The sequence below is a fragment of the Microcoleus sp. CAWBG58 genome (assembly GCF_020883045.1).
Classification (GTDB): domain Bacteria; phylum Cyanobacteriota; class Cyanobacteriia; order Cyanobacteriales; family Microcoleaceae; genus Microcoleus.
The window spans coordinates 1-43,934 of record NZ_JAHRFA010000062.1 but is presented as its reverse complement, the minus strand read 5'-3'; the positions used below and the strand labels follow the sequence as shown (position 1 = coordinate 43,934).

Annotated in this window: 29 protein-coding genes, 1 tRNA gene and 1 pseudogene; 15 read left to right on the top strand and 16 right to left on the bottom strand. The window is 44.8% G+C overall.

The features are described from left to right. Positions 1-67: 67 nt before the first annotated feature. The 5 genes from QZ918_RS23690 to QZ918_RS23670 all read right to left on the bottom strand — a co-directional run bounded on the left by QZ918_RS23690 (position 68) and on the right by QZ918_RS23670 (position 4,741). On the bottom strand, positions 68-733 hold the full coding sequence (locus QZ918_RS23690) for an RNA-guided endonuclease InsQ/TnpB family protein (RefSeq protein ID WP_293338946.1): 666 nt from the start codon (positions 731-733) through the stop codon (positions 68-70). A 446-nt stretch (positions 734-1,179) separates the two neighbouring features. Continuing rightward, a complete protein-coding gene (gene tnpA / locus QZ918_RS23685; protein ID WP_293155967.1) occupies positions 1,180-1,578 on the bottom strand; it encodes an IS200/IS605 family transposase in 399 nt (132 codons plus the stop codon). 186 nt (positions 1,579-1,764) lie between these two features. After that, positions 1,765-2,979, bottom strand: a complete 1,215-nt coding sequence (locus QZ918_RS23680; RefSeq protein ID WP_293338943.1) for a glutathione S-transferase family protein — start codon at positions 2,977-2,979, stop codon at positions 1,765-1,767. 260 nt (positions 2,980-3,239) lie between these two features. Next, positions 3,240-4,256 carry a DUF4257 domain-containing protein gene (locus QZ918_RS23675; protein WP_293338940.1) on the bottom strand — a complete coding sequence of 339 codons (1,017 nt, stop codon included), beginning with the start codon at positions 4,254-4,256 and terminating at the stop codon, positions 3,240-3,242. Between the two features lie 137 nt (positions 4,257-4,393). After that, on the bottom strand, positions 4,394-4,741 hold the full coding sequence (locus QZ918_RS23670; RefSeq protein WP_293338938.1) for a hypothetical protein: 348 nt from the start codon (positions 4,739-4,741) through the stop codon (positions 4,394-4,396). A 211-nt stretch (positions 4,742-4,952) separates the two neighbouring features. On the opposite strand from QZ918_RS23670, the gene QZ918_RS23665 reads away from it, so the two are divergent. Next, on the top strand, positions 4,953-8,573 hold the full coding sequence (locus tag QZ918_RS23665; protein ID WP_293338935.1) for a WD40 domain-containing protein: 3,621 nt from the start codon (positions 4,953-4,955) through the stop codon (positions 8,571-8,573). Positions 8,574-8,895: 322 nt separating this feature from the next. On the opposite strand, the gene QZ918_RS23660 is transcribed toward QZ918_RS23665, so the two are convergent. Next, the gene (locus QZ918_RS23660; protein ID WP_524538472.1) at positions 8,896-9,771 is read right to left on the bottom strand and encodes a tetratricopeptide repeat protein; all 876 of its coding nucleotides are present in this window, start codon (positions 9,769-9,771) and stop codon (positions 8,896-8,898) included. 543 nt (positions 9,772-10,314) lie between these two features. Further along, on the bottom strand, positions 10,315-13,560 hold the full coding sequence (locus QZ918_RS23655) for an ATP-binding response regulator (protein ID WP_293338932.1): 3,246 nt from the start codon (positions 13,558-13,560) through the stop codon (positions 10,315-10,317). A 403-nt stretch (positions 13,561-13,963) separates the two neighbouring features. Between QZ918_RS23655 and QZ918_RS23650 the strand changes: the two genes are divergently transcribed. The 4 genes from QZ918_RS23650 (at position 13,964) to QZ918_RS23635 (ending at position 17,509) form a co-directional block, all read left to right on the top strand. Then, positions 13,964-14,902 carry a circadian clock protein KaiA gene (locus tag QZ918_RS23650; RefSeq protein ID WP_293338955.1) on the top strand — a complete coding sequence of 313 codons (939 nt, stop codon included), beginning with the start codon at positions 13,964-13,966 and terminating at the stop codon, positions 14,900-14,902. Between the two features lie 343 nt (positions 14,903-15,245). Next, a complete protein-coding gene (gene kaiB / locus QZ918_RS23645; RefSeq protein WP_265233654.1) occupies positions 15,246-15,560 on the top strand; it encodes a circadian clock protein KaiB in 315 nt (104 codons plus the stop codon). A gap of 144 nt (positions 15,561-15,704) precedes the next feature. Next, positions 15,705-17,267: a circadian clock protein KaiC gene (gene kaiC, locus QZ918_RS23640; RefSeq protein ID WP_293338929.1), complete on the top strand. Its 1,563-nt coding sequence runs from the start codon at positions 15,705-15,707 to the stop codon at positions 17,265-17,267. A 110-nt stretch (positions 17,268-17,377) separates the two neighbouring features. Beyond that, positions 17,378-17,509: a hypothetical protein gene (locus QZ918_RS23635; protein ID WP_293338926.1), complete on the top strand. Its 132-nt coding sequence runs from the start codon at positions 17,378-17,380 to the stop codon at positions 17,507-17,509. 42 nt (positions 17,510-17,551) lie between these two features. Here the strand turns inward: QZ918_RS23635 and QZ918_RS23630 are convergent. Continuing rightward, a tRNA-Arg gene (locus tag QZ918_RS23630) sits at positions 17,552-17,624 on the bottom strand. A 368-nt stretch (positions 17,625-17,992) separates the two neighbouring features. Between QZ918_RS23630 and QZ918_RS23625 the strand changes: the two genes are divergently transcribed. The 4 genes from QZ918_RS23625 (at position 17,993) to QZ918_RS23610 (ending at position 25,412) form a co-directional block, all read left to right on the top strand. Beyond that, on the top strand, positions 17,993-20,860 hold the full coding sequence (locus QZ918_RS23625) for a hybrid sensor histidine kinase/response regulator (protein WP_293338923.1): 2,868 nt from the start codon (positions 17,993-17,995) through the stop codon (positions 20,858-20,860). Further along, positions 20,853-22,289 (top strand): response regulator, encoded by a 1,437-nt coding sequence (locus tag QZ918_RS23620; protein WP_293338920.1) that lies wholly within the window; start codon positions 20,853-20,855, stop codon positions 22,287-22,289. Before QZ918_RS23625 ends, QZ918_RS23620 begins: the two co-directional genes overlap by 8 nt. A 124-nt stretch (positions 22,290-22,413) precedes the next feature. Next, the gene (locus QZ918_RS23615) at positions 22,414-22,809 is read left to right on the top strand and encodes a response regulator (protein WP_293155925.1); all 396 of its coding nucleotides are present in this window, start codon (positions 22,414-22,416) and stop codon (positions 22,807-22,809) included. After that, positions 22,806-25,412, top strand: coding sequence for a PAS domain S-box protein (locus QZ918_RS23610; RefSeq protein ID WP_293338917.1), 2,607 nt, complete (start codon positions 22,806-22,808; stop codon positions 25,410-25,412). Before QZ918_RS23615 ends, QZ918_RS23610 begins: the two co-directional genes overlap by 4 nt. Before the next feature lie 107 nt (positions 25,413-25,519). Here the strand turns inward: QZ918_RS23610 and QZ918_RS23605 are convergent, their stop codons facing one another. From QZ918_RS23605 to QZ918_RS23585, 5 genes are all read right to left on the bottom strand, one after another. Continuing rightward, entirely contained in the window at positions 25,520-26,608 is a 1,089-nt protein-coding gene (locus QZ918_RS23605; protein WP_293155919.1) for a hybrid sensor histidine kinase/response regulator, read from the bottom strand. 443 nt (positions 26,609-27,051) lie between these two features. Further along, entirely contained in the window at positions 27,052-28,551 is a 1,500-nt protein-coding gene (locus QZ918_RS23600; protein ID WP_293338914.1) for a sensor histidine kinase, read from the bottom strand. Positions 28,552-28,779: 228 nt separating this feature from the next. Beyond that, positions 28,780-28,950: a hypothetical protein gene (locus QZ918_RS23595; protein WP_293338911.1), complete on the bottom strand. Its 171-nt coding sequence runs from the start codon at positions 28,948-28,950 to the stop codon at positions 28,780-28,782. 186 nt (positions 28,951-29,136) lie between these two features. Next, on the bottom strand, positions 29,137-29,583 hold the full coding sequence (locus tag QZ918_RS23590) for a response regulator (RefSeq protein ID WP_293175665.1): 447 nt from the start codon (positions 29,581-29,583) through the stop codon (positions 29,137-29,139). 49 nt (positions 29,584-29,632) lie between these two features. Further along, on the bottom strand, positions 29,633-32,425 hold the full coding sequence (locus tag QZ918_RS23585) for a PAS domain-containing sensor histidine kinase (RefSeq protein ID WP_293338908.1): 2,793 nt from the start codon (positions 32,423-32,425) through the stop codon (positions 29,633-29,635). 250 nt (positions 32,426-32,675) lie between these two features. Between QZ918_RS23585 and QZ918_RS23580 the strand changes: the two genes are divergently transcribed. Further along, a complete protein-coding gene (locus tag QZ918_RS23580) occupies positions 32,676-32,840 on the top strand; it encodes a hypothetical protein (RefSeq protein ID WP_293338905.1) in 165 nt (54 codons plus the stop codon). Here QZ918_RS23580 and QZ918_RS23575 read toward each other — a convergent pair. Next, complete coding sequence (locus tag QZ918_RS23575) at positions 32,804-34,723, bottom strand: response regulator (RefSeq protein WP_293338903.1); 1,920 nt, start codon at positions 34,721-34,723, stop codon at positions 32,804-32,806. The two genes, QZ918_RS23580 and QZ918_RS23575, sit on opposite strands and share 37 nt — an antisense overlap. A gap of 456 nt (positions 34,724-35,179) precedes the next feature. Continuing rightward, positions 35,180-36,466, bottom strand: a complete 1,287-nt coding sequence (locus QZ918_RS23570) for a CBS domain-containing protein (protein WP_293338900.1) — start codon at positions 36,464-36,466, stop codon at positions 35,180-35,182. A gap of 426 nt (positions 36,467-36,892) precedes the next feature. Here QZ918_RS23570 and QZ918_RS23565 point away from each other — a divergent pair, with 426 nt between their 5' ends. The 5 genes from QZ918_RS23565 to mrdA all read left to right on the top strand — a co-directional run bounded on the left by QZ918_RS23565 (position 36,893) and on the right by mrdA (position 43,295). Continuing rightward, complete coding sequence (locus tag QZ918_RS23565) at positions 36,893-39,436, top strand: ATP-binding protein (RefSeq protein ID WP_293338898.1); 2,544 nt, start codon at positions 36,893-36,895, stop codon at positions 39,434-39,436. 260 nt (positions 39,437-39,696) lie between these two features. Further along, positions 39,697-39,993 carry a four helix bundle protein gene (locus tag QZ918_RS23560; RefSeq protein ID WP_293338952.1) on the top strand — a complete coding sequence of 99 codons (297 nt, stop codon included), beginning with the start codon at positions 39,697-39,699 and terminating at the stop codon, positions 39,991-39,993. Between the two features lie 56 nt (positions 39,994-40,049). Next, positions 40,050-40,241, top strand: coding sequence for a four helix bundle protein (locus tag QZ918_RS23555; protein ID WP_367275427.1), 192 nt, complete (start codon positions 40,050-40,052; stop codon positions 40,239-40,241). Positions 40,242-40,359: 118 nt separating this feature from the next. Further along, entirely contained in the window at positions 40,360-41,046 is a 687-nt protein-coding gene (locus QZ918_RS23550; protein WP_293338949.1) for an N-acetylmannosamine-6-phosphate 2-epimerase, read from the top strand. Positions 41,047-41,477: 431 nt separating this feature from the next. Continuing rightward, positions 41,478-43,295, top strand: a complete 1,818-nt coding sequence (gene mrdA, locus QZ918_RS23545) for a penicillin-binding protein 2 (protein ID WP_293338896.1) — start codon at positions 41,478-41,480, stop codon at positions 43,293-43,295. Between the two features lie 308 nt (positions 43,296-43,603). Here the strand turns inward: mrdA and QZ918_RS23540 are convergent. Continuing rightward, positions 43,604-43,813 (bottom strand): annotated as a pseudogene (locus QZ918_RS23540) (transposase); the annotation flags it as partial. Between the last annotated feature and the right edge of the window lie 121 nt (positions 43,814-43,934).

Sequence of the window (43,934 nt, the reverse complement as noted above, 5' to 3'; positions counted from 1 at the left end):
TAGACTCACCTACAAGGTAATTCAGTTGTCATCAGTAGAGGATTTAAGTGCGGAATCCACCTTGCGGTTACTCTACTGTTGCCAGCCATCCCCCTGTTGCCAGGTTTCGGCTGAACGAATCGCACTCAGGTTTTTCACCGAACATAGGTAGTTCATCCTCATCTAAAAAACTCGCCTTACTTGTGTAGCTTTCTTCGGTTTCAACAAACCGAATGCCATACTGTTCACAAAGTTGAGAAATCCTATCTTTCAATCGAGCGGTAGGAATTTGCACAAAGTTTTGATTCGTTTTGCTGCCAAGATTGATTTCTTGACGCATTTTTTTGTTCCAGCCGAAAACAACTGTACCTATTTGGTTTTCCCGGCAGTGATTCAATACTAATCTAGCTGCTTTATTGACGGCATCCCTAACTTGTCTATTTCGTTTTTCCGTAATCCTCCCTAATTGTTTAGACCAAAAACCTTGAGGCTTGCCCTCTTTGATTGTTGCAACTCGTTTGTTGTACCACTGATTTAAGGATTTGATGTGCAGTCCATCTACAATCAAACTTGTACCCACATTGGAAACACAGGTCAACCAATTATTTAATCCTGGGTCAATACCTAGAACTTTACTGGCATCTAATTCAACTGTTATTGGCTGAATCTTGTAGACAAATTCAGCATAAAATTGCCCATTCTTTGGTAAGATGCGAATTTCTCGGATTTGGTCGTAATCCAAGTTTGACGGCATTGGTAGATAGAATTCACTAACTCCAAACCATAGTTTAACTTTACCTCCTAGTGGAAACCTTAATTAATTGCCCATTTTTTAACTTTACGTCCGCCTTGGGAAATGTCGCCAGCTTGAGGCTATTTTTGCGGTATCCCGGTAGTTTGGGATGTTGCGTTACTGTACCATTTTTGATCCCCTTAAGTAGTCCAATATACGACTGAAATGACTCTGCAACAGTTGTTAAAGTCTGTTGAGCTACGTGAGAATACAAGGCCTTGAAGTGGAGATTACTTTTTAATAGCCTGTGCAAAGTGGCTTTACTTGGGAATTTCCCAGTTTTGAAATACAATTGCCGAGAGTAGTAAAGTCCACAATTAGCTAATTTGTTTGATTCTTCACAAACAAACTCCAGGATACTTTTTAAAGCTCGATCTGGGCTAATTAAATTTTGTTGACAACCATAACTAGACATTTTTTTGATTTTCAATATACTGCTTGACTACTGAGATAGGCGCACCACCGACAGTTGAAATAAAGTAGCTGTTAGTCCACAGCGTTGGTAATCGACTTTTTAGCCAAGGAAATTCTTGACGAAGATATCGAGATGAGCGCCCTTTCATGTAACGAATTAGTTTGGCAATCCCAAATTGAGGATCGCATTCAACTAAAAGGTGGACGTGATCTGGCATTACTTCCATTTCAATTAATTCGCTCTTAAACTCAGTTACCACCTCTAGCAATATCTCCTTCAGCCGGGTATCAACGCCTTCAACTAGAACCTTGCGACGATACTTGGGACACCACACGATGTGGTATTTACAAGAGTAGACAACATTTTTGTTTGATTTGTATTTAACGCTCATACTATAGTTATACAACATAAAGCTGTATATGGTGCTGATTCTGTTTTAAGCTTTGTTAAATACTGAAGGCGGTTGAAACCGCTACCGACTTATCCCCATGTCTAAAACCCGGGGCCCGGCGGGCTCGTTCTTCGGTCATTGCGCCAGCAGCAGCAACGATCGTTTCGCCTGATTCCGATCGCCCCCCTATACAAAATTAGCCGGATCTTGATCTCGCCGGTGCTTCACAGGAATAGGCTCACCTTGGGCGTCACCCACGAGGGCGGCGGTTTCCTCTAAGCTTTCCCTCAGCCGTTTGGCCGCGTAAATGGACATATCGCGGGGCACATTTACCCGATCGCGCAAATACCGCAAAGCCCCATCAGATCCAACCGGTGGTTTACAAACTTCCCCAGTCACCATCAAAGTTAAAGCACAGCGCAAAGCCTCATCGAATAAGTTGTCATCAGCAGGGTTGACTTTAATAATGTTGCTGCGATGCTTAATGACGCGGTGGAGTGCTTCAGCGCGGGAGGTTTCCGGTTCTGGATACATCACATCCGGGAGTCCGGCCCAAGGGCCGTTATCTACCCGGGCTTTGTTGAGTAGCATCTGCGGTTCGCCGTTTTCATAACAGCCGCCCATTTGAGGTGGTAAATCATGGACATGAGTGTGAAAATCGCTTTGAGTACCGCGATAAGTCGATCGGCTTTCCATCCCGGCAAACCAGTCAGCAAAACGCGGGTTTTCTTCCCGCATCGAGTAGCCTTTGTAGTAGTAAAGACTGGCATTCATCCGTTCGACATAGGGCGTAAAGATGACATCCGCAGTGCCGAATTCAGCGAGGAAATAAGGCCCGGGAGTGCTGGCCAAAGCTGCTTCAACTTGGGCGACGACGCTGATAAATTGGTTGCGATTGTGTTGTTCTACTTTTGCCGAACTTGCTGGGTAACACAACCAAGAGCACCAAGCCCTAAATAACAGCCGTTCTAAACGCCGCATGGGAAGGACTTTCGGGTTTTCCATTCCTAAACTCAATGGCCCGTAAACTCGTTCGAGGGCGATTAAAATGTCGTCGCTTTCGGTGATGATGCGGCCGTCTAGCTCGATCGCGGGTAACATTCCCGACGGCACTTTTCGCTTGTACCAAAGTTCTTTTGCCCCATAGCAGAACATGGTAACTTTTTCAATGCGGTAGGGGATTTGTTTTTCTTCCAACCACAGCCAGATTTTTTGGCAGTAGGGACACCAGGCGTGGTTGTCGCGGTAGAGGGTGACTCGCACATCGGATTCGGTTTTACCGAAGAGGCGCAAGCGGGCTTGGGCGTTGGTTGGGCCGTTGGTGCGATCGATTTCAAAGTCTGTGAGGGCTTCTAATTCTGTCCAGGTTAGGGGAGTGGCGATCGTAGGGGTGGATGTCATGGGTGAATTAGTGCTGATGATACTTCCCCAAAATATAGACTAAATGTATAGCCTCAGTCGCGATCGTCCAAAAGCCAATGGCTAATTTGCCATTGGCTGATGTTTGTTGCTGGCTACACCATCCCTACTGGCGATCGAGTTGCGATCGAGACTTACACACAAGTAACTTATTTCTGTCATTGCGAGGCACGTTAGCGAAGCGATCCGAAGGAAAGCAATCTCAAAACCCTTGTTGGCACACCGTAGAACCTGCGTAAGTCCTAGGGACTCTCCACTGTTGCCCGATCGGGTTTGCGATCGGGCAACAGGTGGTTTTGGATCGGGGTTGCTGGTTGAGATGACTTGTTATTATCGGCGATCGCAGTTAGCTCATTTGCTGCTTTAGCCTGACTCAAGCAATCCTTGACATTCCCAAACAAATTGCACTCTATAGCAGTGTCTTTGGTGAATTTCAGATCGAGCATTCCTTGGGGGCTAACTGAATTCTTTATGAATTCCTCCTCTAATTTGTTAAAAGCCGCGATCGCATTGTTTGCTTCAGCATTTACTCCTGTAACCTGCAATAGGATTTTTCTGACTTCCTCGAAATGACTGCGGTTTAAAACAGTGCCTTCTGGAATTATTAGATTGGTTGTTCCTTCCGGGCTGTCGGATTTTTTTTCGACTTCCTTTTCTAGGGTTTCAACAGCCGCGATCGCCTTCTCCATCTTAGCATTATTACTTTTCTGCTTGATTTTTCTTTTTTGTTCACTTGCCTCTTGCTGAGTGATAGCTATTAAGAGTCGATCTTGCAAGGAACGAAAGACAGCAGTCCCTGTCGAACCAGCGACTAAGGACATTGCTAATAACAGCAATACGCTGTCTGGTTTGATAAACACCATAGCAGGAACAGCAGCAGATGCACCAATAATAATTCTGGCAAAAATGCCCAAATCAATTACATTTTCTACAGTAGCGTAAGCAAGTTTTGCCGCCAATTCATCTTCGCTGGGTGCGTGGGGCCGCTCAATATTGCCTTGCAGGTTCAGCAACTCAAAAACAATCCCGCCAACCCCTCCAGCAATTAGCGTCACTAAAAGCACTACGTAAAGTTTGGGATTGTCTAGAGACTTGCTTTTTAAAATTACTTCGACATCCCAATCTGTTTGGACAGCCTGACTAGAACGTGCTGGTACCGATGCCGGCGGACTTGGTTTATTGCTCTGGGCGCAGGCATCTGTGACACCTATGCTACTGACTAGGAATAACCCAATCAGAATAGATTTTATGCGTTTCATATTTAAGTTTCTCACTTTGTGTAAAATCGTGGCTTGAGCGCTCGCTCTTTACTATTTCAGATAGCTAGGATGCGATCGCACCAAGCATCCCAAATGACACAAGGGCGATCGCTTCTTTTCACTACTTTTAACCGATGTTAAACAACTAACCCAGATGCAAGTATTGCTTGAGCAAGTTCTTGCAAACTAACGCAAACTCGCCCAATACCCAAACCAACATCCACACAGGCTTGTTGATCTACAAAACTAGCCGGATTCTTCAGATCGAACTCGCCTTGTACTGGCGTCGTTATGTCATACATTGTTACCCGTCCCGCAAAGCTATCCCAAACGTGATGATGGCGAATCTGAACTCGGTAACGGATAATAAAGCCATCTTGTTCTAGCATTTCTATTGTTGCATCGCCTTTATTACCTTGGGCTATTGCATCGAAATATGATTCAATTTTTTGAGCCACTTCTGTGTTTCGCAAATCTTGAGCCATTTGACCCTCCTTAAAACATTACATTTCAATAATTTTGAGCTTTGATTCAGTAATAACCCGGATGCGCCGATCGCGTCAGTGAGAAATAGTTATAAATAGTTATAACTTGAGTGAAAAATATGCTACTATTTTGAGCATAATTGCTTAATTTTCTGTATCGTCCAGCAGGAACCACCACTTTTTAGCTAACACACCCGATAATTTTAAATAAATGACGATCGACGAAGCACTGCTTTTCCTCGACTCGGTTCTCAAACAACAGCATCTCAACGATATTCAGATATTGGTATTGCGGCAGACTTGGGAAGGACACTCTTATCCAGAGATTGCCAAAAGCGCGGGTTATGATGCAGAATATATTAAGTTTGTTGGCTTTCACTTATGGCAAGTTCTCAGTCGGGTATTTGGAGAAAAAGTCACTAAGAGTAACTTTCAGTCAGTTTTGCGACGGCAAGCACAACAGGCACAAGTCAATGCCACACTAGCAAATAGCCAAATTAGTCACAATATCGACGCACAAGTCGATCGCACTGGTACGATCGCCGATCGAACTTTAACTGACTTAACAAAACTCAACAAATCGATTAATTGGGGAGAGGCAATTGATGTTTCTATTTTCTACGGACGTGCAGAGGAAATAGCCTTATTAGAAAAGTGGCTGATCGTCGATCGCTGCCGCGTAGTGACGCTGTTGGGGATGGGTGGAATTGGCAAAACTTCTCTCTCTATTAAAATAGCAGAACGCATCCAAGAACAATTTGATTATATTATTTGGCACAGTCTCTGCAATGCTCCCTCTATCCTCGATTTGTTACTAGAATTGATTCAATTTCTGTCCCACCAACAGGAAACGAATTTACCAGATACCGTAGATGGTAGAATCTCGCGACTGCTGCACTATCTGCGACAGCATCGGTGTCTGTTAATATTGGATAATATGGAGTCAATTCTCCAGGAAGAAGAACGCACGGGTTGTTATCGAGAGGGGTATGAAGGATACGGTCAACTTCTGCGCTGCGTAGCCGAAATAAATCATAAAAGTACCCTGCTGTTAACCAGTCGAGAAAAGCCGATCGGTTTAGCCGCCCGAGAAGGCGAAACTTTGCCCGTTCGTTCATTACAACTGAAAGGTTTAAGCACTCCTAAAGCACGGATTTTTTTTCAACGCATCGGTTCTTTTCAAGGGTCGGACTCCGAATGGGATATTTTGATATCTCACTATGGGGGAAATCCCCTAGCCTTAAAAATGGTTGCTCCCGCTATTCGCGATTTTTTTGATAGTAGCCTCCCCAAATTTTTAGAACTTTTAAATCAAGGAAGTTTAGTATTTGATGATATTCGCAACCTATTAGACAGGCAGTTCAATCGTTTATTAGATTTAGAAAAAAAGGTGATGTACTGGCTGGCGATCGAGCGAGAACCAGTCTCGGTGGCAGAATTACAACAAGATTTAGTTGCCAAATTAACTATCAAAGAATTACTAGAAGTTTTAGGTTCTCTCCTGAGACATTCTCTGATTGAAAAAACCTCAGACGGCTATACTCAACAACCTGTCGTCATGGAATACATGACGCAACGATTAATCGAACAAGTCTGCACTGAAATCGCAACCAGTAAAATCGATCTTCTCAGAAGCCACGCTCTGCTCAAAGCTACAGCTAAAGAATACCTTAGAGATACGCAAGCTTGTCTGATACTAAAACCTATTGCCGAGATCCTTTTTTTTACTTTTGAACGCCAGCAAATCATCGAAAACCAACTCAAACCTATTCTGACATCCCTGCGCGGTAAACCCACACTAGACACTGGCTATGTTGCGGGTAATATTATAAATCTCTTGTGTCAAATGCAGATAGATTTAAGCGGTTGGGATTTTTCTCATTTGACTGTTTGGCAAGCTTATTTACCCGATACAAATTTGCATTTTGTCAACTTTGCTGGGGCCGATTTAACTAATTCGGTTTTCGCTGAAGTTCTGGGAAGCGGTTTGTGCATCGCTTTTAGCCCGGATGGAAAACTTTTAGCAATGGGCGATACTAATAGTGAGGTTCATTTGTGGCAAATGCCAGAAGTTAGGCTGCTGAGAACTGGCAAAGAATACGGCAGCATCGTGTTATCTGCTGCTTTTAGTCCAGATGGAAAAACCTTTGCTACTGGCGGTAGTAACGGTACGATTAATTGCTGGGATGTTAGCAGTTGGTCGATCCGCCAAATATTGCAGGGAAATCATAGCAGCGTGCTGGGAGTTGCTTTCAGTCCAGATGGCAAGATGCTTGCTAGTGGCATCGGTGATGGAACTGTGCGTTTTTGGGATTGGAGTCACGGACGGTGTTTGCTAACTTTACCGGCACACAAAAGTCAGGTTTGGTCGATCGCATTTAGTCCTCAAGGTAATATTTTAGCTAGCGGCGGTGATGACGGAATACTTAAACTTTGGGATGTTGCTACCGGACAATGCCTGAAAATGTTTGAGAGTGACTGTCGTCAAATTCGATCGGTGGCTTTCAGTTTAGATGGTAAAATGGTAGCCCGGGGCGGTCATGATGCTTTGATTCGCATCTGGGATATTAACACGGGTGAACTCGTTAGAATTTGCTCTGGACACTCACAAATAGTAATGTCTGTTGCCTTTAGTCCTGACGGTCAGATTTTAGCAAGTTGCAGCGAAGACAGTACCGTGAGATTGTGGGAAGTGGCATCGGGTGAGTGTCTAAAAACACTACTAGGACACACCAGTCGAGTTTCAGCCGTCGCGTTTCGTCCAGATGGCAAAATTTTAGCTAGCACTGGTGAAGACTGTACGGTGAGACTGTGGGATGTTAAAACAGGTCGTTGTCTGAAAACAGTATTGGGGCAAAGCAATCCAGTAAATTCGGTAGTTTTCTCGCCCGATGGCCAAACTTTAGCTAGTAGCGATCGCGCCGTGAGATTATGGAATATCAAAACCGGGAAGTGTTTTAAAAGCATACAGGATCGACATACTAATCGATTGAAATCCATTGCCTTCAGTCCGAATGGGGACTTGTTGGCGAGTGGATTCTCTGACACTCGTGTCAGGTTATGGGATGCTATGACTGGAGAATGCTTAAAAAGTTTAGAGGGTCATTCTGCTTGGGTTTGGGGAGTCGCCATCAGTCCCGACGGCAAGAAATTGGCAAGTTTTAGTGAAGACCAGACTATTAAACTATGGGATATTAGCACGGGGCAATGTCTTTATACTTGTACCGAGCATGAAAGTTGGGTGATGGGAATTGCTTTTAGTCCTTCAGGTGATATCCTGGCTTCTGCGAGTGCCGATAATACGGTGAAGTTATGGGATGTCAGTACAGGGAAAGTCTTAAGAACTTTGATGGGAAATAGCGGTTGGGTTTGGTGTGTTGCCTTTAGCCCTGACGGTAATATTTTGGCAAGCAGCAACGGTGACGGTAGCATCAAGTTTTGGGAGATCGATATCGGAGAATGTTTGACCGCCCTGGAGGGACATGACGGTATTGTGTCATCGGTAATCTTCAGTCCTGATGGTACACTGTTGGCGAGTGGCGGTCACGATCGAACTGTACGAGTTTGGGATGCGAGCACGAAGAACTGCTTGCAAGTTCTGCGGGGACACGAAAATTGGGTGTGGTGTGTTGCTTTTAGTTTAGATGGTCAAATGCTGGCTAGTAGCAGTCAAGATGAGACGATTAAGTTTTGGGATGTCGTAACTGGCGATCGTATCAAAACTTTGCCTGTTCCGAAACCTTATGAAGGCTTAAATATTGCAGGTGTTAAAGGTGTAACTGAGGCGACTGCGGCGATGCTCAAAACACTGGGAGCAGTTGATAGTTGGTAGGGGCGGTGCCCCCGTGCCCGCCCTTACAGTTGACAGTTATGGTACCCGAATCAAACCGTTTATGAAATGCTCCTTTGAGACTCTATTCATGATAGTTATTTATGTACTAACCGATGTGGCGGTTGCTTTACCAAAAACCCAAGAAAGCTAATCATTCCGACGCAACTGGATTTGATATTATACCAAATCCGTGTTTACTACCCTTTTTTTTGTATTATTTGTCATTGCGAGGAACGAAGCAATCGCTTAGTCTCTGCGATTGCTTCGTTCCTCCCAATGACGGAGGGTTAGCCATGATATTAAACCCGGATTTGGGATCTGGCTACAATTCGGGAGATGGTGGGGCATCTTGAATTTTGGCGAGTGCTGCTTTAATTTGGGGAGTTGCCAGGAAGTTTTGGGTGGCTGCAATCAAGCGATCGCCCCAGAGGTTGTCTTTGAGAAAAGTTACTGTGGCATAGCGCTTGTCCAATTTCAGGGCGGCTTCTCCCAGCGCTAAACCTTTTTCTTTGTCGCCTTTGGTGTAAAGTGCTACTGCTAGGGCTAGCATTGGTTCTGCTGCTTTGTCGTCGATCGCGATCGCTTCTTGCCAGCGTTTGATGGCACTATCGACATCTCCTGTTTCGTATTTGACTAATCCGATATTGTTGATAGCGGGCCAGAGTTTTTTTTCTAAAGCAAAGGCTTTTTCATATTGGGCGATCGCGCGATCGAACTGCTTTAGCTTGTAAAAAGCGTTACCTAAATCAAATAATGCGCCCGGAGTGTCGGGCTTTATTTTTAACCCTGCTTGCAAATATTCGACTGCTTTCTCGTAGTTCGCTTTCCGAAAGTGAGCTTCTCCCAAGACAAATTTAATTGAGGCATTTTCTGGCGCCAGAGATTGAGCTTGCCCCAAAGCTTCAATGCCTTTGTCAAACTGCTCGATTTGAAGGTACAAGCTGCCTAACAAAGTCCAAGTTTGAGAATTCTTGGGGGCTAACTGCGTCGCGAGTTCGGCGCTGGGGACGGCGAGTTGGAACTGCTGGAGTCTCGCTAGCTGAACGGCTCGTTCTGCAAGGCTCAAGGCTGTCTGTTCGAGTCCGGCCGAGTCGATTTGCAGGGTGTAAGGCAAGAGTGCCTGACAGGCAACTGGCTTGGGCATTGTCCACAAACCGAGTGCGAGTACCAGAGATAGTAAAGGAATGCGATTAGGCACTGTATAGCCCCAAAAAAAAATATAATGGTTTCTCGATCGCCTATAATAACTCATATTTTTGAGTTTTGATATTGTTTCTTGACTCGCAACCCTTCCTACTTTTGAGTTGAATAGTTCCCAAATTCTGTTTTTACTCAGCTCTCAGACTTTTGATTTACTGCTTTTTTGCGGACTAAAGTCCTCACTACGAACCTGTTTTTACTCAGCTCTCAGACTTTTGATTTACTGCTTTTTTGCGGACTAAAGTCCTCACTACGAACCTGTTTTTACTCAGCTCTCAGGCTTTTGATTCACTGCTTTTTTGGAGACTAAAGTCTTCACTACGAACCTGGTATTTTCTTGACTCTTACGGAATTTATGAAGTTTATTTCACATTTTAAATAACTACCATAAAATCGGTTTGTAGTCAGGACTTTAGTCCTCCGAGTTTTCCGGGGAATGACTGGTTTCATTACCTACCTTTGCCACTCAATAATAGTTTTGATTCACTGTTTTTTTTTGCGGGTTCAAGTCTTCACTACGAACCGGATAAATTATTCAATTTTAGGAATTTGAGTTAGTTAATAAAGTCTGTTTAATTTGGTCTAACAATTGTGCTGCTGACAAGGAAGAAGGCAAAATTTTGGCAGATACTTCTTGCAGCAGAAAGTCGATCGCCTCCGATTCCGAATTTACAGCAGAGCGATCGTCCCAGACTAAAATTGGCAGTTTGACAGCCATTTGCCGCAGGTTCGATAGCGCTTGCAGCATCGCGGACGATTCTGAGGGAGTATCGCGCAAGCACAGCAACACTAAGTCTACGCTTTGATATTGCAACTGCTGCAAAACTTCTGTCCAGCAGGGAGCGATCGCCCCTCGAAAGCCTGCGGTTTGGATGTACTGAATCAAAGCTTGAAAGTTGGGAGTAGAAAACTTGGCATGGGGTACGGGAATGTCGGCTTTGGTCGATCGATCGCCATTTGCCAATTCTCCCGTCGGATTCCCCCGAGTGGTACAGTGCAAGTCCGGTAAAGTCGAAATGTCAGCAAATAAAATGCTGGGCTTCCAACTCATGCCCGCAGCTACTTGAATCACTTGCCACAACGCAGACGCCCCCAACCCGGTTTCTGAGGTTTCACCGCCTTCAGGACTCCCGCCTGCCAAACAGGGAAATACCGACAATCCTTTAACTTGATTTGCTAGTTGCGTCGTTACGGGGTCTAAAGTCACTAAGGGCAGAGAACCCAAATTTCGAGACAGACTTAACTGTTCGATAAAAGCTAAGGCGTTTTGCAGTTGGCTCGTACTGTCCAAGACGATCGCATCGGGCCGCCAAATTCGGGCCACGAGTTCTGCTTGGCCGAGATCGTCTGCTTCCAAAACTCGGCAGTAGTTGGGGTTGAGCAGTAAAGCAGAACCTTGAGAAGAACTGTTTTGCGGGCTGAGCCACAACACGGTTAAAGAACTCCTCACCTTGCTCGTACTGGCATCGGGGCGACCGATCGAGTCTGCCAACAGCCGCCGTAAAGCGGCTTCTTCCACCGGCAAGCTCAAAAAGCCTTCGGCGCGGTTGACAGAAGCCCGTTCTTTTTCGCCTCTGGTGGCTGTGACGATCGCCGGAATCGATCGGGTATCCGGATCGCTCTTCAGCAGCGTCAGCACGTCCCAACCGGACAGCAGCGGCAGCAGCGGGTTGAGGAAAATCGCTTCGGGACTGAACCTGCGAGCTTTTTCCAGCGCTTCGGTGCCGGAACGGGCGACTATTACTTGGTAGCCCAAACCAGAGAGGACTTTGCTTAAATCTTCGATATATTTAGGAACTGCTTCGACTATTAACACTAAACGAGAGCGATAATTGGCGATCGGAATCTGATATTTTGGTTTGAATAATTCTTCCTCGTTCCCTGTATGTGCTGGGAATTCTTCCCCGCTATTTCCCGGAGGATTTGGGGGCAGCAACAATGTAAATTGAGAGCCTTGGTTTTCTGAGGAAATAAACGAAACGTCTCCGCCGTGGAGACGGGCGAGCCGTTGAGTCAGTACCAGTCCCAGTCCGGTTCCTTGAAAGCGTCTGGTGAGGGGGCTTTCTAGCTGTTGAAATTTCTGAAAGATCAGGTGCTGTTTGTCTGCCGGGATGCCGATGCCGGTATCCCAAACTGTGAAGGCGAGCCAACCTTCCCAAACATTTACTTTCAATCCTATTTTGCCGCCAGCTTCGGTGAATTTTAGGGCGTTGGAAAGGAGGTTGACGAGCATTTGTCGCAGCCTTAGTTCGTCGGCAATTAAATAGCTCACTCCCGGATCTATTTCGAGTGTAAATTCGATTTTCGCAGGTGGTTCTTCTTGAGAAGCTTCGCCCTTGGTTTGGCTGGGCTGGGAAGGTGATTTTTCTTCTTGCTGTTGCAGTTGTTTTGCTTGTTCAAAGGCTCTTTTGCAGGTGGCTGCTATTTCGACTGGTTCCGGAATTAGTTCTAGCTGCCCGGTTTCCATGCGGGTCAAGTCTAAAATGTCGTTCACTATTGTCATCAAATGCCGCCCGCTTTGATGGATTAGTTTGGCGTAGCGTGTTTGGCGATCGTTGAGTTCTCCGATCAATTTATCTTTCAGGAGGCTGGACAAACCGAGGACGGCGGTGAGAGGGGTTTTTAGTTCGTGGCTGATGCAGGATAAAAATTCGTCTTTTAGTCGGTTGAGGTGGATTAAATCTGCATTTTTTGCTGCTAGTTCTTTGGCGACTAAATGTTCTTCGGTGACATCTTGTCCCATTACTAAAATTAGTTGATTTGAGAGTGGCTGTTTGACAAATTGCCAAATCCGTTCTTGACCAGTTTGTACGGGACAGTCACAAATATATGTATCTGGTTTGCCGGCGGTGGGACACCAAGCTGGAGCGGTTAAGGTTGATGGGGAGGCGGCGGCGTACAGGGGTAACGGGCAACTGGTGGCTGCGGTTCCATCACGCGCGGCGAAGCTATCCCGCAGCCCCTCGCCCGATCGACTTGCTCCTACTAGGCTCCTGCACTCAGAGGTGACGGCCTCTACTTCCACGCTCTTGTATTCTTTTGTTACATGGCTTGTTTTGTGGGCCGAGTGTTTGCCCAAATTTGCCGTTGGTTCTGGAACTGGATCTGGGCCAGCTCCCAGCAAAATCCGCCACGCTGCGTTTTGGCTGACTATTTGGCCGGTGGGAGTTTGCAATCTCAGGGGTAGGGGCAGTTTTTCTAGGAGTTGGACTAGGGAGTTGAGGTTTTCCGAGGGTTTCAATCCTGCTTCTAGGAAGCGCACTTGAGATCCTAGGGCTGTGGCGATGGCTGCGGAAACCGTGGTTAATTCAATTTCTTTGACTGCTGCGGCTTCGGGCCTCAGGCTGCTGTTAAGTGCGGCGAATTGCAGCAGGCTCTGACACTCTAGCATTCCTAAAAATTTCCCGCTGGCATCTGTCAGGGCGATCGGGCTTTTGGAGCCACCACCGGCGCTAAGGCCAGACTCCCCAGGGGTGTTAAGTTCCTCTATTTGCAAATATTCCCAGAATTCGCTGACGCTCAGAGTCCCAGGGATTACCCGGATCGGCTCTATCGGCAGCGAACTTGCTGACAAAGGTTGCTCCCAGTCGTTTGTGCGATCGATCGCCCAGACCCAAAAGCTGCTCAGGTAAACTAATCCTAGGGGTTGTAGCTGTTCGTTGACTACTGCAATTCGATCGCAGTTGCCCTGGCTGAAAATTGACTGTAGCGATGATAGCGCCGCCGTTTGGAGGCACAGGGGCACTAACTCGATAAAATTTTTGAGACTGGGGCTGGTGGTTGACATAACAAACCTGAGAGTCTGCTATCGATAGCAGTAATATTTTTGATACCCAACGTAGCTGCCGATTTTTTGTATCTTATTTAGTTTTATACCAGTTCTCGATCGAGTCCCGTCGTGGCACCGAGACCTGCAAATTTGATGCCTGCACCTGATTTGAGGCAACTACCACTTATTTTAAGGCTTAAGCTTAATTGCAGAAATCAGGATAGGGGTGCTTGACACATCTGCCAATAAGTACACTCTGACGATCCCGCTGCTAAAAGCCGATCGTCATATTTGGCAGTTAAGATTGGTTACAATAAATGTTTAAATGATTGTTAAAATGTTAAGTATTTTATTATATAAGGAGATATCAACTCTGAGCGATCCAGCACTTTCGGGCAACTTGGGTAGTTCACCTAGAGGTTTGCTGCCCCAACTGTCGATCGGTATTTTTATCCGCTCTGAAAAACTTGCCAGCGATGCGATCGAGCTTTTGAGCGGGGAACGCTATACGTTAACCCACATTAAGTCGGCGGTGGAGTTTTTGGGATTCCTCAAGCACAATTACCACCTCGATTGTTTGGTTTTTGACGTAGATGACGTAGATAGGGATTTGCAATTGCTTTTGAGCAAGCTGCAAGAACGATCGCTCTTTTTACCTGCTGTGATTTTTTTGCCCCAGCCGGCATGGGATGGCAGCCAAGAATCACCACCCTCAGATACTTTGGAGGGCGTGGCGAGTACCGCCGAGAAGAGTCAAGAGCAAAGTTGTGCTTTTTTTTATCACCCGGCTGAGGTGCAACTACCAATCGCGAGATCGAGCGACCTAGGTACAAGTATCGATCGGGCGATCGCACAATTTCTGAAACTTTCTACTCCGGTTCCTGTCAATGACCAATCCCCAAGGGTCGATGCCACCGCCCAATTGACTGCTCAAAGTTTACTCCAACGACAGCAGCGCCGACTTGCGGAAAAATTACGGGAGCGATTAGGATACTTAGGTGTGTATTATAAAAGAAATTCTCAGATTTTTTTGCGAAATCTTTCGGGAGAAGAGAAGCAAAAGTTTCTGGAGCAACTCAAGTCAAGTTATCGCGACATCGTTTTGCATTATTTTTCTGAAGATACTGCGGTCAACAATCAAATCGATGAATTTGTAAATTTGGCTTTTTTTGCCGACGTTTCCGTGACTCAAATTGTAGAAATTCACATGGGATTGATGGACGAATTTGCTAAACAGCTAAAATTAGAAGGCCGCAGCGAGGAAATATTGCTCGATTACCGCTTGACTCTGATTGACGCGATCGCTCATCTGTGCGAAATGTACAGGCGATCCATTCCCAAAGAGACATCTCAAGTTTAGTTGACAGTTGACAGTTGACAGTTGACAGCTTACCCCCAAGCGCAGTCGAAGGGATGAGGGCCACCTCTACCTGGAAGTCCGAGGATTGGAGTAATGAATAGTCTGATTTTAATTTCTCCCTACAAGGGCTCCGGCTTTAAACCAATTCTTTCTGGCAAAAGCAAGAAGCAAGAAGCAAGAAGGAAAAAGGAAGGCAAAATTTAACAAACTAGAAAGGAGAAGACATTCGGCAGGGCTAGACAGAGGCTGAAATTATTATAAAATAACAAAGAACAGCGGATTCAAGACCAATAACAACTACAACTAACATCTGTCAACTAACACTCAACATTTAAAAAAGTTCATGAGTCCTCTGAAGAAAACCTACATTCTGAAGCTGTACGTTGCCGGAAATACTCCGAACTCAGTGCGAGCTTTGAAAACCCTAAAAGACATCCTAGAACAGGAATTTCAAGGAGTCTATGCCCTGAAAGTCATAGACGTTCTCAAAAATCCTCAGCTAGCAGAAGAGGACAAAATTCTAGCAACCCCCACCCTAGCGAAAATCCTGCCGCCGCCGGTGCGAAAAATTATCGGCGATTTGTCCGATCGCGAGAAAGTTCTGATAGGATTAGATTTACTCTATGAAGAACTTCGTGAAGAAGACCTGAATTCATAAGATAATCAGAAGACAGTCATTAATCAGCAGTCAGCAGTCATTACTTATTGACCAAGAGCCCAAACTACAAACTGGGTATAAAGACTCATGAGCTGGGGTTAATGAGTGACAACTAAAGAATACTGAGAGTTGACAAAAATCGACATGAATGAAATTAGTCAAACGGTGCAACCATCCGGATTGGTAACGGCAGGCGTTGAAAAAATTCGCACAATGATTGAGGGTTTCGATGACATCAGTCACGGCGGAATGCCGATCGGCAGAACCACCCTCGTCAGCGGCACGTCAGGAACGGGAAAAACTTTATTTGCCGTACAATTTATATATAACGGAATCACCCATTTTGACGAACCTGGAGTGCTCGTAACTTTTGAAGAATCTCCGACAGATATTATTAAAAATGCTTGCAGTTTCGGTTGGGATTTGGCACGGCTAATCGATGAAGGCAAGCTATTTATTTTAGACGCTTCCCCCGATCCCGAAGGTCAGGATATTGTGGGAAACTTTGATTTATCTGCTTTAATCGAGCGAATTCAGTACGCCATTCGCAAGTACAAAGCCAAGCGCGTTTCTATAGATTCAGTAACAGCCGTATTTCAGCAGTACGAAGCTGCATCTGTGGTGCGCCGAGAAATCTTTCGCTTAGTTGCGCGCCTCAAACAAGTAGGCGCAACTACAGTTATGACTACCGAACGGGTTGAAGAATACGGCCCGGTAGCGCGGTTTGGAGTGGAAGAGTTTGTGTCAGATAATGTCGTGATTGTTCGCAACGTCTTGGAAGGCGAACGCCGCCGCCGCACCATCGAAATTTTGAAGTTGCGCGGTACAACTCACATGAAGGGTGAATATCCTTTTACTATGACCAATGATGGCATTAATATTTTCCCCTTGGGGGCCATGCGATTAACTCAAAAGTCTTCTAACGTGCGGGTTTCTTCCGGCGATAAAACTCTCGACGAGATGTGCGGCGGCGGTTTCTTTAAAGACTCGATTATTTTGGCTACCGGTGCGACGGGAACCGGTAAAACCCTGTTGGTAAGCAAGTTCTTGCAGAATGCTTGTATGAACGGCAACCGGGCATTACTTTTTGCCTATGAAGAGTCGCGAGCTCAGTTGTTCCGCAATGCTTATTCTTGGGGCATTGATTTTGAGGAAATGGAACACAAAGGACTGCTGAAGTTGCTGTGTACTTACCCCGAATCTGCGGGCTTGGAAGACCACTTGCAGACGATTAAATCAGAAATTGCTGAGTTCAAACCTTCTCGAATTGCCATAGACTCGCTTTCAGCCCTAGCTAGGGGTGTCAGCAATAATGCTTTCAGACAATTTGTGATTGGGGTGACAGGTTTTGCGAAGCAGGAAGAAATCACCGGCTTTTTCACGAATACCAGCGACCAGTTTATGGGTTCTCATTCGATTACGGACTCCCATATTTCTACGATTACTGACACGATTATCATGCTTCAGTATGTAGAGATTCGAGGCGAAATGTCGCGGGCAATTAATGTGTTTAAGATGCGCGGTTCGTGGCACGACAAAGGGATTCGAGAATACACGATTACTGAAAGAGGCCCACAAATTAAAGATTCGTTCCGCGGCTACGAACGGATAATCAGCGGTTCTCCAACTCGGATTTCGGTTAATGAGAAGAGTGAGTTATCCCGGATTCTCCAGGGCGTCCAAGGTCAAGACGATGACGATATGTAACAGTCAGCAGTCTGTTGTAGGGTGCGCGGTGCGCGCTGCTGCGTTCTGAAATCGCCCGCACAGCCAGAACTCCTTTACCAGGAAGAATTGGTTGAAAGCCCCAACCCCGATTGGGAGAAATTCAAATCAGACTATTTATTACTCCAATCTTCTTCCTTGTAGGTAGAGGTCGCTCTCTGGGAGTCAACTGTCAACTGTCAACTGTCAACTGTCAACTGTCAACTGTTGAACATTGGTCATAAAAAAGATCGATCGCGAACGATCGATCTTTTTATTAATTTCAGTGAGCACGGAGGGATTTGAACCCCCGACCCTCAGGACCGGAACCTGATGCTCTATCCACTGAGCTACGTGCCCTCAACGTTTTTTTAGTATAACACGTCTTGTCGAAAATGGCTAGTCGATCGAGCAAATTCGATCGACCCTCTCCAAACCGCTGGGCCGATGCGGGTTCTACTCGCCCGCGCGTATCGTGTATCAGGCACTTCTCGCAGCCTGAGACGGCAAATTTTGACAATTATCGTCAAAATAATAGGACAATGGGTAAAATAATATACTTTAATCTAAGCAAAGATTAGGCTCACATTCGATCGCGGTTCAGCGTCTACCACAGCTAATACAGCCCGCATCAATTTCCTCTAGCTAGTAGGTAGTAGATGGCGCTGCTGTTAAGATAAGCTCTCCAAGAACGGTTCTAGGCTAAGTTCACCAAACCTCTGAATCTTATGATTGATAAAATGTTAGATAAATTAGCACTGCGAACAGTTATCATAGTTCCATTTGTGCTGCAAATCGTCGCAGCCGTGGGACTCGTAGGATATCTCTCCTTTAGAAACGGACAAAAAGCAGTTAATAACCTTGCAGGTCAGTTAATGAGCGAAGTCAGTTTGCGTGTCGAGCAAAACCTGCAAGTTTACCTGACTACTCCCCATCAAATCAATCAAAGCAAGCTGGATGCTGTCAAACTCGGGTTGTTAAAGATGGAAAACTTATCAGATTGGGAGAAATATCTTTGGCGGCAAGTCCAATTATATCCCTATATCAATTTTACCTCCGTTGGCAACAAGAAAGGAGACTATCGAACCGGAGAAAAACTGTCAAATGGCTCTCTAATGATTAATTTGTCAGGCAAATCTACAGGTTTTGATTTTTATTCTTACAATACTAATAATACAGGCGATCGCACTACCGTAACAACAGTTGTCAAAAACTTTGACATCCGCGAACATCCTTCGTACCAAAATGCGGCTAATGTCGGCCAACCAACTTGGAGTTCCGTTTATATTTCGTTTCTAGAACCGACCTTAATACTCAGCGCGCTCCAACCCGTATACGACAACAATCAGCTACAAGGAGTATTAATTTCTGCCTTGCGTCTCGACCATATTGGGAGATTTTTAAACAGTCTCAAAATTGGCAAAACTGGGCAAGCATTTATTATCGAAAAAAATGGTACATTACTGGCGACTTCAACTGTCGAACAACCATTCCGTACCAAAGACAATAATAAAAAAGAACTGTTCAAAGCAGAAGAGAGTATTGACCCCTCGACTCAAGCTACAGCTAAATATGTAGCAGTTCGGTTTCAGCAATTAAAGGAAATTAAAAGTTCCTATCTCTTGAATTTTGAAATAGACGGCAAGCGACAATTTGTCAACATTCTACCTTTCCAAGACGGCAAAGGTTTGGACTGGCTGATTGTGGTAGTTGTTCCTGAAGCAGATTTCACCGAACAAATCGATGCCAATACTCGCATGACAATTTGGCTTTGTTTGGCAGCTTTAGCCATAGCTGTAGTTATCGGCATTCAGACTTCTCGGTGGGTGACAAATCCAATTTTGCGCTTAAATACAGCAGCTAAAAATATTGCTAAAGGCGAATGGGATACCACAGTAGAAAGCGAACGTTCCGACGAATTGGGAGAATTAGCCAAGTCATTTAACAGCATGGCTCAACAACTGCAACAATCTTTTGCAACTTTAGAACACCGAGTGCAAGAGCGGACTGCCGAATTGGCTGTAGCCAAGGACAAAGCGGAAGTAGCCAATCAAGCTAAAAGTGCCTTTCTGGCTAACATGAGTCACGAATTGCGATCGCCACTCAATGCAATTCTTGGCTTTTCCCAACTGATGACTCGCAGCCAAACTCTATCCCGAGAACACCAAGAAAATCTTAGCATAATTAGCAGCAGCGGAGAACACCTGCTCACCCTGATTAATAACGTGCTCGATTTATCTAAAATCGAATCGGGGCGCACCACCCTCAATCCGAAAAAATTCGACCTCTATCGCCTGCTACACGACTTGGACGATATGTTTCAACTCAAAGCAGATGACAAGCATTTGCAGTTAGTTTTCGAGCGCAGTCCCGACTTACCGCAATACGTAGAAACTGACGAGTTAAAATTGCGGCAAATATTAATTAATCTGCTAAATAACGCTCTTAAATTTACAGAATATGGCGGTGTTTGTGTCAGAGCTAGCAAGGATTCAACCAGCCAAAATCAACATAAAAAATCAGTAAATAATTCTGTATCAAAAACCTACAAACATACCGAAGATGAGGCTAGTAATGGCATTAATTTTCCACATTTAACTATGTCAGAAAATGCGAGTTATAAAACCCACAATGACGGTTCAGCTTCTGCCTCGTCTTTCTTTATTCATTTTGAAGTCGAAGATACTGGTCCAGGTATTGCCGCCAATGAATTAGACAATCTTTTTGAAGCTTTCGTGCAAACCCAGGCAGGCAAAGATTCCCAAGAAGGTACAGGCTTGGGATTGCCAATTAGTCGCAAATTTGTGGAATTAATGGGTGGCGAAATGAGCGTAAATTCTACTGTCGGGAAGGGAACTAATTTTAAGTTTGATATCCAAGTTTTGGCTGTTGATGCGGCTGATATTGAAAGCAAAAAACCGACTCGCCATGTGATTGCTCTGGAACCCAACCAACACCCCTATCGAATTTTGATAGTAGATGATAAACCGCTCAACCGTCAATTGTTAATTAAACTTCTCAATCCTCTGGGTTTTGAACTAAAAGAAGCTACTAACGGTCAAAAAGCTATTGACATTTGGGATAGTTGGGAGCCGCATTTAATTTGGATGGACATGAGAATGCCCGTGATGGATGGCTACGAAGCAACACAATACATTAAAGGCACTATTAAAGGTCAAGCTACTGCTATTATTGCGCTGACTGCGAGCGTTTTGGAGGAAGAACGGGCTGTAATTTTGTCGGCAGGCTGCGATGCTTTTATGCGGAAACCTTTCCGGGAAGCCGATATTTTCGACGCTATGCACAAACATATCGGAGTACGCTATATTTATGAAGATCCGGGGCAAGCTAACTCATCGGCAGTCAAAGAGCGCGATCGCGAAATGACTGCGGCTGACTTCCTGAAATTGCCTGAGTCGCTGGTAGCTGATTTAAAGCTGGCGATACTGAAAGTGGATATGGATTTCATTGAGAGTGCGATCGACCAAATTAGATTAAAGGATACAGCAACTGCTGCTGCGATCGCCAATTGTATAGAAAATTTCGAGTACGACAAAGTTTTAAAGTTAATCTCTCAAGCAAGCTCACATGAATAATGACATTCCTAGTACCCCTCCCGGTAATATTTTAGTAGTGGACGATACCCCAGCGAATTTGCGACTGCTAGCCGGAATTTTGAATGGCAAGGGCTATAAAGTCCGCCCCGTACCGAGCGGCGAGTTAGCACTTTCGGCCGCACAAGGTATGCCTCCCGATTTGATTTTGCTGGATATTATGATGCCCGAAATGAACGGGTATGAAGTTTGCGAAAAAATTAAAGCTGATGAACGCACTCGCGACATTCCGGTGATTTTTATCAGCGCGATAAATGACGTACTAGATAAGGTTAAAGCTTTTGCTGTGGGCGGAGTTGATTATATTACCAAACCCTTTCAGATGGAAGAGGTATTAGTTAGGGTAGAAACCCATTTAGCAATGTGCCACTTACAAAAAAAACTCAAACAGAAAAACGATGAACTGACAATAACTTTAGAGCAACTGCAAGCAACTCAGGAGCAATTAGTTCAATCGGAAAAAATGGCTGCCTTAGGGCAACTGATTGCAGGCATTGCTCACGAAATTAATACGCCGCTAGGGGCGATTCGATCGTCTATTGGGAATATTACCGGCTTTTTGGATAACAATCTCGACAGTTTGCCAGTTTTTTTTAAAGAACTGTCTGCCGAACGCCAGCACGATTTTTTGAGTTTGATGTACAGTTCCCGCCAACAAACTTACTCTTTATCTACGCGAGAAAAACGGGAATTTAAAAGAGGCGTGAAGCAGCAACTAGATGCGGAAGGGATTGATAATGCTGACAGCCTTGCTAGCATTTTAGTCAATATCGGATTGCAAGGAAATGTGCAAGAATTCGTGCCGTTGCTCAAAGACCCTGACGGCGAAAATATTATCAAAACCGCCTACGATTTTGCTAGTATTCAAAAAAGCGCCAGAACCATCGCTACCGCTACAGAACGCGCTGCAAAAGTCGTTTTTGCCCTCAAAAATTATGCGCGTTACGATGTGCATGGGGATAAACTAGAAGTGAATATCACTGATGGAATTGAAACTGTATTAACTCTTTATCAGAACCAGCTAAAACAAGGTGTAGAAATCGTCAGAAACTATCAAGCTCAATTGCCTCCGGTATTGTGTTATCCCGACGAACTCAATCAAGTTTGGACAAATTTAATTCACAATGCCTTACAAGCGATGGACAATCAAGGAACTTTAACAATTGACGCCTGGGAGCAAGATACCAACTTTGCCGTAAAAATTACCGACAGCGGCGCTGGAATTTCACCGGAGATTTTGCCGAAAATTTTTGAGCCGTTTTTTACGACCAAACCAGCGGGAGAAGGCAGCGGATTAGGATTGGATATTGTCAAAAAAATCATTAAAAAACATCAGGGTACAATTGATGTGGAGTCGGTGCCCGGTCAAACTGCATTTACAGTGTCTTTGCCGATTAATTTAATTGAGTAGGTAAAACACCAGACTGAAATCTGGGGCTAAAAATTTGCAGTCTAGGCGCGCGGAATGTAGAATTTGGAAAACGGCGTGCTGCCCATCCGGGTTCACCCTGCCAGACGAAAGGAGGAAACTAGCGATGTCTAAACCAGCAATTTTGTGTGTTGACGATGAAGTAGCGGTGTTGGAAAGTCTGGAAATTGAACTGCAACATGCATTTAAGGGTAAATATCTTTGCGAATTTGCTGAAAGTGCTGCCGAAGCACTGGAGATTATTGAAGAGCTGTGTGAAGATGAGGTTAACATTCTAGTTATTGTCTCTGATTGGTTGATGCCTGGAATGAAAGGAGATGAGTTGCTGATTAAAATTCATCAAAAATATCCGCAGATTGTGACAGTTATGCTGACGGGACAAGCGGAAAAAGAAGCAATTGAACGCACAAAATCTCAAGCCAATCTTCATGCTTTTATACAAAAACCTTGGCAAAATCAAGAATTAATTGAAGCGATTAAGTCTGGTCTAGCAAAGTTATGAAAAAACCTGTAATTATTTGTGTGGATGATGAGCAGACTATACTCGATAGTCTGGAAATAGACCTGCTAAAAGCCTTTGAAGATAAATATTTAATTGAAACTGCCCAAAGCGGCGAAGAAGCTTTGGAATTGCTGTCTGAACTTTTAGCAGAACAGTATGAAGTTCCTTTGATTATTTCCGATCATATCATGCCGAATATGAAAGGAGACGAGCTATTGAGAAGCGTTCATGCCATCTCGCCGAGAACTCTCAAGATTATGCTGACGGGGCAGGCTAATTTGGAGGCGGTAGCCAATGCTATTAATTATGCTAAATTGTACCGATACATACCTAAGCCTTGGCAAACCGATGATTTAAAATTAACTGTTACTGAGGCAATCTACAGATATTTTCAAGATAAACAATTAGCTGAAAAACAAATAGAACTTCAGGAAATGAATCAGGAGTTGGCAAGATTAAACCGCAAGCAGGCGATGCTGATTGCTAAACTCCACGAAAACGAAAGTCGGTTGACGCAATACCTGGAAGCGATGCCGTTGGGCGTGTGCGTGCTTGATGCGAACGGTCAATCTTTTTATGCTAATCAAAAGGCGCGGGATGTATTTGGGAAAGGCACTGTGCCCCATATTAATTCGGAGCAGAAAGCAGCAATTTATCAATTCTATAAAGCCGGAACTAATCAGAGATGTCCTGTGGAAGAATTGCCAATTATGCAGGCACTCCGGGGCGAAAGTGTGCGGACTGAGGGTGTAGAAATTCGGACTGGTAATAAGGTGATTCCGGTGGAGAGTTGGGCGACTCCTATTTATGATTCTCTCGGGGATATTTGCTACGGGATTATTGCTTTTACTGATATTACGGAACGCAAGCAAGCTGAAGCAGCGCTGGTGCAAGCTGAAGAGAAGTATCGCCGGATATTTGAAAATGCTCTCGAAGGTATTTTTCAGACTGCACCTGACGGAACTTTGATTAGCGCTAATCCTGCTCTCGCTCAAATCTACGGCTATGATTCCCCTGAAGAATTGATGGCAAGTGTTAATGAGATTCAGCGGCAATTGTACGTGCAACCGCACCGCCGTCAAGAGTTTTTTGCGTTGATGGAACAGTACGGTACTGTGTCTGAGTTTGAGTCGGAAGTTTACCGCCGAGATGGCAGTATTATCTGGATTTCTGAGGATGCGCGTACTGTTTTTGATGCTAGGGGTGAACTGCTTTACTACCAGGGTTTTGCTGAGGATATTACTTTGCGAAGACTTGTAGATGCGGAACGCCTGAAGTTTACGAATGATTTGGAAAAAGCTTTGATAGCTGAAGAAAAGTTCAATGAAGCGCTGTTAGAAAGCGAAAATCGGCTGACTCAATTGCTGGAAGCGGTGCCGGTGGGTATATTTGTGGTTGATGGTATTGGGAAACCTTGTTACATGAATTCTTGGGCTGAGAAAATACTTGGCAAAGGCTTGGTTTCTGATGTTATTCCTAGCACTTTGCCGGAAGTTTATCAAACTTACTGCGCCGGAACTAATGAGCTTTATCCAAGCGAGAGACAACCGATTGTGCGGGCGCTGCGGGGGGAAGTGGTGCACTCTGATGATGCAGAAATTCACCGCCCGGAGAGGATTGTGCCGATCGAGATTTGGGCGACTCCAATCTACGACGAACGGAAAAACATTGTTTACGCGATCGCAGTTTTTCAAGATATCACAGAGCGTCAACAGGTGGAAACCGAGCGCCGCCAATTTACAAACGAGCTGGAAAAAGCTTTGGCAGCGGAAGAAAAATTAACAGATGCTTACGGGCGGTTTGTGCCGCACCAATTTCTCCACTTTCTCGGATATGAAAGTATTCTGGACGTAAAATTAGGCGATCAGGTGCAGAAAGAAATGTCGGTGTTGTTTTCAGATATTCGGAATTTCACGGCTCTTTCAGAACAGATGAGTCCTGAAGAAAATTTTCAATTTATTAATGCTTATTTGTCGCGGATGGAACCGGCAATTACTGAAAATTTTGGGTTTATTGATAAATATATTGGCGATGCGATTATGGCGCTGTTTAATGGCAGTGCGGACGATGCGGTGAAAGCTGGAATTGCAATGCTAGAGCAGCTTAACGAGTATAATATGAGTCGCAGTCGGCCCGATCGCGCGCCGCTGCAAATTGGCATTGGCATCAATACGGGTTCTTTGATGTTAGGCACGGTTGGCGGCCAAAGTCGGATGGATAGCACGGTGATTAGCGATGCGGTTAATTTGGCTTCCCGTGTGGAAAGTTTGACGAAAGAGTATGGAGTTTCGATGTTAATTACTCACAATACTTTTGTACAGTTAAATGATGTTTATGATTTTAGGTTGATCGATCGCGTTACAGTCAAAGGCAAATCGCGCATGGTAACGGTTTATGAAGTATTTACGGCCGATCCGCCCGAGTTGCGGCAGAAAAAGTTAGATACAAAGACAATGTTTGAGCAAGGTTTGGTTTTCTACAATAGTGACAAATTTCTCGAAGCTACAAGATTGTTTTCGGCGTGCTTGCAAGTCAATCCTGGGGATAAGGTAGCTCAAATTTATATGCACCGATGTGTGAAACGGGCGATCGCTCCTCCATAAGCTTTGTTAGCCGGAGAGATTGTCTGTTTGCAAGAATGAGATGCTCCCGATCTCAACCCCGCTCCACTAAATCATCCCCAAATCTCAAATCTCAAATCTCAAATTGTTTAGATTGGCAGGAAAACGGAAACAATTGTTTCTTGCTGTGGCAAACTTTCTATTTTAAATTGTCCTCCGTGCAATTCTGCTAGGCGTTGAACAATGGCCAAGCCCAATCCCAAACCTGGTTGTTGGTAAAGTTTGCGATCGAACTGCCTGTAAGCTTCTAGCTGTGCAATCTGATCGGGAGTCATGCCGCGGCCTTGGTCTTTGACAGACAGAATAAAAGTCTCATTTTCTACGAAAGTGCTTAAGAAAACTGGCGTTCCTTCTAAAGAAAATTTGAAGGCATTGTCCAGCAGTTCCTCAACAATTTTTGTAAGTCTCATAGAATCAATAGCTACCGACGCATCCTGCAAATTTAATTGTAAATCGTCTGTTCTATTCACCTGTTTCGCTTGCTGGAGCGCTTTTTGAGTGAGCAAAGATTGTACGCAGCTAAATTGGCTACAGCGCATTTCTTTTAGCAGTTCGGGATTTGTGCCTGCTATCTCAAGTTCTGCATACAGCAAAAAGTTCTGAATCAGCCGATACAAGCGATGACCTGAAGTGTTAATTTGACCGATCATTTCTAAGATGTCTGAATCCTCGAACACCTGATATTCTGACAAAATTAACTCGGAAAAGCCCAGAATAGCATTCAAAGGAGTCCGCAATTCGTGGGGGAGCGACATACTAATATTAATGCGTAATTCGTCTAGGGTTTTTTGAGATTTCTTGCTAATTGTTTTCTGTTTATCAAGTCGAATAGCAATTGCTTTTAGCAGTTCTTGTGGCGTACAAGGCTTAGTAATGTAATCGTCTGCTCCCATTTCCATGCCAGTGCGAATGTCACTTTTATCGGCTTTGGCTGTGAGGAAAATAAACGGAATTGTGGCAGTTATGGGGTCGGAACGCAAAGCTTTGAGGACGCCGTGACCGTCAATTTCCGGCATCATCATGTCGCACAAAATTAAATCGGGGATTTGTGCGATCGCCAATTTGATGCCGACTTTACCGTCGTTCGCTCCAATGCCTTCAAAATTCTCGGCTTCCAGCAACTCTAAAATGTTTTCTCTAATCGATTCTTCGTCTTCTATTACTAAAATCTTTGCCACGGTTATTGCTCCTTTTCGTTAGTAGTTGTTGCAAAAAATCTGTGTGAGGACACTTGACAAATTTGTTTGTTTGTGTTATTAACTGAGCGTTAAGTGGCGGATGCTTATAGTTGACAATTTAGTCGTGAAGCTGGACTGCATTTAAATTGTATAACCTTTCTCCAAAAAATGATGTATGTCTGGTAATGGGTAATTGGTAATTGGTAATTGATAATCGATAGTTTGTTTCCTCCTATAAGCTTTATGAGGTTAAACTCCGGTAAAGAGGCTCTGGGCGCGTGTGTGTTCTCAATCCGACGATCGTAGCAGAATTTGACATACCTCATCTTTATGAGAACGGCTATATATTTGAATGAACTATTAAAATTAATCAACTCCTCTCCCCCCTCTCTCCCTCTCTCCTTCTCCCTCTCTTCCTCTCCCTCTCTCTCTGGCGCAGCAGCTTATTGGCTGGCACAAATTAAAGGTAAGGTAATAGTGAAAGTTGTGCCTTTTCCTTCTTGACTCTCGATCGCCAGTTTGCCGTCGTGAAGTTCCACGGCTCTTTTCACAATTGCTAAACCGAGACCTGTTCCCGAAATAGTGCCGACATTTGTAGCTCGGTAAAAAGTTTCTAAGATCCGCTCTATATCGGCTTGGGGAATCCCGATGCCCTGGTCTTGAACCTGGAAAACAGCTTTGCCGTTTTGACAATTGAGTCGCAAGGAAACTGAACTGCCGGCGGGGGAATATTTGATGGCATTTGAGAGGATGTTTCCCAACATTTGCCGCAGCAGTTTTTCATCCATTTGAGCGTCGGAGTTGCCGCCTTCATGTATAAAGGCGATCGGATGTTGGTTGCTATCGTTGAGCTGCTGTTCTTCTACGAGGTGACGGCAAAATTTTTCGAGGTTTAAGGAAGTCGGTTGAAATGGTAAGGTGTTTGCTTCTATTTTGCCAATTACGAGGATATCTTCTAATAACTCTGTCATGCGTTTGATGGCTAGTTGAATCCGCACAAAATGAGTGGATTTTTTTTCTTCTGACCACTTAGCGCTGTAATCTTGGAGCAATCCAGCGGAAAATTGGATGGTTGTCAGGGGGGTGCGGAATTCGTGGGAAACCATGGTGACAAATTTGGCTCGCAGTTCGGAAAGTTCTTTTTCTCGTGCGAGGGCTTTGAGAATTTCAGCTTCTGCGCGTTTGCGATCGCTAATGTCGCGGGCTTCAGCAATCAGCAGCAAAACTTGTCCTGTCTCATTTTTAACAGGTTTGAGTGAGAAATCAACTGTGACTATTTGGCCGTTTTTGCCTAACAAGTCGATTTCGCTGCGGAAAAACTCGCCGCGGCTGGCTTTGGCGATCGCAAATTGTAGTTGTTCGTAAAAATTTCGGGTTTGAGGCCAAATCGCCATTTGCCAAATCGGGCGGCCGACTATATCTTGCGATCGCACTCCGGCAAAATCGAGGGCTGTCTCGTTGACTTCCAGCACGACTCCTTCGGGAGTCAGCAGCTTGGTGAGTTGAAACGAAGAGTCAAAAATCGCCCGAAAACGTCGCTCGCTTTCCCGCAGCATTTGGAAGGTTTGCGATCGTTCGATCGCGTAGCGGATAGTCCGCACTAATAATGGAGTAGTAATTTGACCTTTAACAATGTAATCTTGAGCTCCCAAGCGAACTGATTCCAGGGCTATAGCCTCATCGTCCAAGCCTGTCATCACCACCATTGCTGTATCGGGGGCCACTTCTCGCAGGCGAGTTAGCGTTTCCAAACCGCGGCTGTCTGGCAAAGAAAGGTCGAGCAATACTATATCAAAGTTTTGTTTGCACAGTTGGGCGATCGCCTCATGCAGGAACTCAACAGACACGAGTTCCCACTGGACGCCCCCAGATACTTCTAATAGTTCTGCAAGCAAATCAGCATCAGCGGGATTGTCTTCTACTAACAGAATCTTAATCCACATAGCTTAGAGGTTTTTGGCTTTAACATTTTCACGGCGTATCAATCTCAGCTTAAACTTTTTTTCTTGACCTTGCCATTTTCAACTTGAAAATTATTATTTGGTAACACTTCCAAACCACTTTTGACAGTTGACTGTTCACAGTTGACAGTTGACTGTTCACAGTTGACAGTTGACTGTTCACAGTTGACAGTTGACTGTTCACAGTTGACTGTTCACAGCGGGAGCATCTCAATGAATGCAAAAAACATTTTTTTTGATAGTCACATTTGTAGTAGGGTGCTGATGACAGTTGACAGTTGACAGTTGACAGTCACATTTGTAGTAGAGTGCCGATGACAGTTGACAGTTGACAGTCACATTTGTAGTAGGGTGCGTCAGCCACTTCTCTTGGCTCTCCACCTAAAAATTAGGTTAATCGCTGATGCAACCTACAATCAATAGAAGCAGATTGAAGGAATGAATCATTTTATTTAATTTCCCCATTTAGGGGGAAGCTTTAGCCCCAATATTCTGGGTCAATCCTCCTATACCGAATTTCAAAACAATCAAAAAAATTATATTCGCTATCAGCGAAGTATCTGTTGTTTAATTGAGAGGAAGTTTGACGACTGCGAGCCAGAATTCCTCAATTAACCTGACTACCTTAGTAAATTGTACGAAGTCTACAGGCTTAGTTATGTAACAGTTGGCGTGGAGCGAGTAGGACTTAGCAATATCCTCCGGAGCTGCTGAAGTGGTGAGAATCACTACAGGAATTAATTTTAAATTAGGGTCAGTTTTAATTTCTTCTAGCACTTCAACGCCACTTTTTTTCGGCAGATTCAAATCCAGCAAAATTAGATCGGGACGGGGTACGCCCAGATAGGGTGCTGTTTTGCGTAAAAACTTGATGGCTTCAACTCCATCCTCCACAAAATGTAAGTTATTCAATATTTTACCCTGACCGAAGGCTTCTATTGCCAAATCGGCGTCGCTGGGCGAATCCTCAATCAGCAGAATCTCAACGGGTCTAACAGTGCTTCGATCGCTCATAACTGGCGTATCCTTTTGATTAGAGGAAAAAAAATTTAACTTTGACCCTTCAGCTATTAATTATAGGAATAGTGAAGTAAAAAGTCGCTCCTTTTCCCTGCTGAGATTCCACCCAGATCCGCCCGCCATGGCGTTCCACAATGCGCTTGCACATCGCCAAGCCTATGCCAGTACCGGAATATTCGCGGCGTCCGTGCAGGCGTTGAAAAATGATAAAAATGCGATCGGCATACTCAGGATCGATGCCAATGCCGCGATCGCGGACGCTGAACAGCCATTCGCCCTCTTGCCTTTGGGCTGCGATCTGAATGAACGGGATGTCTTCGCGGCAAAATTTGATGCCGTTGGCGATCAAATTTTGGAATAATTGCACGAGTTGAGATTCATCTGCCATCACCGTTGGCATGGGGTCGCAGGTGATGACAGCTTTGGTTTCGGCGATCGCAATTTGCAAATTGCACAAACTTTGGTTGACAGCAGCATTGCAGTCGGCTGGCTCAAACTCCTGACCCCTCGTTCCCAGTCGCGAATACGCCAACAAATCATTAATCAATTGTTGCATTCTGGTCGCGCCGTCAACAATATAATTAATATACTTATCGGCGCGCTCGTCCAAATTTTCTTGATAGCGCTGGGCGAGCAATTGAGTGTAACTGGTAACGGCTCGGAGCGGTTCTTGCAAATCGTGGGAAGCCACATAAGCAAATTGTTCTAGTTCCTCGTTAGAACGCTTCAAATCTTCTGTAAGTTGCAGCATTTGCTGCTCTGCTTCTTTGCGGTCTGTAATGTTGTAAACCAACGCACAACAAGACAGCATATTCCCCAGATTATCGAATACTGGACTGGTAGAAATATAAGTCCAAACATCTTTACCCTCCTTAGTTTTTAGTTGTACTTCACGTTTTTCACCAATAGCTTGCTGGCGCCGATCCACAGGATAGAGATTTGATGTTCTTTCCGGTTCGTCCGTGAAATCAAAAATCGGTCTACCTAACATTTCTACTTCACTATAGCCAAGCATTCGTGCCATTGCGTGATTGACGTAAGTCGTGAGGGAATTGCTGTCAATTACCCAAATACCTTCTTCTGCTAATTCAACTATTTGTCTGTACTTGAATTCGCTTTCCTGCAAGGCTGTTTCAGTTAGTTTGCGATCGGTGATATCTTTCATGAAACAGTGGTGACCGTTAAATGTCCCTTGGGCGTCGCAAGCTTTTACCAGAGTTATTTGCTTGTAAAAAAACGTTCCATTTTTCCGGACTCCTCTAGCTTCCACGTCTACTTTGCCAGAAATTAGCATCTCCTCATAAGCTGAGATTAGCATCTGAATATCATCAGGATGTACGGTGAGTATCCATTCCATACCGACCATTTCTTCGGGTTCGTAACCGCAGGTATGAGCGTAAGCTCGGTTAGCATTGACGTAGCGTCCCTCAATGTCCAGTCGCGAAATGCCTTCCACGGCATTTTGCAGGGCAATGGTGAGGTCGCGGAAATCTTTTTCAGCTTGTTTGCGATCGCTAATATCCTGACCGATACCCAAAAAACCGTTAATATTTCCGTTGTCGTCAAATAAGGCAGTCACAGACAGCAGTACCGGAAACCGCGAACCATCTTTGCGAATGTAACTCCATTCATTTTCGTCAGCTATTCCCCGACGCGCCCCGGCGACAAAAACCTCAAACCCCGGCTCTATGTTTACTCCCAATTCTTGAGAAATAATTTCTGCTCTTTTACCGACCTCCACAGGATCGTGAATGATTGCTGGTGTAAATTTTCCAACCACTTCTTCGGAGGAATATCCTAAAAGTTTCTGGGCTGCCAGATTAAATGTTTTAATAGTACCGTCTGGTTCGGTAGAAATAATTGTGTAGTTAGGGCTATTAAGAATTGCATTTTGCAGTTGCGTCAATTCTAACAAAGTGAACGCAATTTTTTGTCTGTAGGCGATTTCTTTTTGCAGTTTGTGGTTGTAAATTTCAATTTGAGCAGTGCGATCGACTACTCGACGCTCCAGGGTTTCATTGAGCAGTCGATTTTCTTCTTCTACCTGCTTGCGTTCTGTAATATCAGTAATAGTAGCAACATAACTTTTAACCTTCCCATTTTCTCCAACTTGACCGACAGCTTGACCGAATACCCAACTGATTTTAGTGCGATCGATGCCTTGAAAGCGGTACTCAGATTTAAACGGCAATTTCTCGGCAGCGGCGCTGTACCATTGGTCAAAAACCCTCTGGCGGTCGTCTGGATGAATGCCTTGGAACCACCCTTTACCCAAAGCTTCATCGCAGCCCATTCCCGAAATTTGACACCAGCGCTCGTTGACATACAAGCAATCTCCTATAGCGTCTGCATAAAATATTCCCACCGGCGAAGCTTCAGTTAAGGTTTGATAGCGAGCTTCTGTTTCTCGGCGTTCGATGATTTCTTGTTGCAGTATGCGATCGATCATCCCTAATTGAGTTGGACTCAGGAGAGTTAATGCTTGGGGAACTAAAGGAATTAATGCAAAAGCCGTGTAAGCAGAAATCGCGGCGGTAATAATTTTCAGACAGCCGGAAACCCAATAAACAGGATGCCAAAGCGTCCAAACTTCCATGAAATGAGTAGTGCCACAGGAGATTATAAAGGCGGCAAACAGCCAAAAAATGTTGCGAAATGGTAAGTCTTTTCGCTGAGCGATAAAATAAATTAGCGATAGCGGTATTGAATAGTAAGCCATGGCAATTATCGAGTCTGACACGATGTGGAGCGCCACAAGCTCTCGCTGCCAAAGGTAACAGTGACCGTGAGGAATGTAATTCCCGATGAATAAGAGGTTATTTAAAACAGTCCACATGATAAAGAAATGAGTAATGGGGAATGGGGAATGGGGAATGGCATTGGTGTAAACTTAAGCTTAAAAACCCTTATATCTCTCGTTCACAATCGAGGCGCGATCCCCCTCGCATCCCCCTTATAAAGCATAGCTGATAGTCAGGGAGTGGAGCGATAGAGACTAAGCTAGAAGCGAGATTTGTCATGTATTTGCGCCGAGAATCGACACTAATAGGACGGCTGATTTGGGCCTGCTTACCAGAAATAATTGGTTGAAAGCCGGAGCCCCGGGAGAAATTAAAATCAGACTATTCATTACTCCAATCCTCGGACTTCCAGGTAGAGGTCGCCCTCTTGCTGTCAACTGTCAACTGTCAACTGTCAACTGTCAACTGTCAACTTACCGCTGTGTCAGAGCAAGTTTGTGTCGGAGTTGAGTCCGCTCCAAACGATTCAGGATGCGAGCAATTAATTCCGGTTCCACGATCGGCTTATTCACGTAGTCATCAGCACCCGCGACAAACATTTGACGCACTATTTCCGACTCAGAATGAGCAGTCAAAAATAGCACGGGAAGCTTGCTCCAGCGCAAATCGTTCCGTACCGCCAAACACAGCTCGATACCACTATAACCGGGCATCTCCACATCTAAAATTAGCAAATCTGGACAAGTGGTTTCGAGTACCTCCCAGAACTTTTCGGGCCGCTCTAATGTTGTGACTTGCAATCCCCAAGGTTGTAGAATCATTTTCAGCGCAGCCAATAGATGCACATCATCGTCTACTACCATAACTTTGGCTTCAGCAGCGCCTGTTTGATCGAGAACCTGGGCGACTGATTTGAGTATATCTGCTGGGGTGATAGATTTGTGTAAAAAGCCCGAAGCTCCCAAACGAGCAACTTCAATTCGATCGCTCAATTGATTGTTCCCGCTAAAAATTATCACTGGAATATCAGGTTTTTCAGTGCGGAGTTCGGCTAGGAGAGTAAGTCCGTTTTCCTGAATTCTGGAAAATGTCAAATCCAGCAAAATCGCGTCGGGAGGCCGTTGAGAAATCGCGCTTCTTGCGGATTGCCCAGATGTGGCAACTTCTATCTCAAAGCCGGAACCGGATGCTGCTGCTTTTAGCAGATCGCTCTGCAAAGTATCATCATCAACGATCAGAATGCGGCGCTTTTTGGAAACCGCAGTAACCAGCTCGCTTTCAGGTTCCGGCGGGCGATCGAATATCTGTTTGAGCAAATGCAGAAATTCCTCAATCTGCTGAGCAGTCTCCGGTTTAAAGATGTTTTCAGGCTTGAACAACTGTTCGAGCTTGCGCGCAACTTCCGAACCTTTTGGCAGCCCTAAAGTTCCCAAAGAACCGACTAATTTGTGAGCTTGCTCCTGGGCTTCCCGCCGCAGTTGGTTGTCCAAGGTTCCGGTTTTTAGTTGGGCGATCGCGCGATCGAATATCACCACCTTTTCGATAAAATTAGCTTTTAACTTGCCCCGAATTTCCGCAACCACACTCAGGACTTGGAGGCGGCGCTCATCGTTGCTTAATTCCTGGCTGTGCGCGATCGATTCAGCAGGTACATTTTCTTGACTTTTAGCAGTTTCTGCCGTATCCCGGGCAACTTTTGGACTCTCAATCTCCTCCGGCAGACTTTTGAGCCGGTAGCCCAATCCATACACCGTTTCCACTAAATCTACAGTCATCCCGGCTGCTTTCAGCTTGTGCCGCAGCCCCTTGATATGAGCGGTAACGGCCTCTTCCTGAGGAAATTCGCCGGCCGACCAAATGCGATCGAGGATGGCACTGCGGCTGAAAATGCGCCGGGGATTTCTCAGGAAAAGTTCCAGCAGATTGTACTCTTTGGGAGTCAAATGCAGAACTTTTTCGCCATAAGTTACTTCCGTAGTGTCCGGGTTGACTTGCAGTTTTTCCCAAGTCAAACTTGTACTCGACAAACTTGCCTTACCCCGGCGCAGCAAAGCCCGAATTCGAGCAATTAATTCTTGGAGATTAAAGGGTTTGACCACATAATCGTCTGCACCCGCTTCTAAACCTTGGACTCGATCGTTACTGCTATCTAGCGCTGTCAGCAATAAAATCGGCATTTGGCAGCCGGACGATCGCAATTCCCGACACAAACTAATACCGTCGAGTTTAGGAATCAGCACATCCAAAACAATCAAGTCGTAATCGTAGGCTTGTGCCAACTCCAACGCTGTTTCGCCGTCTTCTGCCGTATTCACATTGTAATTATGAGCATTCAGCGCTCTGGTCAGCAAATTGATTGTAATTGTGTCATCTTCCACTAACAAAATTTTCATAAGCCTTGCCTGTTATTTGACCAATTTTTGTGATTTTAAATCAAAATCTTGTGATGCAAATAGCGTTGCCTAACTCTTAATTTATTGGTATTAGCCTCCTTCAAACAAATAGTATTGTGCAAATTGTAAAATTGTTACTTTTTATTTTTTCAGACCAACCGCCCCGACGATTATGAAGTTCTTGAAACACGAGCTTTTTTCCAGATATCACGACGATAACTCAAGGCGTCTTCCTTTTCCCTTCTCCTTCTCCTATATAGCGGTTCTCAAGCGTAGTGAGTATGCCCCCGGAGGCCACGGAGGCCACGGAGGCCCATCCCTCCGCTTCGCTTCGCCCGATGCCCCATGCCCGATGCCCCATGCCCGATGCCCCATGCCCTATGCCCATTCGTACCTCATATGAGAGCTAGAAAGGCTATACATATCGAAAAGTTAAATCAGATGAACGCTAGAATTTTAGGGTTTTTTCGACTTCAGCGCCTGCTGAATTTTTTGAATCAGATATTGCGATGAATCTTGCTGCTTAACTATATCTTCCCATTCAGAAATTTCAGCTTCAGCGTCTTCTAAATCTTTAACTAAAGAATGAGCAACAACACTTTTTTGAACTCCCAAATTTTCTTTAATGGCGGTCGGTGAATTGAAATCTTTTTCCGCTATTAATTCCTCCAACTCTAACAAAGCCATTTCCGCACGATCGATCTTGATGGTCACCGATTTAGCTACATTAGCACCCGCTCTTGCTGCCTCCGTGAGTTCGTGAACCCGAAGTTTAAATCGGCTGGCAATTTGCTCGATTTGAGTCCCCAATTCAAAAGTTTTACTTGCCAGTCTGCCAATTTCCAAACTCACCTTGCTCAGACCGCTGGGCTGATTTCCCATTTGATTGGTAACTACAGCCACCTGTACTGCTAAATGCCTGACTTGTTCGATCGCCTCCCCGATGGTTCGGGAAGTGCGGTTAACCGTTTCTAAATCATTAGCTATTGCTTTGCTAATACCCAAAATTTTCTGTGTATTATTGCAAATAGAATTAGCACCTTGAAAAGTAGCTTGAAATGCTTGGCGGCCTTCTGAAGAAATTAACTTCGCAATCCTCACAAATCGCTGATTCATTTGAGAAATTTCTTCAGCTTGTTTGAGCAGTGTCACTTGCTCGCGACTCGGAGTATTCTGCAATACTTGGGCTTGAAGGTGTTGGGATTTTAGCAACTCCTGGCATTCATAAAATTTTGCCTTTTCTTGTTGAATAATTCCCATATATTTCTGTCTTTCTACTCTGTATTTTTGAATAAGCTTGTTAGCTTGAGCTAAAAGTTTAGACTGGGCAATCACCAGAGTCCGAACGTCCAAAAGGCGGAAACTATGATTGTCCATTACCACAATAATTGGTTCATAAATTAAATCTTTATGCCTGTTGAGAGAGGCTTGTACGGCATCCTCAACTTTCCAGTTTTCCTCCATCAGCAAAGGCGGTATTCTTATAAAATCTAACAAGGCTCGAATCGGGTGCTGCCCGTAAATTTCTACGCGATCTGGGAGACTCATTTGCTCTCGAAATTTGACGCGAGAAATCATGCCCAATACCTGTGATTCGTGAGTAATAATCACTCCCGGCAGGTCTGGTTCTTGCTCGAATCTTTGAGCTACTACCTGTCCTGGAGTTGCAGCAGTCACTTGGAAGTGGTGACACGGCAGATGTCCGATCGTGAAATCGGGGGTGAGTTGAGTTGGATTGCTCATTTACCCGGATAGTGTTAAGTAGAAGTTAACAAATTATATATTGATATTATACTGGATTAAGATTGTTTAAAGTAGTCAGCAACCCAGTCTTAAAAGAACTGAGCTTGTAAGAGTAATATCTCGCAAGCTGTGTTGACCAGCCTCAGCCTTAACTGGCTACGTTATTTGAGTCACGACACCGCAGAAAAACGGATACAAGCGCGCGACTTAAGTTGCGAGCAGCCCAAAATCTTAGCTCGAAGTTCCTGCTCCGGTGATTCACCTAGCTGCAAGTAAATCTAAAATCTAAAATCTAAAATCTAAAATCGACTGACTTCTTTGATCTCAAGTCTTTTGGAGCGGCCCCGTCTGCTGCGCCCCTGGTTCCCTCCCCAAAACAGCGGCATTCATATTTTGTCCTTTAAAACAACCGGGAAAATACCTAGATTGAAACCAAAAACCTTAAATCGAACTTTGCCGCTAGCAACCTTTGAGGCTGCTTACCAGTTGTTACAGCAAATGGCTGAACTCCCGGGGGCTATTTGGCTCGCCGACGATGCGATCGCGAATCCTGAAAATGGGAAAGGAAACTCGTCAGAAAGGTTTGCAGCAGTGGTATCAGATCGGTTTAGCGCGCTGCTGCGGGGCGAGGTATTAGATGAGTTGGCAACAAACGGACGCAAACACAGTGAAAAACATCTCACTTCGCAATTAAATGTGGATTTGACTTTCGATCCAGGGGCGATCGCCAATTTCCTCTCTCCCCTCGCAGACAAACTCGCAGAAATAACGCCCGCACCGCCAAGACAAATTGACATTCGTGCCCTCAAACAAGCAATTAACAACATACAGCCGAACTCGGCAATTTTGCAAAGCGAATTCACCCTAAATTTGCTGGATCTTCTCGCTACCGATGCCAGCAAAAACAATCGCCCGCCCCTACAAGTCCCAACAGAAATAGAGGGAAACTCCGCGCTCACAACCATCGATCCAGAAACGCTACAGCACCAGATTGCCGAAGCCGTCAATCACTTACAAATTGCCAGTCCCTGCATTTCATTTTGTCAGCCTGTAGAAGATGCTTTGCAGCAGCAGCTAGAACAAGAGCGACTTTTGAATCAGGTGACAACTCAAATCCGCCAGAGTTTGGAATTACCAGTAATTTTGTCAAAAGCAGTTTCGAGAGTGCGAGAGTTTTTGGATGTCGATCGCCTGTTAATATATCAATTTGAAAAAGTGCCAGCCCCCCACCATGACGAATTAGGTAAAGAAATACCTATGGCCGTTTCTGGCGAAGTCACAGAAAATCCCGGTTTTTACTTGTATTTAGGTCGCGTTACCTACGAAGCTTTAGCCAGCGATGCTATCTCGTCTGTACTGGATTTTAGTGAAGGCGCCCAGTGCTTTCCCGATGGAGTCATTGACAGAGAGAAATATCGCAAAGGTTTGACTTTGTGCGTCACAGATGTGGAAATAACTTACTCTTCCCACTCTTGTTTTTTAGATTTGATGCGGCGGGCGAAGGTGCGGGCGAAGTTGCTAGTGCCGATCGTAGTTCAAGACCAATTGTGGGGGCTGCTAATTGCCCACCAGTGTACTGTGTGCGAGTGGGAGGAAAGCAAAAAAACATTTTTGCGGCAAATAGCAGAACATTTGGCGATCGCCATTTACCAAGCCGAACTTTATGCAGAAGTCCAGCAGCAAAAGTGCACCTCAGAACAGCGCGTCATAGAGCGAACCCAAGAACTGCGCGATGCCCTCGCCGCCGCCCAGTCTGCCAGCCTCGCCAAGAGCGAATTTTTGGCAGCTATGAGCCACGAATTGCGGACTCCCCTCACCTGCGTCATCGGCATTTCGGACACGCTGCTGCGGTGGTCTTACGGCAAAGTTGGCACCAAAGAAGTACCAATTGCCAAACAGCGACAGTACCTGCAAACTATCCGGGACAGCGGTGACCACTTATTAGAATTAATTAACGATATTTTAGATTTATCGCAAGTAGAAGCAGGAAAAGCAGTATTAAAAATTAGTGAATTTTCAATTTCTAAATTAGCTTCTCAGAGCCTGCACGCCTTCAAAGAAAAAGCTATAGCTAAAGGCGTGGAACTCGTGCAAGAACAGCGGATCAAACAAGAGTGCGATCGCTTCACCGCAGACCCGCGCCGCCTGAGACAAATTCTGTTCAATCTTTTAGGAAATGCGATTAAATTTACTCCCGAAGGCGGGCGAATCGTCCTGCGAGTGTGGGTGACAGAAGATAAAACTCGGACGCCAGAAGTGCGACAGCCCGGTACTGCACCCCCAGGTAGCACCGCTGTTTTTCAAATCAAAGATACCGGCATTGGAATTCCCGAAGATCAGCGATCGCTCTTGTTTCAAAAATTCCAGCAGTTAGATTCCCCCTACCGCCGCGAATACGGCGGCACCGGTTTGGGATTGGCATTGACAAAACAATTAGTAGAACTTCACGGCGGCGCGATCGAAGTCAACTCTACAGTTGATGTTGGCTCTACTTTTACAGTTTTTATACCCATCCAAACTAAAAGCAAAGATGAATCCACAAAAATCAAATATGAAAAATCGAATTCATCTTTACCGCTGCACTCTTCCTCCTTGCGAGGCAGCCTCGTCCTGGTCGAAGAAGATGAAGAAACTGCCATGCTGATTTGCGATATCCTGACAGCCGCAGGAATGCAAGTAGTGTGGATGATTGAAGGCTCGGCTGCGGTAGAACAAATTGAACTTTTGCAGCCCAATGCTGTAATTGTGGATATGCGTTTGCCCGGGATGAACGGCTGCGAAATAATTCAACAACTGCGCCAAAAACCCGCGACTAAAAATCTCAAAATTCTGGCTTTAAGCGCCAAAGAAATTTCTGCCGATCGGATATCTTTCGTGACGGCGGGAGCTAACGATTGTTTGGCAAAACCGATTCACCCCGAGCAATTACTTGACAAAATTCTTTCTTTGATGGCCGAGATTAATGGATAATTGGGAATGGATAATTGGGCATGGGGCATGGGGCATTGGGCATTGGGCATGGGCATGGGGTATTGGGCATTGGGCATGGGGCATTGGGCATTGGGTATTTAATATAATTCAATACGGTTTACTTAATATAGTCATTGCGAGGAACGTTAGCGAAGCGATCCGCAGGAAAGCAATCTCCGTATCTATTTTTCATAGGGTTTTACCCCGACGGTGTTCTTAAGTAAACGGTATTGTAATATAATTGAGTTTTTGTGGTGATTATGGGAAGACCTGATTTTGAGGAATTAGAGGTTTATAAGTTGGCGGAAAGTTTGGCGAATCAGATTTGGGAGATTGTTAAAAAATGGGATTACTTCACAAAAGACACGATGGGCAAACAGATAGTTCGGTCTGCTGATAGTGTCTGTGGTAATATTGCTGAAGGAAGAGGTCGTTATAATGATCCAATACTTCGGACATTTTTAGATCTAATCGAGTATCTCAAACCCTTGATGGCTATAGGGATGAGTATTTTTTCAATGTTTGAGTCTAGCCCGCTCGTTTCAAAAAAACATTAAAAATGCCAGGGCTTACGCTGTAACGCTTACAGAGTCGTTAAAAAACTGTCCGAAGTATTGATGATCGAGATAATCGGCGTTTTGTAAAAATTGCCAGAGGCTCTTTATACGAAACCGTAAACTGGTTAAGATTAGCCTATGCTAGACAACTTATCACCAACGAAGAAGTAAGCAAATTTAAACCAATTGTCGATAAATTACTACCAAAACTTAACGCTTATTTGAACTCAATAGGACACAGAGAATAAATTACAAAAAAGTCCAATGCCCGATGCCCTCTTTGCCCAATGCCCTCTTTGCCCCATGCCCGATTCCCAATTCCCCATTCCCAATCCCCAATTCCCAATTCCCCATTCCCCATTCCCCATGATTGACTGTCAAATTCCCACAGGATTAATTGTTTCTTGTCAAGCACCTGCTGATTCGCCGCTGCACGATCCGATCGTGATTGCAGCCATGGCCCGCACCGCCATCAATCGAGGGGCATCCGGGGTGCGGATTGACACCCCCGCCCACGTTGCAGCGGTTCGACAACACGTATCGGCTCCTATAATTGGGATTTGGAAGCAGCAATTGCCGGGATGCGAGATTTACATTACTCCTCGGTTTGAAGACGCGCGGGCGATCGCACTTGCAGGAGCGGATATTATCGCCATTGACGCGACTTTGCGAAACCGCCCTGCTGGCGAAGACTTAAAGACGTTAATCGATCGCATTCACAAAGAATTAGGGAAATTAGTCATGGCCGATGTAGATACTATAGAATCTGCGATCGCGGCTGCGGAAGCTGGTGCAGATACTGTCGGTACTACTCTTTTTGGCTACACACCCCAAACAGCAAGTTTCTCGCCTCCCGGATTTGATTTGCTAGCGCAAATGGTAGCAAAGCTCAAGATTCCCGTTATCTGCGAAGGCGGAATCTCTGGGCCCTCCATGGCTAAAAAAGCATTGAATTTAGGAGCAACGGCTGTTGTTGTCGGTGGAGATATTACTGGAATTGATATTAAGGTGACAGCCTATGCGTCGTTCATTCAGTTGACAGTTGACAGTTGACAGTTGACAGTTGACAGTTGACAGCGTTAATCAGTTGACAGTTGACAGTTGACAGTTGACAGCGTTAATCAGTTGACAGTTGACAGCGTTAATCAGTTGACAGTTGACAGCGTTAATCAGTTGACAGTTGACAGTTGACAGCGTTAATCAGTTGACAGCAACATCTACCTGGAATTCCGAGGATTGGTCTTCTTTTAATTTCTCATTAAAATGCAAAGGCTTTCCAATAATTATTTATGGCAAAAGGAAAATAAGGAGAAAATAGTAGAATAAAAGCTATACGGGATTTTACGGATTTATATCTCTGCCAATAGGCATATTTATGTCGGTCACTAAAGAGCTAAAAGTTATCATCGCTGTATCTTCCGCGAAATAATCCGGATGAGAATTAGATCGGCCTGTTAATTGAATAAAAGAGCAGATTAATTAATATGGCTAGCGACTTTTCTTTTAACTCTAAAGTCCGATTAAACAAAAATACCTCGGACAATCCCGGACAGCAACGCAGTCGATCGCTCCAAGTGATGATTTTTATGCTGATAGTCACTACCATGGTGGGGATGCCGATCTTTCGTCTAGCCGAATTGCAACTGGTACAGGGAGCCTACAACCGACAGCGGGCGGAAAATAACCGCATTCGCCCTGTCTCAGTGGCCGCCAATCGCGGTCAAATTGTAGATCGCAACGGCAAAATTTTGGCAGCCAGCCGCGTATCGCGATCGGTGTATTTGTGGCCAAAAGAGCGATCGGCCCAAGAGTGGCAAGAAGTCGCGGCTACACTGAGCCCGATCGTCAAACTTCCCGCCACCGAAATCATCAAAAAAATCGATGAAGCAGGCTACAAATCAGCCCTACCAGTGCGAATCAGTAAAAATATTGATATCGGTACTTTCGTCGCTTTGGGAGAACAAGCTAATACTTTGCGAGGAGTTGAAATTCGCTCCGAATCGAGCCGAGACAATCCCAACGAACAATTAGCAGCTCACGTTTTGGGATACGTCGGGGAAGCTAGTTTAGATCAATTAAAAGCTAATCCAACATATCCGATGGGCATGATTGTCGGTCAGATGGGAGTTGAAAAATTAGTTAATTCTACATTAGAAGGCGTTTGGGGAAACCGCTTAATTGAGGTGAATGCTAAGGGGGAAGAAATCCAAGACTTAGGTATAAAAGACCCTATTCCCGGCAAACCCGTGCAGCTAACCTTAGATTTAGATATGCAAAAAACTGCCGAAAAAGCTTTGGGCGATCGCCTGGGTGCCGTTGTAGCGATCGACGTGAAGACCGGAGCACTGTTAACAATGGGTAGTTGGCCGACATTTGACCCCAACATTTTCACCCGCAAGGTGACTCAAAAAGAATGGGATCGACTGCAAGGGCCAGAAAAACCATTTTTAAATCGGGCAGTTCAAGGCTATCCCGTCGGCAGCACTTTTAAAATTGTAACTTCTGTCGCCGGGATGGAATCGGGCAAGTTTGCTCCTGACTCGACTTTAGTATCATCTTCTTCAATTACGATCGGTGGTATTTCTTTCAACGAACACGGTGCCGGTCAAGGTGTTATCGGTTTTCGCGATGCTTTAGCCTTTAGCAGCAATACGTTTTTCTATCAAGTAGGCATGGCTGCCGGCCCCGAACAAATGGCGAAATGGGCGAATAAAATGGGCATTGGCGGGACGATTAATTTAGATATTTTGGGGATAGACGGAGCCAATCACGGTCAAGTGCCGACGCCGCCAGAGAAACAGAAAATGTACAAGGAAGATTGGTATGTGGGCGATACCGTCACAATGTCGATCGGTCAAGGCTTGGTACTTTGTACTCCCCTAGAATTAGCAGTTATGGTATCAACAATTGCTAACGGCGGTTCGCGAGTGCAGCCGCACTTGTTGGCATCTCAAACCAATACACCCCTCACGAAAAAAATCCCAACAGGAATTAAACCTTCTACTTTAAAGGTGATTAAAGAAGGATTGGTTGACGTGGTGAAAAAAGGTACAGGCCGCGGTCTAAATGACGGTACAATTCCTTTAAGTGCTGGCAAGACAGGGACTGTGGAAATGCCCGGTCATCCTGACAATTCGATGTATGTGGGTTTTGCACCCGCTGACAAGCCGGAAGTTGCGATCGCAGTTATAGTCGAAGGCGGAGGATTTGGTGCTGTCTCGGCCGCACCAATTGCTCACGAAGTATTTAAAACCTATTTTCAAAAACAAGGTTTTAAGCCTACTAACAAGCCTTTCAAATAATAATTGATATTATGTCCTGTCAATTACCATAAAAACGGTTTGTAGTGAGGACTTTAGTCCGCGCCGTGTCAATTATCCGCCATAAAAACGGTTTGTAGTGAGGACTTTAGTCCGCGCCGTGTCAATTATCCGCCATAAAAACGGTTTGTAGTGAGGACTTTAGTCCGCATCCAAATCCGAGGAGAGGACTGAAGTCCTCACTACAAACCAATCTTAATTATGGTAATTCGAGGGGACATAATATTAATTATTGACTGTTGACTGTTCATATTTTGTGATGTATAGTCATTTCAAATAAGTATGAGACACTAAACTGCACAATAAGCACGAATAATTTCATCAAGAGATGTGCCAGGAGACGCATACATTTTAGCTCTCTTTAATGCACTAAAATCATGCTCAATATCATTTAAGTCAGGAGAGTATTTGGGCAAAAATAATATCTGATGACCCGCCTCCTCAACCAATAGTCTAATGACCGTCTTACGATGAATGGGTGCATTATCCATAATTAATAGACCTCTTGCAAAAAAGATATATGTTATGATCAGAGGTTTTAAATTTAATCCCCTAGAGCTAACTCATAATTGTAAATTGCTGACAACAAATTACAACGCAGACCATAGCGGCGGCGGCGAT

What these genes read in the sequence shown, in the direction of transcription:
- QZ918_RS23690 (WP_293338946.1), bottom strand. Translation starts at nt 733, where the DNA reads ATGCCGTCAAACTTGGATTACGACCAAATCCGAGAAATTCGCATCTTA.
- tnpA (WP_293155967.1), bottom strand. Translation starts at nt 1,578, where the DNA reads ATGAGCGTTAAATACAAATCAAACAAAAATGTTGTCTACTCTTGTAAA.
- QZ918_RS23680 (WP_293338943.1), bottom strand. Translation starts at nt 2,979, where the DNA reads ATGACATCCACCCCTACGATCGCCACTCCCCTAACCTGGACAGAATTA.
- QZ918_RS23675 (WP_293338940.1), bottom strand. Translation starts at nt 4,256, where the DNA reads ATGAAACGCATAAAATCTATTCTGATTGGGTTATTCCTAGTCAGTAGC.
- QZ918_RS23670 (WP_293338938.1), bottom strand. Translation starts at nt 4,741, where the DNA reads ATGGCTCAAGATTTGCGAAACACAGAAGTGGCTCAAAAAATTGAATCA.
- QZ918_RS23665 (WP_293338935.1), top strand. Translation starts at nt 4,953, where the DNA reads ATGACGATCGACGAAGCACTGCTTTTCCTCGACTCGGTTCTCAAACAA.
- QZ918_RS23655 (WP_293338932.1), bottom strand. Translation starts at nt 13,560, where the DNA reads ATGTCAACCACCAGCCCCAGTCTCAAAAATTTTATCGAGTTAGTGCCC.
- kaiB (WP_265233654.1), top strand. Translation starts at nt 15,246, where the DNA reads ATGAGTCCTCTGAAGAAAACCTACATTCTGAAGCTGTACGTTGCCGGA.
- kaiC (WP_293338929.1), top strand. Translation starts at nt 15,705, where the DNA reads ATGAATGAAATTAGTCAAACGGTGCAACCATCCGGATTGGTAACGGCA.
- QZ918_RS23625 (WP_293338923.1), top strand. Translation starts at nt 17,993, where the DNA reads ATGATTGATAAAATGTTAGATAAATTAGCACTGCGAACAGTTATCATA.
- QZ918_RS23620 (WP_293338920.1), top strand. Translation starts at nt 20,853, where the DNA reads ATGAATAATGACATTCCTAGTACCCCTCCCGGTAATATTTTAGTAGTG.
- QZ918_RS23615 (WP_293155925.1), top strand. Translation starts at nt 22,414, where the DNA reads ATGTCTAAACCAGCAATTTTGTGTGTTGACGATGAAGTAGCGGTGTTG.
- QZ918_RS23610 (WP_293338917.1), top strand. Translation starts at nt 22,806, where the DNA reads ATGAAAAAACCTGTAATTATTTGTGTGGATGATGAGCAGACTATACTC.
- QZ918_RS23600 (WP_293338914.1), bottom strand. Translation starts at nt 28,551, where the DNA reads ATGTGGATTAAGATTCTGTTAGTAGAAGACAATCCCGCTGATGCTGAT.
- QZ918_RS23590 (WP_293175665.1), bottom strand. Translation starts at nt 29,583, where the DNA reads ATGAGCGATCGAAGCACTGTTAGACCCGTTGAGATTCTGCTGATTGAG.
- QZ918_RS23585 (WP_293338908.1), bottom strand. Translation starts at nt 32,425, where the DNA reads ATGTGGACTGTTTTAAATAACCTCTTATTCATCGGGAATTACATTCCT.
- QZ918_RS23575 (WP_293338903.1), bottom strand. Translation starts at nt 34,723, where the DNA reads ATGAAAATTTTGTTAGTGGAAGATGACACAATTACAATCAATTTGCTG.
- QZ918_RS23570 (WP_293338900.1), bottom strand. Translation starts at nt 36,466, where the DNA reads ATGAGCAATCCAACTCAACTCACCCCCGATTTCACGATCGGACATCTG.
- QZ918_RS23560 (WP_293338952.1), top strand. Translation starts at nt 39,697, where the DNA reads ATGGGAAGACCTGATTTTGAGGAATTAGAGGTTTATAAGTTGGCGGAA.
- QZ918_RS23550 (WP_293338949.1), top strand. Translation starts at nt 40,360, where the DNA reads ATGATTGACTGTCAAATTCCCACAGGATTAATTGTTTCTTGTCAAGCA.
- mrdA (WP_293338896.1), top strand. Translation starts at nt 41,478, where the DNA reads ATGGCTAGCGACTTTTCTTTTAACTCTAAAGTCCGATTAAACAAAAAT.